At 68.7% G+C, this 57,671-nt stretch carries 55 protein-coding genes (2 of these 55 only partly in view); 31 read left to right on the plus strand and 24 right to left on the minus strand.

Annotated features, from left to right (window positions below):
* Together VKV57_15785 and VKV57_15790 are read right to left on the minus strand one after the other, a co-directional pair.
* Nucleotides 1-498 carry the 5' portion of a M24 family metallopeptidase gene (locus VKV57_15785; GenBank protein ID HLW61364.1) on the minus strand. The gene continues 357 nt to the left of window position 1, outside the view, so the window shows 498 of its 855 coding nt (coding positions 1-498); it begins with the start codon at nt 496-498; its stop codon lies beyond the left edge, outside the window.
* Nucleotides 435-1,361, minus strand: coding sequence for an ABC transporter substrate-binding protein (locus tag VKV57_15790; protein ID HLW61365.1), 927 nt, complete (start codon nt 1,359-1,361; stop codon nt 435-437). The genes VKV57_15785 and VKV57_15790 overlap by 64 nt, the downstream gene beginning before the upstream one ends.
* Nucleotides 1,362-1,831: 470 nt before the next feature.
* Here VKV57_15790 and VKV57_15795 point away from each other — a divergent pair, with 470 nt between their 5' ends.
* Entirely contained in the window at nt 1,832-2,899 is a 1,068-nt protein-coding gene (locus VKV57_15795; protein ID HLW61366.1) for a hypothetical protein, read from the plus strand.
* Between the two features lie 62 nt (nt 2,900-2,961).
* Here VKV57_15795 and VKV57_15800 read toward each other — a convergent pair whose 3' ends face one another.
* The 10 genes from VKV57_15800 to VKV57_15845 form a co-directional block, all read right to left on the minus strand.
* Complete coding sequence (locus tag VKV57_15800) at nt 2,962-3,951, minus strand: amidohydrolase family protein (protein HLW61367.1); 990 nt, start codon at nt 3,949-3,951, stop codon at nt 2,962-2,964.
* Nucleotides 3,948-4,829 (minus strand): NAD(P)-dependent oxidoreductase, encoded by an 882-nt coding sequence (locus VKV57_15805; protein ID HLW61368.1) that lies wholly within the window; start codon nt 4,827-4,829, stop codon nt 3,948-3,950. The genes VKV57_15800 and VKV57_15805 overlap by 4 nt, the downstream gene beginning before the upstream one ends.
* A 23-nt stretch (nt 4,830-4,852) precedes the next feature.
* The gene (locus VKV57_15810) at nt 4,853-6,133 is read right to left on the minus strand and encodes an amidohydrolase family protein (protein HLW61369.1); all 1,281 of its coding nucleotides are present in this window, start codon (nt 6,131-6,133) and stop codon (nt 4,853-4,855) included.
* Nucleotides 6,134-6,171: 38 nt separating this feature from the next.
* Nucleotides 6,172-6,933 carry a creatininase family protein gene (locus tag VKV57_15815; GenBank protein ID HLW61370.1) on the minus strand — a complete coding sequence of 254 codons (762 nt, stop codon included), beginning with the start codon at nt 6,931-6,933 and terminating at the stop codon, nt 6,172-6,174.
* A 50-nt stretch (nt 6,934-6,983) separates the two neighbouring features.
* A complete protein-coding gene (nikC, locus tag VKV57_15820) occupies nt 6,984-7,862 on the minus strand; it encodes a nickel transporter permease (GenBank protein ID HLW61371.1) in 879 nt (292 codons plus the stop codon).
* Nucleotides 7,855-8,778 carry an ABC transporter permease gene (locus VKV57_15825; protein ID HLW61372.1) on the minus strand — a complete coding sequence of 308 codons (924 nt, stop codon included), beginning with the start codon at nt 8,776-8,778 and terminating at the stop codon, nt 7,855-7,857. The genes nikC and VKV57_15825 overlap by 8 nt, the downstream gene beginning before the upstream one ends.
* Nucleotides 8,779-8,835: 57 nt before the next feature.
* The gene (locus VKV57_15830) at nt 8,836-10,434 is read right to left on the minus strand and encodes an ABC transporter substrate-binding protein (GenBank protein HLW61373.1); all 1,599 of its coding nucleotides are present in this window, start codon (nt 10,432-10,434) and stop codon (nt 8,836-8,838) included.
* A 184-nt stretch (nt 10,435-10,618) separates the two neighbouring features.
* On the minus strand, nt 10,619-11,650 hold the full coding sequence (gene galT, locus VKV57_15835; protein ID HLW61374.1) for a galactose-1-phosphate uridylyltransferase: 1,032 nt from the start codon (nt 11,648-11,650) through the stop codon (nt 10,619-10,621).
* A gap of 147 nt (nt 11,651-11,797) precedes the next feature.
* On the minus strand, nt 11,798-13,279 hold the full coding sequence (gene glgA, locus VKV57_15840; protein ID HLW61375.1) for a glycogen synthase GlgA: 1,482 nt from the start codon (nt 13,277-13,279) through the stop codon (nt 11,798-11,800).
* Nucleotides 13,276-13,650 (minus strand): cupredoxin domain-containing protein, encoded by a 375-nt coding sequence (locus VKV57_15845; GenBank protein HLW61376.1) that lies wholly within the window; start codon nt 13,648-13,650, stop codon nt 13,276-13,278. The genes glgA and VKV57_15845 overlap by 4 nt, the downstream gene beginning before the upstream one ends.
* 274 nt (nt 13,651-13,924) lie before the next feature.
* Between VKV57_15845 and VKV57_15850 the strand changes: the two genes are divergently transcribed.
* From VKV57_15850 to VKV57_15870, 5 genes are read left to right on the plus strand one after another with little or no spacing between them, the layout of a single operon-like run.
* Nucleotides 13,925-15,157: an amino acid ABC transporter substrate-binding protein gene (locus tag VKV57_15850; protein HLW61377.1), complete on the plus strand. Its 1,233-nt coding sequence runs from the start codon at nt 13,925-13,927 to the stop codon at nt 15,155-15,157.
* 26 nt (nt 15,158-15,183) lie between these two features.
* Nucleotides 15,184-16,065 carry a branched-chain amino acid ABC transporter permease gene (locus VKV57_15855; protein ID HLW61378.1) on the plus strand — a complete coding sequence of 294 codons (882 nt, stop codon included), beginning with the start codon at nt 15,184-15,186 and terminating at the stop codon, nt 16,063-16,065.
* 10 nt (nt 16,066-16,075) lie between these two features.
* Entirely contained in the window at nt 16,076-17,050 is a 975-nt protein-coding gene (locus VKV57_15860; GenBank protein HLW61379.1) for a branched-chain amino acid ABC transporter permease, read from the plus strand.
* Nucleotides 17,047-17,781, plus strand: a complete 735-nt coding sequence (locus VKV57_15865) for an ABC transporter ATP-binding protein (GenBank protein ID HLW61380.1) — start codon at nt 17,047-17,049, stop codon at nt 17,779-17,781. The genes VKV57_15860 and VKV57_15865 overlap by 4 nt, the downstream gene beginning before the upstream one ends.
* Entirely contained in the window at nt 17,781-18,494 is a 714-nt protein-coding gene (locus VKV57_15870; GenBank protein HLW61381.1) for an ABC transporter ATP-binding protein, read from the plus strand. The genes VKV57_15865 and VKV57_15870 overlap by 1 nt, the downstream gene beginning before the upstream one ends.
* A 24-nt stretch (nt 18,495-18,518) precedes the next feature.
* Here the strand turns inward: VKV57_15870 and VKV57_15875 are convergent, their stop codons facing one another.
* From VKV57_15875 to VKV57_15890, 4 genes are all read right to left on the minus strand, one after another.
* Complete coding sequence (locus VKV57_15875) at nt 18,519-19,913, minus strand: glycerate kinase (GenBank protein ID HLW61382.1); 1,395 nt, start codon at nt 19,911-19,913, stop codon at nt 18,519-18,521.
* On the minus strand, nt 19,910-20,281 hold the full coding sequence (locus tag VKV57_15880; protein ID HLW61383.1) for a cyclophilin-like fold protein: 372 nt from the start codon (nt 20,279-20,281) through the stop codon (nt 19,910-19,912). The genes VKV57_15875 and VKV57_15880 overlap by 4 nt, the downstream gene beginning before the upstream one ends.
* A 10-nt stretch (nt 20,282-20,291) precedes the next feature.
* Nucleotides 20,292-21,086 carry an MBL fold metallo-hydrolase gene (locus VKV57_15885; protein ID HLW61384.1) on the minus strand — a complete coding sequence of 265 codons (795 nt, stop codon included), beginning with the start codon at nt 21,084-21,086 and terminating at the stop codon, nt 20,292-20,294.
* Nucleotides 21,087-21,308: 222 nt separating this feature from the next.
* Entirely contained in the window at nt 21,309-21,797 is a 489-nt protein-coding gene (locus tag VKV57_15890) for a hypothetical protein (GenBank protein HLW61385.1), read from the minus strand.
* A 107-nt stretch (nt 21,798-21,904) separates the two neighbouring features.
* On the opposite strand from VKV57_15890, the gene VKV57_15895 reads away from it, so the two are divergent.
* The 5 genes from VKV57_15895 to VKV57_15915 all read left to right on the plus strand — a co-directional run bounded on the left by VKV57_15895 (nt 21,905) and on the right by VKV57_15915 (nt 26,765).
* Complete coding sequence (locus VKV57_15895) at nt 21,905-22,780, plus strand: hypothetical protein (protein ID HLW61386.1); 876 nt, start codon at nt 21,905-21,907, stop codon at nt 22,778-22,780.
* Nucleotides 22,777-23,493 (plus strand): aspartate/glutamate racemase family protein, encoded by a 717-nt coding sequence (locus VKV57_15900; protein ID HLW61387.1) that lies wholly within the window; start codon nt 22,777-22,779, stop codon nt 23,491-23,493. The genes VKV57_15895 and VKV57_15900 overlap by 4 nt, the downstream gene beginning before the upstream one ends.
* Nucleotides 23,494-23,497: 4 nt before the next feature.
* The gene (locus tag VKV57_15905; GenBank protein ID HLW61388.1) at nt 23,498-24,646 is read left to right on the plus strand and encodes an FAD-dependent oxidoreductase; all 1,149 of its coding nucleotides are present in this window, start codon (nt 23,498-23,500) and stop codon (nt 24,644-24,646) included.
* A 113-nt stretch (nt 24,647-24,759) separates the two neighbouring features.
* Nucleotides 24,760-26,112: a S41 family peptidase gene (locus VKV57_15910; GenBank protein ID HLW61389.1), complete on the plus strand. Its 1,353-nt coding sequence runs from the start codon at nt 24,760-24,762 to the stop codon at nt 26,110-26,112.
* A gap of 104 nt (nt 26,113-26,216) precedes the next feature.
* On the plus strand, nt 26,217-26,765 hold the full coding sequence (locus VKV57_15915) for a hypothetical protein (GenBank protein ID HLW61390.1): 549 nt from the start codon (nt 26,217-26,219) through the stop codon (nt 26,763-26,765).
* A gap of 8 nt (nt 26,766-26,773) precedes the next feature.
* On the opposite strand, the gene VKV57_15920 is transcribed toward VKV57_15915, so the two are convergent.
* Both VKV57_15920 and VKV57_15925 read right to left on the minus strand, forming a co-directional pair.
* Entirely contained in the window at nt 26,774-27,520 is a 747-nt protein-coding gene (locus VKV57_15920; GenBank protein HLW61391.1) for an ImmA/IrrE family metallo-endopeptidase, read from the minus strand.
* A gap of 77 nt (nt 27,521-27,597) precedes the next feature.
* A complete protein-coding gene (locus VKV57_15925; GenBank protein HLW61392.1) occupies nt 27,598-28,581 on the minus strand; it encodes an ornithine cyclodeaminase family protein in 984 nt (327 codons plus the stop codon).
* A gap of 233 nt (nt 28,582-28,814) precedes the next feature.
* Between VKV57_15925 and VKV57_15930 the strand changes: the two genes are divergently transcribed.
* Together VKV57_15930 and VKV57_15935 are read left to right on the plus strand one after the other, a co-directional pair.
* Nucleotides 28,815-29,564 carry a hypothetical protein gene (locus VKV57_15930; protein ID HLW61393.1) on the plus strand — a complete coding sequence of 250 codons (750 nt, stop codon included), beginning with the start codon at nt 28,815-28,817 and terminating at the stop codon, nt 29,562-29,564.
* A 73-nt stretch (nt 29,565-29,637) separates the two neighbouring features.
* On the plus strand, nt 29,638-30,717 hold the full coding sequence (locus VKV57_15935) for a DUF3048 domain-containing protein (protein ID HLW61394.1): 1,080 nt from the start codon (nt 29,638-29,640) through the stop codon (nt 30,715-30,717).
* A 90-nt stretch (nt 30,718-30,807) separates the two neighbouring features.
* Here VKV57_15935 and VKV57_15940 read toward each other — a convergent pair whose 3' ends face one another.
* The 5 genes from VKV57_15940 to VKV57_15960 are packed head-to-tail and all read right to left on the minus strand — an operon-like array spanning nt 30,808 to nt 35,808.
* Nucleotides 30,808-31,134 (minus strand): hypothetical protein, encoded by a 327-nt coding sequence (locus VKV57_15940; protein HLW61395.1) that lies wholly within the window; start codon nt 31,132-31,134, stop codon nt 30,808-30,810.
* Nucleotides 31,135-31,194: 60 nt separating this feature from the next.
* On the minus strand, nt 31,195-32,187 hold the full coding sequence (locus tag VKV57_15945; GenBank protein ID HLW61396.1) for a Gfo/Idh/MocA family oxidoreductase: 993 nt from the start codon (nt 32,185-32,187) through the stop codon (nt 31,195-31,197).
* A 5-nt stretch (nt 32,188-32,192) separates the two neighbouring features.
* Nucleotides 32,193-33,380, minus strand: a complete 1,188-nt coding sequence (locus VKV57_15950; GenBank protein HLW61397.1) for a Gfo/Idh/MocA family oxidoreductase — start codon at nt 33,378-33,380, stop codon at nt 32,193-32,195.
* Nucleotides 33,381-33,389: 9 nt separating this feature from the next.
* Nucleotides 33,390-34,664: a DegT/DnrJ/EryC1/StrS family aminotransferase gene (locus VKV57_15955; GenBank protein ID HLW61398.1), complete on the minus strand. Its 1,275-nt coding sequence runs from the start codon at nt 34,662-34,664 to the stop codon at nt 33,390-33,392.
* A complete protein-coding gene (locus VKV57_15960; GenBank protein ID HLW61399.1) occupies nt 34,645-35,808 on the minus strand; it encodes a LacI family DNA-binding transcriptional regulator in 1,164 nt (387 codons plus the stop codon). The genes VKV57_15955 and VKV57_15960 overlap by 20 nt, the downstream gene beginning before the upstream one ends.
* Before the next feature lie 104 nt (nt 35,809-35,912).
* On the opposite strand from VKV57_15960, the gene VKV57_15965 reads away from it, so the two are divergent.
* The 18 genes from VKV57_15965 to VKV57_16050 all read left to right on the plus strand — a co-directional run bounded on the left by VKV57_15965 (nt 35,913) and on the right by VKV57_16050 (nt 57,304).
* Nucleotides 35,913-37,364, plus strand: a complete 1,452-nt coding sequence (locus VKV57_15965) for an FAD-dependent oxidoreductase (GenBank protein HLW61400.1) — start codon at nt 35,913-35,915, stop codon at nt 37,362-37,364.
* 6 nt (nt 37,365-37,370) lie between these two features.
* On the plus strand, nt 37,371-38,825 hold the full coding sequence (locus tag VKV57_15970; protein ID HLW61401.1) for an FAD-dependent oxidoreductase: 1,455 nt from the start codon (nt 37,371-37,373) through the stop codon (nt 38,823-38,825).
* Between the two features lie 144 nt (nt 38,826-38,969).
* Nucleotides 38,970-40,364 carry an extracellular solute-binding protein gene (locus tag VKV57_15975; protein HLW61402.1) on the plus strand — a complete coding sequence of 465 codons (1,395 nt, stop codon included), beginning with the start codon at nt 38,970-38,972 and terminating at the stop codon, nt 40,362-40,364.
* A gap of 64 nt (nt 40,365-40,428) precedes the next feature.
* Nucleotides 40,429-41,328, plus strand: a complete 900-nt coding sequence (locus VKV57_15980; protein ID HLW61403.1) for a sugar ABC transporter permease — start codon at nt 40,429-40,431, stop codon at nt 41,326-41,328.
* A gap of 94 nt (nt 41,329-41,422) precedes the next feature.
* Complete coding sequence (locus tag VKV57_15985; GenBank protein ID HLW61404.1) at nt 41,423-42,238, plus strand: carbohydrate ABC transporter permease; 816 nt, start codon at nt 41,423-41,425, stop codon at nt 42,236-42,238.
* Nucleotides 42,239-42,401: 163 nt separating this feature from the next.
* On the plus strand, nt 42,402-43,703 hold the full coding sequence (locus VKV57_15990) for a glycine/betaine/sarcosine/D-proline family reductase selenoprotein B (GenBank protein ID HLW61405.1): 1,302 nt from the start codon (nt 42,402-42,404) through the stop codon (nt 43,701-43,703).
* Between the two features lie 7 nt (nt 43,704-43,710).
* Nucleotides 43,711-45,048, plus strand: a complete 1,338-nt coding sequence (locus VKV57_15995) for a glycine/sarcosine/betaine reductase component B subunit (protein ID HLW61406.1) — start codon at nt 43,711-43,713, stop codon at nt 45,046-45,048.
* 27 nt (nt 45,049-45,075) lie between these two features.
* Nucleotides 45,076-46,548 carry a glycine/sarcosine/betaine reductase complex component C subunit beta gene (gene grdC / locus VKV57_16000; protein HLW61407.1) on the plus strand — a complete coding sequence of 491 codons (1,473 nt, stop codon included), beginning with the start codon at nt 45,076-45,078 and terminating at the stop codon, nt 46,546-46,548.
* Nucleotides 46,545-47,003 (plus strand): glycine/sarcosine/betaine reductase complex selenoprotein A, encoded by a 459-nt coding sequence (gene grdA / locus VKV57_16005; protein ID HLW61408.1) that lies wholly within the window; start codon nt 46,545-46,547, stop codon nt 47,001-47,003. The genes grdC and grdA overlap by 4 nt, the downstream gene beginning before the upstream one ends.
* 57 nt (nt 47,004-47,060) lie before the next feature.
* Nucleotides 47,061-48,173, plus strand: a complete 1,113-nt coding sequence (locus VKV57_16010; GenBank protein HLW61409.1) for a mandelate racemase/muconate lactonizing enzyme family protein — start codon at nt 47,061-47,063, stop codon at nt 48,171-48,173.
* Nucleotides 48,174-48,186: 13 nt separating this feature from the next.
* Nucleotides 48,187-49,347, plus strand: a complete 1,161-nt coding sequence (locus VKV57_16015) for a zinc-binding dehydrogenase (protein HLW61410.1) — start codon at nt 48,187-48,189, stop codon at nt 49,345-49,347.
* A 160-nt stretch (nt 49,348-49,507) separates the two neighbouring features.
* The gene (locus tag VKV57_16020) at nt 49,508-50,389 is read left to right on the plus strand and encodes a sugar phosphate isomerase/epimerase (protein HLW61411.1); all 882 of its coding nucleotides are present in this window, start codon (nt 49,508-49,510) and stop codon (nt 50,387-50,389) included.
* A 63-nt stretch (nt 50,390-50,452) separates the two neighbouring features.
* A complete protein-coding gene (locus tag VKV57_16025; protein ID HLW61412.1) occupies nt 50,453-51,601 on the plus strand; it encodes an extracellular solute-binding protein in 1,149 nt (382 codons plus the stop codon).
* 51 nt (nt 51,602-51,652) lie between these two features.
* Entirely contained in the window at nt 51,653-52,516 is an 864-nt protein-coding gene (locus tag VKV57_16030; GenBank protein ID HLW61413.1) for an ABC transporter permease subunit, read from the plus strand.
* Entirely contained in the window at nt 52,513-53,367 is an 855-nt protein-coding gene (locus VKV57_16035; protein HLW61414.1) for a carbohydrate ABC transporter permease, read from the plus strand. Before VKV57_16030 ends, VKV57_16035 begins: the two co-directional genes overlap by 4 nt.
* 9 nt (nt 53,368-53,376) lie before the next feature.
* Nucleotides 53,377-54,462, plus strand: a complete 1,086-nt coding sequence (locus tag VKV57_16040; GenBank protein ID HLW61415.1) for an ABC transporter ATP-binding protein — start codon at nt 53,377-53,379, stop codon at nt 54,460-54,462.
* On the plus strand, nt 54,459-55,721 hold the full coding sequence (locus VKV57_16045; GenBank protein HLW61416.1) for a hypothetical protein: 1,263 nt from the start codon (nt 54,459-54,461) through the stop codon (nt 55,719-55,721). The genes VKV57_16040 and VKV57_16045 overlap by 4 nt, the downstream gene beginning before the upstream one ends.
* A 140-nt stretch (nt 55,722-55,861) precedes the next feature.
* Entirely contained in the window at nt 55,862-57,304 is a 1,443-nt protein-coding gene (locus VKV57_16050; protein ID HLW61417.1) for a 5'-nucleotidase C-terminal domain-containing protein, read from the plus strand.
* A 21-nt stretch (nt 57,305-57,325) separates the two neighbouring features.
* On the opposite strand, the gene VKV57_16055 is transcribed toward VKV57_16050, so the two are convergent.
* Nucleotides 57,326-57,671, minus strand: the end of a protein-coding gene (locus VKV57_16055) for a hypothetical protein (GenBank protein HLW61418.1). 707 nt of this gene lie beyond the right edge of the window; the window shows 346 of its 1,053 coding nt (coding positions 708-1,053); its start codon lies beyond the right edge, outside the window — the gene reads right to left on this strand; it ends in the stop codon at nt 57,326-57,328.

The following is a 57,671-nucleotide window of genomic DNA, read 5'->3' on the forward strand; positions in this document are numbered from 1 at the left end:
GTCGAACATGCGCCGCACCCGATCCGTCGGCGTCCCCACGCAGATCGGCACCCCCACCTGGGCCGTGTAGCCCTCGTAGCCTGCCGCCAACTCGCTGAGGATCAGATCTCCCCGCTGCAGGCGCCGCGCCGAGGGGCGCGGGTTGCCGAAGACCATGCGGGGACGGTCCATGGGCGTGGAGCCGATGATCAGAAAATCGATCTCCCCTCCGCCCCCGAGGATCGCGTGGGCCGCCGCCGCCTTCACCTCATACTCCGGCACCCCGGGGCGGGCGGCCTCGACCATCGCCAGGGTCGCCGCCGCGCAGAGGTCGCCGGCCCGGCGGACCCGCTCGAGTTCGGCCGGGCTCTTCGTGACGAGGAACTCGTGGAAGAAGTCACCGACCGGCTCCACCCGCGCTTCCGGCAGAGCCTCGGTCAGCGTGCGGTGCTGGTTCACCGGCATGTAATCCCCGTACCGCGGGTCGATGACCGTGAGGCCGATCCGTCCCGCTTCCATGTGCAGCTCCCGGATCCGCTCCACCAGCAGCTCGGCAAACTGGCCGCGGCCGGCCGGGCGCACATCGCGGACGGCGACCGCGCGCCGGGTCGCCTCGATGTGGGTGCCCCCCGCTTGCGGTGCCCCGCGTCGTATTCGTCCAGATTCTCGACCCAGCAGAACACGGCGAAATGGTAGGCGAGAGCCGCTCGATAGTGCGCCTCCCCGGCGGTCATCGGCCGGTCCTCTCGCGCGGCCTCCGCGGCCAGCCCCTCGTGCCGGTTCCCCAGGGCCATCCACGCGCCGTACCACTCGGGCCACGCCTGCAGGGGGTCGACCGTTCCCCGGTAGTCATGGAACACCGCCGTGTCGGTCTGCCCGGAGACCAGCGCGGCGACGCGTCCCGCGGTGGTGGTGGGGACCACCGTCACGTCCTCCACCTTGAGCCCCGCCGCGGCCAGGGCGGCCCGGTTCATGCGGTCGATGAACCCCCCGGGGGGGCTGCTGAGGCCCACTTTCTTGCCCTTGAGATCCTTGATCGTCTTGATCGAGTCGCGGGCGATCATCATCACCGGCAGCTTCGCCGCGGTGTCGTAAAAGCCCACCAAGGGCACGCCGTTGCCGTAGGCTTCCTCGCAGTTGATGTAGCCGATGTTCACGCCGCCGGCGATCGCGGCGGTGAGCCCCCGGGTGGACCCTTCGAAGTCCTTGACGTCGAGGTCGATCCCGAACTTGTCCATGTACCCCAGTTGCTTGGCGAGCTCCACCGGGGTGTGGACGACGTTGGGCGGCGCGACCGGCATGGAGAAGATGATCTTGCGCTTCTGGGGCTGCGAGGACGCCGGCACGAGGACCCCGGAGAGGAGCGCGGCCCCCAGGAGCACCGACAATAGGATGGCGACGCCGGACGCATCGTGTTCTCCCTCCTCCGCTCAGTGGGTGATGCCATATCGAACGGGGACGTCGCGCCGGTACTCGCACCCGCCCCCGACACCGCCCGCGCACTCGACGTCTGGTTGAGGGATGGATCGAAACTCCTCCCGAGCGGGAGCGGCTCCCTGCCGCCGCTCCGCCCGGCGGGCACAAAATCGGGGACCGCCACCCTCGATCACCGCGCAGCCCTCGATCGAGCCGCGGGCCAGCGGGCAAACCCTCCGCCCCGGGGATTTGTCGCTCGAGCGCCCGGTCCCCTTTCGCCGCCCGCCCGCGAACCCCTGTGCCAGCGTGGCGGGGCGGTTTCTCCCCGGAGGCCCGCGCGAGGGTTCGGGAAAGTCGGTGTAGAACGGGGGCAACCGGGCGGCCCCGGCGCCGCCTCGGTTGCTTGAAAGACAGCAGATCGTTTGAGGAGGTCGATATGGTGTCGCTTCGGCGTCTTCACGCCCTCCGTTCCCTGGGCTTCATCTTTGCGGGGCTGATCGGGTTACTGCTGTTGACGCTGCCGGTGATCGCCGCCGATATGGCGCTTCCACTCCCGCACGTGGACATCCCGCCGATCGCGGGGAAGACCGGGTCCTTCGACATCATCGACATCGATCAGGCGGGCCATCTTCTGTATTTGGGCGATCGGACAACGAAGGGGGTGGACATCTTCGACATCTCGTCGCCCTCCGCCCGCTACCTGCAGACCGTGCCCACCGGTCCCGCCAACGGGGTGCAGGTGGCCAAGAACGTGAACAAGGTGTTTGCCGGGACCAACGACAGCAGCGTCGCCATCATCGATGTCAACCCCGCCTCTCCCACGCGCAACACCGTGATCGCCAAGCTGAGCACCGGCGGCAAGAAGCGGACCGACGAGATGGACTACGATCCCAGGGAGAAGAAGCTGTACGCGGCCAACAGCGACGACGGGATCGTCAGCGTCATCGATGCGGTGAAGGACACGATCATCAAGCAGTTCAAGGATCTGGGCCCCGGGTTGGAGCAACCCCGCTACAATCCGGGCGACGGGATGATGTACATGACCAGTTCCGAACAGAACGCCGTCTTTCAGTTCGATCCGGCGAAGGACGTGATGGTCAAGAAGTATGATGTCGGGGTCGCCTGCGACCCGAATGGCCTGGCGATCAATCCGGCCACGAACCAGGGGCTGCTGGGATGCTCGAACAAGAAGACCCCGATGGCCATTCTGTGGGACCTGAAAACCCACACCGCGGTGTCGACCTATACCCAAGTGGGCGCCGGCGACATGGCCTTCTACTATCCCAAGGAGAACCTGTACCTCTTCGCCGCCTCCAATTTCCCCGCGGGGCCCGCCCTCGCGGTGTTTGGCGGATCGCCCGTGCATTGGATCGGCAACATCCCGACGGCGGCGGGCAGCCACGCGCTGGGCTTCGACGAGACCAACCACGTCATCTATACGCTGGACCAGCGACCGAACAGCGCCGGGCTGATGGCCTTCTGGCTGCCCGAGCTCCCCAAGTAGCGCGCCGTCAGGGGCACGCCCTTGCCGGGCCGGCCGGTGTTTCTCGGCCGGCCCCGGACGTTTTAGCCGCCGAGCAGCCTCGCGGCGTTGCCGCCGAGGATCTTCGCTTCGTCCTCGGGCGGGAGGCGGAGCGCCCGCACCACCTCGGTCGGACGCTCCACGCCCATGTCAAACGGATAGTCCGAGCCGAGGAGCACGTGGTCGGCGCCTGCGTAGTCGACCAGCGTGCGCAGGACGTCCGGATCGTGGGTCACCGTGTCGAAGTAGAAGCGCTTGAGCGACGCCTCCGGCGATTCCTTGAGGGTGGCGCGCGCCTGCGGGTGAAATGTGTGCGCATGGCGGAGCCGCCCCCGCAGGCCCAGGATCGCGCCGCCGCCGTGAGCGAGCAGGATCCGCAGGCAGGGATGCGCCTCCAGTACCCCCGCCATGATCAGATGGGCGGCGGCGATCGTCGTCTCGAAGGGGTTGCCGACGGTGTTCGAGAGGTAGTACTCCTCGAACACCGCCAGGTCGAACCCTCTGGTGGTGGGGTGAATGAAGACCAGGGCGCCCAGCGCCTCCGCGGCCTCCCAGAACGGCCGGAACCGATCGTCCCCCAGGTACACCCCGCGCACACTGGCGCTGACCTCCACCCCGGGCAACCGGAGGGTTCTGACCGCGTGCTCGAGCTCCCGCACGGCCACGCCGGGGTCCTGGAGGGGTACCGTGCCGAGGGCGTCGACCCGGTGGGGGCGCGCCTCGACGAGTCTGGCCAGCGCTTCGTTCTGGATCCGGCCCGCCCGATGGGCGTCGGCGGTGGGGAGATGATACCCGAGGAGCGGGACCCAGGGGCAGAGCACGACCCGCTCGACGCCGGCGGCGGAGAGATGCTCGAGCACCGCGTCCACCCGCACGAACTCGTTCACCACGGACCGAACGACCCGGCCGCCGAGTTCGATGTCCTGTCGGCCATCCACCCGGGCCACCCGCGGCCGCCAGGGATCGGGGTGCGCGGCGTCCCAGGTGATCTCGGGGACGATGATGTGGACGTGCGCGTCGATGGCGCCGCTCATCGTGGCAGGTCACTGAGGCGCGCCAGGGCCTCGCACACCGCGGCGAAGTCCTTGTGCGCGAGCCCCAGTCCCCTGGCCGCCGTCAGGAACTCGTTGGCGACGGCGGTCGTGGGCAGCGGGACGTTGAGCGCCCGGCCCATCTCCAGCGCGAGCAGCATGTCTTTCTGCATCATATTCACGGTAAACAGCACCTCGTCGGGGTCGCGAAGGACGAACGGCCCGCGGTAGCGGATCATCGGCGAGGCGATGGCGCTGTTCAAAAGGACCTCCGCCGCGAGGGAACGGGGGATGCCGCCCTTCTCCGCCAGCAGGATCCCCTCGCTGAAGGCGAGCATCTGCACGGCCAGGTTCAAATTGGTCGCCACTTTCATCAGCGCCCCATGGCCGTTGACGCCGACGTAGGTGACCTTGGGGCCGATGTCCAGCAGGATCGGGGTGACCGCCTCGCAGGTCGCCTTGTCCCCGCCGACCATGAACGACAGCTTCCCCTCCCGCAGGGTGACCACGCTCCCCGAGACGGGCGCGTCGAGCATCCGCGCCCCTCGTTCGGCCACCCGGGTCGCCAGGTCCCGGCTCGCCGCCGGACTGACGGTGCTCATGTCGATGTAGACTCGGCCCTGCCCGAGCCCGGCCAGAATGCCGTCGGGTCCATCCGTCACCGCCGCGAGCGCTCGGGTATCTGAAACCATCGTGAAGATCACGTCCGCGGATTCGGCGACCGCCCGCGGCGTGTCCCGCCACTGCATCCCGGCATCGATCAAGGGCTGGGCCTTGAAGCGGGTCCGGTTGTAGCCGACCACCGTGCGACCCGCCTTCAGCAGCCGCGCGACCATGCCGGCGCCCATGGATCCCAACCCCACGAATCCCAATGTGCGCATGCGGGGCCCTCCGCTTTCCGCCGTCATCGCCCCGCGACCGCTCCCTGGGTGCCGGGGCCGCCGTGCACGATCGAACCGGCGAGCATCACCATCTCCGGGCGCCGCAGGACGGTGAGATCCGCCAGCGGGTCCCCGGCGACCGAGATGATATCCGCCGCGAGCCCCACCCGAAGCGTGCCGGTCTCGGCGGCGATCCCCATCGCGTCCGCCGCAGCCGAGGTGGCCGCGGCGATCGCCTCACCCGCCGCGGCCCCCGCTTCGCACAGGAGTTCCATCTCCGCGACCAGCCCGTCAAACGGCGTGAAACGCCATCCGGCATCCGTGCCGGCGATGAGGCGCACGCCGGCGGCCCGGAGGCGTCCGGCCTGATCCAGGTTGTTCTGCAGCATGCGCCGCCACCGCTCGAGCGTCGCCTGCTCCTCAGGCGTTCGGCGGTCCTTGGCCGACAACGCCTCGATGACGTAGTGCCCGACGCTGAGGGTCGTGGTCACCGGCGTCCCCGCCCGGGCGATGGCGTCCGCCACCTCAGGCTCGAACTTCTGGCGGCCCTCCGGGTCGATCAGGAAGTTGGCGTGCTCGATCTGGTCCGCACCCGCGTCCAACGTCTGCCGGGTGGCGGCGCCGCACAGCGAGTGCACCCCCACCCGCCGTCCGAGCCGGTGGGCCTCCTCGACGGCCGCCCGCAGTTCTTCGGCCGTGTACGACGGCCGCCACGACATCGTGCCGACCGTCCCGCCCCCCGTGGCCATGATCTTGATGTAGTCGACCCCCGACTTGACGAGCCCGCGGACCGCGGCGCGCATCCCCTCGATGCCGTCCGCTTCGCCTCCAAAGTACCAGCAGTGCCCGCCGGTGATCGTGATCGGGCGGCCGCAGAGATGCAGGCGGGGACCGACGACCCCTCCGAGGTGCTGGGCGCGCCTCAGGTCGAGGGTGGTCTCCCGCATCCCGCCGCAGTCGCGGAGGGTGGTGATGCCGGCGGCGAGCGCGCGCCGGGCGTTCTCCGCCGCGGCGATCGCGAGCACCCCCTGGGGCTCCCGCACGGTGGTCTCAAACGGGGTGCCGTCCCCGGGGAGGACCAGGTGGACGTGCGCATCGATCAAGCCGGGGAGGAGCGTTTGGCCCCGAAGATCCAACACGTCGGCGTCGGGGGGCCAGCGGGATCCGGCGCCTCCCCCCGGGACGATCTCGCAGATCCGGCCGTCGCGGACGACGATCGTGGGATCCGCGACCGGCGGCGTTCCGGTGCCGTCGATCAGCCGGGATGCGCGCAGCACCGTCCATCCCGAACGTGCCGGTAACACCGACCCTCCTCCTTTGTCCCCTGCGGCGGGACCGGTGATCAACCCGCCAGGATCCCGGCTTCGATCATCTGCGCCACGCGCTCGATCCGCTCCTGAAACATCTTCTCTCCGAGCGCGGCGGTCGATCCGCGGGCGTCGCCGAGGATTCCGGTCGGACTCATCGTGTCCATCGGGGGCGGCACCTTGGAGCGCCAGCGGATCGACGCATCGCCGACGAACCCCTCGCACGCCTTGTCCATCTGCACGAGGTCGGGGCGATGGGCGAGCATCAGGGACGTTTCCCCCTGCGCGGCGTGGACGCCGAGGCGGGTCATGTCCAGGCCTTCCCGGGCGGCGAACTTCTTGGTGTTCTCGAGCCACTCGTCGAAGTCGGTGATCGTCGAGATCCGGATCCCGCGGTGCTCGTCGCGCAAGCGTGCCAGGACGTTCCGGATCGCGCGATAGTTTCCCCCATGGCTGCAGAGCAGCACAATCTCTCGGAAGCCGTGGCGGGCGAGGGACCGGCAGACGTCGGCGATGACCGCTTCCAAGGTGGTCTCTTCGATGCTCACCGTCCCCGCCATCGGCAGGTGTCCCGCCGAGTAGCCGAGGGTGACCACCGGGGCGACCAGCGCGTCCCCCAACCGGCGGGCGAGGCGGATGCCGGTCGCGTAGCCGAGGTAGGTGTCGGTGCCGATCGGCAGGTGGGGCCCGTGCTGCTCCATCGCGGCGAGCATCACGATGACGCGGTGCTTGCCCGAAGCGATGGCATCCTTGACTTCGGGCCAGGTCATCTCTTCGATCAGGACCGTATCCGGCATCGGGTTCCTCCTTGATCTCTCGCCGCTCCGCCAGCGGGGAAGGCGAACCGCTAGATGCGGAGCCTCGGATCGAGCACGTCGCGCAGGCCGTCCCCCAGCATGTTGACGCCCAGCACCGTCAGCATGATCGCGATCCCGGGAAACGTCGAAATCCACCACGCATCGCGAAGGTAGTCCCGCCCTTCGCTCAGCATGCGACCCCACTCCGGGGTCGGCGGCTGGCTCCCCAGCCCGATGAACGAGAGCGCGGCCGCCGCCAGGATCGCGCTCCCCATCCCGAGCGTCGCCGCGACGATGATCGGCGCGACGATGTTGGGGAGGATGTGCCGGACGAGGATGGTCGGGATCGGGACGCCGACCACCCGGGCAGCCTCCACGTACAGCTGTTCTTTGGCGACGAGGACCGATCCTCGCACCAGGCGTGCGTAATACGGGACGCCCGAGATCCCCACGGCGATCATCAGGTTCCGGAGGCTGGGGCCCAGGACGCTGACGATGGCGAGCGCGAGCAGGATGCCCGGGAACGCCAGCATGACGTCGATGATTCGCATCAGGATCCCGTCCACCTCGCGCCCGTAGAACCCGGCCACAAGCCCCACGGCCGTTCCGGCGGTTGCGGCGATCCCCACCGAGATGAACCCGATGGTCAGAGAGATGCTGGACCCGTGGATGACCCGGCTGTAGACGTCCCGGCCGTATTGATCGGTGCCCATCCAGTGTGTCGTGTCGGGCCCGCGGAGCGCCGCGGTGATGTTGATCCTGGTGGGGCTGTTCGGCGCAAGCGTGTCCTGTCCGAGCGCGATCAGGAAGAGGGCGATCACGATGCACAGCCCGACCATCGCCCCCTTGTGGCGGCGGACGCGCGGAAGCATGCGGGCCCACGAGGAGCGCGGGGCGCGGGTCGCGACCGGGATGACCAGCTCAGCCATACCGGATCCGCGGATCGACCGCGGCGTAGATGACGTCCACGGCGAGGTTGATCATCACGTACCCGACCGCGACGAAGAGCACGACGCCCTGAACGAGCGGGAAATCCTTGTTCAGGATCGCGTTCACCAGGAGCTGGCCGATCCCGGGCCGGCCGAAGACGGTTTCGATGATCACCGTCCCGGCCAAGAGGCTGCCGAACTGCAGCCCGAAGATCGTAATGATCGGGATCAGCGCGTTTTTCAGGCCGTGCCGCAGCACCACCCCGAGGTTCGCCAACCCTTTCGCCCGGGCGGTGGTCATGTACTCCATCCGCAACACCTCGAGCATGCTCGAGCGGGTGAGACGGGCGATGATCGCCGCCGCCCCCATCCCGAGCGCGAGCGCCGGCAGCGGCAGATGATCGAGCCCCCCCCCGCCGGCCGCCGGCAGCCATCCCAGGTGGAGGGAGAAGATGAAGATCAGCAGCAGGCCGAGCCAGAACGAGGGCATCGAGATCCCCACCAGGGCCACCATCATCGAGGCCAGGTCGATCCAGGAATTCTGGCGGACCGCGGCGATGATCCCGAGCGAGATCCCGAGGCCGCTGCTGAACGCGAGCGCGGCCACCGCGAGTTGCACCGTCGAGGGGAGGACCTCCAGGATCTCCCCGGTCACGGGACGCCGGTCGCGGATCGACTCTCCCAGGTCACCGTGGACGGCGTTCAAGACGAACCGGCCGTACTGGATGGCGAACGGATCGTTCAGGTGGAGCTGGGCGCGCATTCTCGCGATCTGCTCGGGGTTGGTCTGGAATTCGCTGAGCATCATCTTGACGGGGTCACCCGGAATGAGGAACAACATCGAGAACACGGCAAGGGACACCCCGAAGACGACCGGAAGAGTGACAAGCAGCCTCGCGGAGATATATCGGGTCACGGCCCGCCCCTGAGCACGACGGGGCCGGGGCCGGTGCGCCGGCCCCGGCCCGGGTGGCTACTTCGCGATGTACACGTCGCTCAGCACGGGGTAGGCGGAGTAGTCGTACGTGGTGCCTTTGACGTTGCCCCGCAGCACCCACACCGAGTACTCGTCCACCAGGGGGACGGTGACCGCCTGATCGACCAGGATCTTCTCGATCCGCGCGTAGATCGCCCGCCGCTTGGCGGGATCGAACTCCGCCGTGCCCGCGCTGATCAGCTTATCGACCTCAGGGTTCGAGTAGCACGCCCAGTTGAAGTTGCCGTGCACGTTGGCCGAATCGAACAGCGCGTACAACCCGTCCCAGTCGACGGCCCGCAGGAACATCACCGGTCCGTTGGTGGCGCAGTGGTAGTTGTCCTCGTACCACGGCGGCCTGGCCTGGCTCTTGATCCTGGCGTCGACCCCGAGCTGCAGGAGCTGGCCCTGCAGCAGCTCGATCTCCGGGAGGTTGCCGCCGCCGTAGTTGATCGAGTTGATGCTGAGCGTGAGGGGCTTCCCGTCCTTCATCCGGATGTTGTTGGGCCCCATCTTCCAGCCGGCCTCGTCCAGGAGCTGCGCGGCTTTCTGCGGATTGTACGGGTACTCCGCGCACAGCGCGGGGGTGGCCAGCATCGCCTGGGTCAACGGGGCGCAGGCCGGCTTGCCCAGGCCCTTGTACACGGACTCCACGAACGCCGCGCGGCTGATCCCGTACTCCAGCGCCTGGCGGACCTTGAGGTCGTTGGTCGGCGCCAGCGTGACGTTGAGGAGCCAGATGCGCGGCGCGCCCGGATAGGGGCTGCGCTCTACCCGCAGGGCCTTGTCGCCCTCCAGCCGCGCCAGCACCGCGGCCGGGGTGTTCAGCGCGCTGATCATCTGCGTCTCCCCGGATTGGATCGTGGTCACCCGTGTCCCCGGCTCGGGGATGATCTTGAACACGATCTTGTCCAGGTACGTCGGTCCCTGGTGGGTGCTCCAGGGTTCTTTGCGGTTGAAGTCCGGATTGCGGGCGATCGTGATGTGATCTTTCTGCGCATACTCGGTGACGAGGAAGGGGCCGCTGCCCACGGGCTTCTGGTTGACGGCGTCCCCCTGGGTGGGCGTCGTCTTCGGCGAGACCAGCGCCAGCGGGCCGCCCGCGGCGTAGGAAAGGAACGGCGCGTAGGCATCCTTGAAGCTCACCTGAACGGTGTAGTCGTCGATGACTTTGGAGCCCGCGTAGCCGGTCAGGTTGGCGAGCGCCCCGCCGGCCTTGAAGTGGGGATCGACGATCCGATCGAAGTTCCACTTCACCGCCGCGGCGTTGAGCGGGGCCCCGTCGCTGAATTTGGCGTCTTTGCGGAGGGTAAAGGTGAACGACTTCCCGTCCGGGGACACCTTGTAGGCGGTGGCCAGCCAGGGCACGATCTTGCCGTCCAAGCCCTGGTACAAGAGATTCTCCAGGACGCTCGAGGTGATCTGGTAGGTGACCGCGGACGGAGAAGCCTGCGGGTCGATCGTCGGGGGCTCCTGGTCGAGCCCGACCGTCAGCGTCCCGCCGCTCGGCGGCGCGGCCCCGACGCCGGTGCCGGCAGCCGCGAGGACGAGGACGACCACTCCCACGCCCCACCAGGTGTGTGGCCACGTTCGCATCCCAACATCCCTCCCCTGTATGCGAGACGTACGCACCGGCGGATCCTGTGACGCTGCTGGGTAACGGAGGCGAGTGTAGGGTGCGGTCGCGGTGCCGCGACCGGGCGCTCCGGTGCGGGGTCAGCCGACCCCGATGGAATGATTCGGCGGAAACCTCCGGGCCCCTTGGTGGGTGCGGAGGCCGTCAGCCGGCGCGGGCGGGGTGGCCGGGGGCGGGGAAGATCACCTCGCGCAGATACCGGGCCGCGTCCTCCGGGGGGACCGTATTAATGTAGAACCCCGACCCCCATTCGAACCCGGCGACCTGCGACAGGCGCGGGATGATTTCGATGTGCCAGTGGTAGAAGTGGGCCACCTTCGCGTCGTAGGGCGCGGTGTGGATGATGAAGTTGTACGGCGGGTTGCTGAGGCAGTGGTAGAGCCGCCCCAGCGTGTCGTGCATGGCTTCCGCCAGCGCGGGGATCTGCGCTTCGGTCAGGCTGCCGAAGGCGGCCTCGTGCCGTTTGGGCATCAGCCAGCACTCGAACGGGCACCACGCGGCGAACGGGGCGAAGGCGACGAACTCGCCGTTTTCCCAGACCACCCGGGTCTGTGTCGCCGCCTCCTGGCCGAGGAGGTCGCAGTAGACGCAGCGGCCCTCCCGGGCGAAGTAGGCCTGTGCGCCTTCGAGTTCCTCCGTCGCCCGCTTCGGCACGATCGGCAGCGCGATCAGCTGGGTGTGCGGATGGCTGAGGGACGCACCGGCGGAACGACCGTGATTGCGGAACAGCAGCAGGTATTTGAAGCGCTCGTCCCGATCCAGATCGCGGTACCGTTCGCGATACATCCAGATCGCCGACGCCAGCTGCGCCGGGGTCATCGTCGCCGGATGGAGGGCGTGATGAGGGGTCTCGATGATGACCTCGTGCGCCCCCACGCCGCCCATCGTCTCAAAGATTCCGTCAATCGTCGCGGCGGTCGAGCCTTCGATCCGCAGAGCCGGGAATTTGTTTGGGACGACCCGCACCTCCCACCCCGGCGAGTTGGCGAGGGTGCCGGGGCGCCGCACCGCCGCGATCTCCGGCGGCGTCTTGGCCTCCTGCCCCTCGCAGAACGGGCAGGAGGCGGAATGGTTGGGTGTCGTCTCCTGCTGCGGGAAGTCCGTCGGACGCGCCGCGCGTTCGGTGGCGATGATGACCCAGCGTCGAGTGATCGGGTCTTTGCGGAGCTCAGGCACTGCGCACATCCTTTCGTCAGCTATTGGTGCACGAAGCGGCAGAGTCTCAGACCTGTTTCGCAGCGATCGACCCCCTCACCATTCTGCTCGAGATCCGGCCGTCTGGCATTCGTCCGTTCGAAGGAGATGCACTATCGGCCGGAGGGTTCATCGGGATGCCCCCCGCGCCTGGGTGGCGCGCCGGTAGGCGTCGACGTAGCGGGCGGCGGAGCGCTTCCAGGAGAAGTCCTGGCGCATCCCCACCGACTGGAGCCGCCGCCACACGGCAGGTTCGCGGAACGCGGCAAGCGCCCGGCTGGCCGCCCCCAGCAGCGCCTCCGGAGCGTACGGCTCAAAGACAAACCCGTTGGCCGTCCCCCGGACGAGGGTATCGGGGGTGGCATCGACGATCGTATCGGCCAATCCCCCGGTCTTCCGCACCACGGGGACGGTGCCGTACCGCAGGCTGTACAGCTGATTCAAGCCGGAGGGTTCGTATCTGGACGGCATGAGGAACAGGTCGGCCCCCGCCTCGATCCGATGGGCGAGGGTCTCATCGAACCCCAGGGTGACCGCGGCGCGTCCCTTGAACCGCTCGTGGATCTTCCGAAACCGCGTGTGATAGACCGGGTCACCGGTGCCGAGCAGCGCGAACTGCGCCCCCCAGCCCAGAATCGTTTCAATCGTCGCAGCGACCAGGTCGAGGCCTTTTTGGTCGGCGAGTCGCGTGATCATCCCGATCAGCGGTGCCCGGGAATCGAGGTCAAGCCCGAGGGTGCGCCGCAGCTCCTCCTTGCACGCGGCCTTGCCCGTGAGATCCTCCGGCGTGAAGCGGGCGGGGATCAGCGGGTCCGTGGCCGGATCCCAGGCGCCGTAGTCGACGCCGTTCAGGATGCCGACGAGCACGTCCGCGCGCTCCCGCAGCACGCCCTCCAGGCCGCACCCGAACTCTTCGGTCTGGATCTCCCGCGCGTACTGCTCGCTGACCGTGCTGAGCAGGTCCGCGAAGATCACCCCGCCCTTGAGGAGATTGATCTTTCCATAGAACTCGATTCCCCGCGGGGTGAACAGGTCGCTGGGCAGCCCGGTGACGGGAAGCCGCTCCGCGGGAAACAGACCCTGGTACGCCAAGTTGTGGACGGTAAAGAGGGTCCCGGTCTCCGCGCACACCGCATCGCGCGGTTCGACCCGCAGCCAGACGGGGAGCAACGCGGTCTGCCAGTCCTGGCAGTGCAGCACGTCCGGCGTCCATCCGAGATGCCGGAGCAGGGCCTGCGTCCCGCGGCAGAAGACGGTAAACCGTTCCAGGTTGTCGGCGTAGTCCCGGGCCCCCTCACCGTACAACCCTTGACGGTCGAACGCCGCGTCGTTGGCGATCAGGTACACGGGGACCGGGCCCCCCGGCAGGCGGCCCTCGAAGAACTGCACCTCGGTCCGATCGTCGCCGAGGGGAACCGGCGCGCCGCCGAGGGCGCGGAATCCGAACCGTCCGCGCTCGATCGTCCGGTATCCCGGAAGGATCAGGCGAACGTCACACCCCATCTCCGCCAGCGCGGGAGGGAGCGCCCCGGCCACATCGGCGAGCCCGCCGGTTTTGGCGAAGGGAACCGCTTCCGAGGTGCACACGCAGACCCGGAGCGCCGCGGTCACGGCCGGACCGTGAGGCTGCTGGCCGGTGAATCGGTCCCCGGGCGCCCTCCGAGCAGCCGGTAGGTTCCCGGTTTGCTGAAGGTCACGTCCAGGCTCCCCGTGCCCTCCGGTGGGAGGTCGGCGACTTGGGCCACGACCCCCATTCCCTGCACCGTGAACGTGTGGTCTTCGCGGCCGGCGTTGAGGATCGCGAACCGGACGGAGCCGGGGTGGAGGAGGATGACCGCGGGATCCAGCGTCGTGTCGGTGAGGGTGATGCGGATTTCCTCGGGTTTGACGGCGCGGGTCAGCCGGCGCCAGAGGGTGTGCGTGGTCGCGGCGGCGATGAAGAGGAGGGTGATCGCGGAGAGGCCGAGCGCCGCCACGCGCATCGGATGTCCCACCCTGCGCGCGCTCGGGAGGCGGCCGCGGCCTCTTCCCGGTCGGGGTCGCCCGATCTCGATAGCCACGTCCCCGAAAGTTCGCCGCGCGCAAAACGCGGTCCTTCCCCGCCGGCGCACGCGGGCCGCGGAAGGAAGGTCCGCCCAGGGCCACCCGGTCCCGCGGGAGGAGGAAGACGTCTGCCGGGACCGGAACATACGGGGCGCCCGCCGCGCAGATTTGGCGGAAGCGGCCCGCGCGGCCGGTTGCCAAGGAGGTGTCGACGTGTATCGGTTTCTTCGAGGACTGCCCGTGCTGGTGCTGGTTCCCGCGCTCTTTCTGAGCCTGGTGACGACCGGTCAGCCCGCGGTGTCGGAGATCAAGATCGGGGCGGTACTCCCGCTCACCGGACCGTTTGTCGCCTCGGGCACCTACTTTCGCCAGGGGTACGGCATGGCCGTCGACGAGGTCAACCAGGCCGGGGGACTGGACGTCGGCGGCGCGAAGTACCGGATCGCCCTCACGATCCTCGACGACGGCAGCGACGCGACGCGCTCCCGGAGCCTGGTGGAGAAACTCGTGACCGACCAGCACGTGAACTTTCTCCTGGGCGGATACGACACGTCGTTGGTCGAGGCGCAGGAGGTTGTCCCGGACCAATACAAGATCCCGTACGTCGAGGGGGGCGGGGCGGCGTCGGAGATCTTCAAGCGCGGCTACAAATACGTCTTCGGCACGCTGGCCAGTATCTACAACATGGGCAAGTTCACGGTGGAGTTCATTACCGCTCAGCAGGCCGCCGGCAAGCTGCCCAAGCCCTTGACGATCGCCCTGGTGTGGGAGAACACCGACCACGGGAAAGACTACGAGACGGCGCTGGTCGAAGAGGCCCAAAAGCACCCGGACCTGTTCAAGGTCGTGCTGAACCAGCCGTTTCAATTGAACGGGAGCGACTTCAGCCCGCTCCTCCAGCAGGTCAAAGCGGCAAACGCGCAGGCATTCCTCTCCGATGCCCACCTGCCGGACTACATTACGATGCACCGGCAGTACCTGCAGCTGGGCCTGTACCATCAGTTCGTCTCCTACGGTGGCCGCGGCCCGGATCAGAAAGGGCGGCAGGCCCTCGGCCCCGGGGCCGATTACCTCGTGGCGGCGGTGTGGTGGACCCCCGCGCTGAAGGACCCGGCCTCCCAGCTCTTCACCGACAAGTACACCAAGCAGTATCATCAGGTGCCGGACTGGTTCCAGGCGGTTTCGTACGACACGGCTCGGGTGCTCTTCCAGGCCATCCGGGAGGCCCACAGCCTCGGCGGGCCGGCCGTCCGCGACGCGTTGTCGAAAACCGTGATGCACAACTCGCTCCTGCCGGGCGGCACCATCCGCTTCACGGCGGACGGGCAGATCGTGGCTCCGTACGTGATGGTGCAGAACACCCCGGGCAATACGGTCCGCATCATCTGGCCGCAGAAGCTCCCGGAGGCCCGAGACCCGATCCTCCCCCTGCCGCACGTGCAGTAGCGCGGCGGCGGGCCGAGGCGGGCGGCGTGTTCTCAGCACAGAACCTGATCGCGGTCGGGATCGCCGCGCTCCTGACCGCGGGGTTGTACGCGGTGATGTCGTACGGCCTGGCGATTATCTACGGGGTCATGAAAGTGATCAACCTCAGCCACGCCGGGTTCCTGATGCTGGGGGCGTTCATGACCCTGGTGTACTTTCAGCAGTGGCACCTCGACCCAATCCTCGGTGCGTTTGTCAACCTGCCCGTGTTCTTCGGCGTGGGGTGGGTGGTGCACCGCGTCCTGGTCCGGCGCGTGGTCAGGGCGTTGCCGATCGCGTCCCTCCTCCTGCTGTTCGGCGTGTGGCTCGTCCTCCAAAACCTCGCCCTGGCGATTTGGGGGGGCGAGGACCAATCGATCATCACCGCGTACACCTACAAAGCCCTGGCCGTATTCGGCTTCCGGATCCCGGTCACGCGCCTCATCGTGTTTGTCGTGGCCCTCGGTGTCCTCTCTATCCTCCACTTCGCGCTGGGGCATACCTATCTGGGGAAGGCGCTCCGCGCCACCGTGCAGGACCCCACCGCGGCGCTGCTTGTGGGCATCGACACCGAACGGATCAGCTCGTGGGCGTTCGGGCTCGGCACCGCCTTCGCCGCGTTCGCCGGCAGCCTCCTCACCCTGCTCTTCAGCTTCAACCCCGACTTCGGCGGCGCGTTCCAACTCAAGAGTTTCACGATCATCGTGCTGGGCGGATTGGAGAATCTCCCGGGGGTGGCGGTGGGGGCGGCCATCCTCGCCTTCGCGGAATCGTACGCCGTGCTGTTCATGCGGGCCAGCCTGCAGAACGTGATCGCCTACGCCCTCCTCGTCGTGGCGCTCATCGTGATGCCCGGCGGAGTGGGGCAACTGCTGGGGAACCGTTCCTGACCACGGGCTGATGGTGCGCTCCGCCCGGTCCCTGCTCCCGGCCCCCGCGCTCGGTTTCCTCCTCGCCTCGGTCCCGTTCTTATTTCCGCGAAACATCACGCTCCTCAACTTGGGCTTCCTGACCTTTCTGTTCGTGGCGCAGGGGATCGCCTGGAACATTCTCGGTGGGTTCGCCGGCTACGTGTCGTTCGGCTACGCGGCGTTCTACGGTCTGGGCGCCTACACGACGGCGCTCCTCTGGCTCGCGGGCTGGCCGCCGGTCCTCACCTACCCTCTGGCCGGCTTCGTGGCCGCGGCATTCTCGCTGGTCGTGGGGGTGCCGACCCTGCGCCTCGTGGGGCCCTACTTCTCGATTGCCACGATCGGCGTTGGGGAGGCGATGCGGATCCTGATGCTCAACCTGGACCGGATCACCGGCGGCGCCTCCGGCTTGAACCTGCCGACGTCGGTGCCGTCCAAGGCGTGGTTCTACCTGGTCGGGCTGATGTTCGCGATCGGGGCGCTGGCCGTCGCCGCGGCGGTCCGCCGCTCGCGATTCGGACTGGGGCTTCTGGCGCTCCGGATGGACCAGGAGGCGGCCGAGGCCCTGGGGGTGCGCACCGCGCTGTTCAAGAACATGGCCCACACCCTCAGCGCGTTCATCGTCGGGGCCTGCGGGGGGCTGTACGCCACCTACCTTCAGTTTGTGCACCCCGACACCGTGTTCAGCTTCACCCAGAGCATCAGCCTGGTGCTGATCGCGCTGATCGGCGGGCTCGGCACCTTATGGGGGCCGGTGCTGGGGGGGGTGATTTTCTACGTCGTCCAGGACTATCTGCAGACGAGTTATCCGACCTTTCACCTGCTGGTCTACGGGGTGCTCTTGATCCTTATCCTCCTCTTTGAGCCGAGAGGCCTGGTCGGTGTGGCCGGGCGCTTTCGGCGGTCGCCGATGCTCCCCCCCGGACCCGGGGCGGCGGGATCCGGCGCGGGGGAGGTGCGATGACGCCCGCACTCACCCTCGACGGGGTGACCAAGCGGTTCGGCGGGCTGCAGGCGGTCCAAGACGTGTCGCTGCGCATCGCCCCCGGCGGGATCACGGGGCTGATCGGCCCGAACGGAGCGGGAAAGACGACGCTGTTCCGGGTCATCGGTGGATCGATGCGCCCCACGGCAGGGCGCGTCGTGTGCGGGGAACGCGAGATTACGGGGTGGAGTTCCCACGCCATCTGCCGGCTCGGCATCTGCGTCACGCACCAGATCGTGCGCCCGTTTCCCGACCTCACTGTGCTGGAAAACGCGCTGGTGCCCGCCGCCTTTGGGAGCGGCGGTCGGCTGCCGCATCCCCCGCGGGTGGAAGCGGAGGAGGTGCTCGAGTTTACGGGCCTCGCCCCCCGGTCCGACGTGCCGGCGTCCGTCCTCACCCTCGCCGAGCGCAAGCGCCTGGAGATCGCGCGGGCGCTGGCCACCCGCCCCACGATCCTGCTGCTGGACGAGGTGCTGGCCGGGCTCAATCCGACCGAGACGGAGCGCGCGGTGGAGCTCGTTCGGCGGATCAAGGCCCGCGGCATCACGATCGTGATGATCGAACACGTGATGCGGGCCGTGATGGCGCTGTCCGACCGCGTGCTGGTCTTGAATCACGGTCGGCTGATCGCCGACGGGCTGCCGTCCGAGGTGGGGAATCTGCCCGAGGTCATCGAGGCCTACCTCGGACAGCCGTTGGGGGCGAACTGATGGCCGCGCTGCTCGAGGTCGACTCGATCGTCGCCGGGTACGGCCAGGTCCGAGCCCTCTGGGATGTGTCGCTGATCGTGGACGACGGCGAGATCGTCTCGCTGCTCGGCGCGAACGGCGCCGGCAAGACCACCACGATGCGAGTCCTCTCCGGCCTGCTTCGGCCCCAGGCCGGCACGGTGACCTTCGGCGGCCGGGTGATCCACCGGCTGCCCTCACCCCGAATCGTGGAGGCGGGGCTGGTGCAGATTCCCGAGGGGCGGCGGTTGTGGCCGCGCATGACCGTGCTGGAAACCCTGGAATTGGGCGCGTACGCCCCGCCCCTCCGCGCCCGCAAGCAGGAGACGCTCGACTGGGTGCTGTCCCTCTTCCCCCGACTCCGAGAGCGGCGGACCCAGCTGGCCGGGACGCTGTCCGGAGGGGAACAGCAGATGCTGGCGATCGGTCGGGGATTGATGAGCCGGCCGCGCCTGCTGATGCTGGACGAGCCGTCGCTCGGGTTGGCGCCGATCCTGGTCCGCGACGTCTTCGCCATCATCAGGGAGATCAATGCGCGGGGGGTGACGGTGCTGCTCGTGGAGCAAAACGTCCGGCAGGCCCTCGAGATCGCCCACCGGGGATACGTGCTGGAGACCGGTCGGATCGTGCGCGCCGGGTCGGCGGCGGACCTGCTGAACGACCCGGAGATCAAGCGGGCGTATCTGGGGATCTAAGGACGGCGGGGCGGCGGCCCGCCATCAGAACGCCCGATCTGCGGCCGGATCTCCGCTGAGGATCAGCACGAGATCGTTGACGTTGGTGCTGGTCGGGCCGATCCGAATCAGATCGCCGACGGCGTCGAGGAGCGGGTAGGCGTTGTTCTCCGCCAGGTAGTGCGCCGGATCGAGCCCCATGGTGCGCGCGCGCTCCAGGCTCGTGCCGTCCGCCACCGCCCCGGCGGCGTCGGTGGGGCCGTCCATCCCGTCCGTCGCGAAACTGACGAGCAGCGTGGTCGGCAGCCCGGTCAGGCCGCGCACGGCGCCGAGCGCCACCTCTTGGTTGCGGCCGCCGCAGCCGCTGCCGACGACCGTGACGGTGGTTTCCCCCCCGCACACGATGCAGGCCGGCCGCGACACCGGGTGGCCGGTGGCCCAGACTTCACGGGCGATCCCCGCCAGCGCCTTGCCGACCTCGCGCGCCTCGCCTTCCATATAGGTGGAGAGCAGCAGCGCGCGAAACCCCAACTGCTCGGCTTTCGCCACCGCCGCCCGGGCGGCGGTGGCGTTGTCGGCGACGACCTCGACTCGGCTCGCGGAGAACGCGGGGTCCCCCGGCTTGGGGGTCTCGGGAGCGGTCCCGCCCACCCCTCGGCGGAGGACGGCCAGCACGGCGGGGGGCACCCGGTCCGTGAGCCGGTATTTCACCAGGATCGCGAGCGCGTCGGCGTACGTGGTGGGATCGGGCACCGTAGGCCCCGAGGCGATGGCGTCGAGCGGGCTGCCGACGATGTCCGACACCACGAGCGTGAGGAGGCGCGCCGGGTACGCCGCCCGGGCCAGCTGGCCCCCCTTGATCCCGGACAGGTGCTTGCGCACGGTGTTGATCTCGGTGATGTCCGCGCCGGAGCGCAGGAGGAGGTCGGTGGCCTTGACCTTGTCGGTCAGCGTCAGCCCCTCCCGGGGCAGCGGGAGCAGCGCGGACCCCCCGCCCGATATCAGGCAGATCACAAGATCCTGGGGGGTGAGCCCCGCGATCAGGCCCAGCATCTCCGCCGCGGCCGCCGCGCCGGCCGCGTCAGGCAGGGGGTGGGCGGCCTCCCGGAGGACGATCCGCCGAAGCGGGACGGTGTTTCCGGTCCGTACCGTGATCAGGCCGGCGGTGATGCGGTCCTCGAGGAGGTCTTCGATTACCCGCGCCATCGGGGCGCACGCCTTACCGGCCCCGATCACGATCACCCGTCCCGCGGGCGGAAGTGCCACGCCGTGCCCGTTCACCAGCAGCGTGTCCTCCTCGCGGTGGACGGCTCGGGCGGTGACGGTGTAGGCATCGACCGCCCTCAGCGCGTGGGCGAGGATCTGCACGGCGGCGCGGCGCAGCGCGGCCGTTTCGGTGACGCGAAAGAGCGTGTCGTCGATCCTCGGCTGCAGGGTCACTCCACCCGCTCGATCCTCACCTTGCTCGATCCGCGCACGGCTTTGAAGGCCGTCGGATCACCGACCACCCGTCCGACGACGTTGACCGGGCTCGCCGGCCGGATCTCGCTCCCGCGGCTCGCCGGCGTCGGCCCGAAGAAGATGCAGAAGGCGCTTCCGGGGGGCCAGTAGCCGAGGTCGCCCATCTCCACGACCTCGCGGGGCGACTCCGGATCGCAGGTCACGGGGATGGAGAAGTAGATCTCATCTCCCCAGGTGTTGCCCCGTCCCTCGATCGGCAGCGCCTGCCAGATGGCCTCGGCGGTCCGACTCGCGTTCAGCGCGGCCTCGCAGGTGACGGTTGCCGCCGTGATCCGGATCTTTCGCATGACGTCCTCCTCACTCCAGGACGATTGGACAGGACCGGCCGTTGGGGGGCACCGCCAGCACCCGACCGATCGCCCCCCGGGCCTGCGCGATCGACTCCACCACCGTGTCGCGCGCCAGGGAGGCCAGATTGTTCACCTCGCTGAGATGCGCCAGGCAAACGGCCCGTGAACCGCCGGCCGCCGTACGCGCCAGCGCCCGGGCGGCATCGTCGTTGCTCAGGTGCCCCCGGGGGCCGAGGATCCGGTTCTTGAGGAACCAGGGATACGCGCTCACGTTCAACAGTCGCAGATCGTAGTTGGACTCCAGGATGACGAGGTCGGCCCCCGCAAGGTGGTGGTCGAGCGCTTCGCTGGCGCTGCCCAGATCCGTCGCGATCATGATTCGGTGGCGCGCCGCCGCCAGGGTGAAACCCACGGGCTCCGCGGCATCGTGGGAGACCGGGAAGGCCGTGATCTCGAACGCCCCCACCGCAAACGGCCGGCCGGTCTCAAACGTGCTGACGGTCGCTCCGGCCAGGGCCGTATCGGCGGCGGCGACGGTGGCGGCGTTCGCGTGCAGCGGGATCCCGAACGCTCGGCTCAGCGGGCCGGCACCCTTGGCGTGATCGTCATGTTCGTGGGTCAGCAGGATCGCCGAGAGCGCAGGGGGGGCTACTCCCACCTCGGCGAGGCTGCGCTCAATCGCTTCCGCCGACAGGCCCGCATCGATCAGGAGCCGCGTCGACCCTGCTTCGAGCAACAGCACGTTCCCCGCGCTGCCGCTCGCGAGGACGACCGCCCGCAGCCCGGAAGGGAAAGGGGTCACGGATTCGAGCCCTGCGCGGGGACCAGCGGAGGCACCCGGGTCGCGCGGATGTGCGTGGCCGGATCGATGGGAGCCCACCGTTCCCCGCGGTGCGCGGGGTGCGCACCCGAAGGCGCCGCCTGCACGAGTCGGGGGCAGAGACCGAACGGCGGGCGGAGGAAGTCGCACATCGTCGCCTATACGGTTCGCGGTCCGGCACGGCGGTCCCTGGACGGGATGGGGTCAGCCTCCGCGCACCCACAGCGACAGCGCGACCGCGACCGCGGCGAAGATGACCACCGGCCAGTTGATCGCCCGTGTGTGCACCCACAACGGGGCGTCCTTCGGGACCTCGTTCCACACCAGCGCCCCGCCGTCCCGACCCGAAGCGTTGGTCCCGGTCACCTTCCCCGGGACGTCGAGGCTTACGCGCACGCTCAGCGGCGAACCGGCCTGCTGGGAGAGCCGCGCTGCGGTGACGGTGAGGTCCTGGCCGTAGGTCGTCAGCACCCCCCAGCCGCGTTTCGAGAACCGCACCGTGCCGAGGGTTCCGAGTTCCGGATGCACCAACCGGCTGAGAGGCCCCTGGTCGACGCGTTCCGCCACGTCGACCCCCGGCCCCTCTCCGGGGATCACATCGACGTCGAAGGTGGTTGAAGAGGCGTTGACCGTGAGAACGATGTAGGTCACAGCGACGCCGATCCAGAAGGCCAGGACCGCTCTACGCATCATGACCAGCTCCTCTCCGTGGCTCCCGCTCTCTTCCGCGACGGCCCCCGGGCGGTCCTCCGTCGCTCCCGTCGCAGGGCCGCCGTGCGGGCGGCCCGAAGTGGGGGCGCGTGGAGCCGATTGTCGCCCAGGTCGTGGGGCGGGCGCGCGCGGTGACCGCGGCGTTCCGCTCGCGCACCCCACCGTTTCCTCCGGAGCGCTGCGCCGCGCGGTGCGGTATCGGCGAGATCCGCCGGGCGGAGATGGTGGGGGAGGCGTCGGACGTTCGGGTGGAGGAGGCCGCCGGGCAGCGGGTGGTCGTCGTCGATCGCCGCATCTTGCCGCGGACCCCCCAATGGAACGGCCTCGTCGCCCTAGCCCTGGCCCGATCGCTGCTCCCGCCCGGGGTGGCCGGCGAGCGCGCACGGGAACTCGCCGAGGTTGCGGCCGCCGAACTGTTGCTCCCCGCGCGCGTCTTCGGGCCGGTCGCGGCCCGCACCGATCTCACCATGGACGGGCTCCGGGAACTGGCGCTGCGGTTCGCCGCCCCCATCCGCCTCACCGTCCGGCAGTGGCTCCTGACCCGGACCTGGACGGGGTACGGGTTGCTGTGGCGCGAGGAAGGCGGAAGGCTGCGCCTCAGGTGGCGGGCCGCGTCTCCGGGGCTGCGGTTTCCCCACACTGCGACGATCGGCGCGCCGGCCGAAGCGATCTGGAGCTCGGAAGCCAGGCTCTACGCGGCCTTCCGGACGGGCCGCCCGGCCCACGGAGTCGAGGCGGTGCGGATCGGGGACGGCCCCGCCTGGTGGTTCACGCGCTTTGGGATCGTCCGTGACGAAGGCCAGCGGGCGGTGCTCGCGCTGGTGGTGCTCGACCGCCGGGACGCGCTGTCCGCCGCGCGCGCGCCGTCCGCATCGAAGGGAACCGCACCCGAAGCTACGAATAGGAGGCGTACCACGCGACGCCGCCGCGCCTCGAGCGGCGGTCTCGGGAGGGGCGCGCCATGAAGGTGCGCGGCGGCAGGAACCTGTACGGCCACGCGATCGGGATTCTGATGCTCGACACCGTATTCCCACGCATCCCGGGCGACATCGGCCACGCGGGCACGTTTCCATTCCCCGTGCTGTACCACAAGGTGCGCGCCGCGTCCCCGTCCCGGGTGGTCCGGGAGGGCGACCCGGCGCTGCTTGAGGGGTTCGTTGCGGGCGCCCGCGCGCTTGAGGCCGGCGGCGCCCTGGCGATCACCACCGGGTGCGGATTCCTTGCGATGTTTCAACGCCAGCTGGCCGAGGCCGTCCGCGTCCCGGTGTTCACCTCCGCGCTCCAGCTCGTCCCCATGGTCGCGCGAATGCTTGGGCCCGATCGCGCGGTGGGCGTCCTGACCGTCGACAGCCGCGCCCTCGCCCCCAAACACCTCACCGGGGCCGGGATCACCGAGGACATCAATGTCGTCATCGAGGGCCTGGAGCGAGGCCAGGCGTTCACCCCGGTGCTCCTCGACAACGAGCTGGAACTGGACGTCGATGCGGCCCGCCGGGAGAACGTCGCGGCGGCCAGGGAGATGGTCGAGCGTCACCCCCAGGTCGGCGCGATCGTCCTCGAGTGCACGAACATGCCCCCGTACGCGGCTGCGATTCACGACGCCACCGGCCTGCCGGTGTTTGACATCACCACCTTGATCCGCACGGTCTACGCGGCGCTCCGTCCGCCGACCTACTGACACCGTGGAGTCGGCCGACGTCCTGATCATCGGCGGAGGCATCATCGGCCTCTCCGTGGCCTATCATCTCGCCCGGCGCGGCACGCGACGGATCATCGTCTTCGAGCGGGCCCCGCAGGTCGGGACCGGGTCCACGGCCAAGGCCACCGGCGGGATCCGCCACCAGTTCTCGACCGAGATCAACGTGCGGCTGACCCAGCTGGGCCTGCCCGCGTTCGAGCGGTTCGAGGCCGAGATGGGTGAGCCGATCGATTTTGTCCAGCATGGGTACCTGTTCGTCACGGCGCGCCCCGAGACCGCAGACGGGATGCGCGAGGGGCTCCGCCTCCAGCAGCGACTCGGGGTGCCGTCGAGGTGGGTCCGGCCTGATGAAGCCGCGGCACTCTTCCCGGACCTTCGGGTCGATGACCTCGTGGGCGGGACGTTCTGCCCGCTCGACGGTTCCGCCATCCCCTACGGAGCGGTGCAGGGGTATCTCCGCCGCTGCCGCGACCTGGGCGTGCGCGTTCTGACCGGCCGCGAAGTCACCGGCATCGCCGCGGCGGGGGGCCGCGTGCGGGGCGTGCGGACGGCGGCGGGTGAATATGCGGCTCCGGTCGTGGTCAACGCGGCGGGCCCTCGCGCCCGGGACATCGCGGCGATGGTGGACGTTGACCTGCCGGTTTACCCGTACCGCCGTCAGGTGTTCGTCATGACCCCGCTGCCCGCGCTCCGGCGGGGCGCTCCGCTCACCGTTGATCTGGACACGGGGTGGTACCTGCATCAGGACCGCAGCGGAGCGCTGTATATGGGAGGCACCGACAAGGACAGCCGGCCGGGGCTCGAGGAGGTCGTGGACTGGGATGGGTTTGACGCCGTCGCCCGCGCCGCCCTGCACCGGGTGCCCCGCACAGCGGAGGCGCGCGTTGCCCGCGCCTACGCCGGGATCCGCAGTCTGACGCCCGACTTCCACGCCATCCTGGGCGCGGTGCCGGGGGTCGACGGCTTCTTCTGCGCGAACGGGTTCAGCGGCCACGGGTTCATGCACGCGCCGGCGGTGGGCTTGGTGTTGGCCGAGGAGATCCTCGACGGGCGCGCGATCACTCTCGACATCGCCCCCCTGCGGCTGACCCGCTTCGCCGGCGGCGCTCGAGCTGAAGCCACGGCCTTTTGAGCGTTTCCCGGAGGGATCCACCGTTTCCGGCGGTGCAAATCTAGGGTATATTAATAAGTAGGCGGGCCCGATGCCCGCCGCGTTCGTACCGAACCGTCAAGGGAGTGTGAGCTATGCGCTTGATGTGCGCCGCCCGCAGGCGGTGGCTGGTCCTCTTCCTCATCGTCGCGCTCTTTACCCTACCATTGAACCCCGCCCAGCGCGCCACCGCGGCGAACGCCTCGCTGGTTCTGGAGGCCTTGAGGGTGCTCGACCAGGATTACGCGGACCCGGTCCATCCGGTCTCGCTGCTCAACGCCGCCATCGCCACGCTGCGCAAGTCGACCAACCAGAGCGCCGTCGTCCTGCCCGACATTTCAAGCGGGGCCTCCCGGGCGACCGCCGAGAGCGCGTTTGCCTCTGAGTTCAACCACGCGCTGCAGAAGAGTTCGGTCCCGGAGACGCAGCTCGCCTACGATGTCACCGGAGGGATGCTCGCCTCGCTCCACGACAGCCACACCGCCTTTCTTGATCCGAAGCAGTACCTGGAGAGCCGCAAGCAGCTCATGGGCCAGCCGGGGTTCACCGGCATCGGGGTGGTCATTACCTCGCGCAAAGACGCCTCCGGGGACGCATGGATCTTCGTCGAAGATGTCTTCCCGGGATCGCCCGCCGACGCGGCCGGGCTGAAGCGGTTTGACCGTATCGTTGAGGTGGGCGGGCACTCCCTCAAAAACGTGAATGTCCTCGACGCCAGCACGCTGATCCGGGGCCCCGCCGGTTCCACGGCCGCCCTGACGATCCTTCGCGGCGGGCAGGACCTCCGGGTCGCGGTGGTCCGGGCGGCGATCAGCGAGCATCCGGTAGAGGCGAAGTTCGTCCAGCCGGGGGTGGCGTACGTCAAGCTGTTCACGTTTTCCCGGGGAGCGGATGCTCAGCTGCGGCACGCGCTCCGGACGCTCGACGCGCAGGGGCCGGTGCACTCGATCGTCCTCGATCTTCGAGGGAACCCGGGCGGCTTGATCCAAGAGGCCGTGATGATCGGAAGCGTGTTCCTGCCTCCGCAGTCGCCCCTGGCTCGGGTCACCGAGCGCCACTCGCGCCCCGACACTCTGCGCACCCTTGGGGCCCCCCTGTTCCCGCGGACGCCGCTGGTCGTCCTCATCGACGCCGGGAGCGCGTCGGCCTCGGAGATTTTGACCGGGGCGTTCAAGGCCAATCACCGGGCGACGATCGTCGGGGAGAAGACCGCCGGCGCGCTCGGCGGCTCGGTGACCGTGCCCTTGGCCGAACGGACCGGAATGTCCGTGACGGTCGAGCGCATTACGACCCCGGAGGGCACGCAGGTCGAAGGAGTGGGGATCGCCCCGGACGTGAGCGCCACTTTGACGGTCTCGGATATGGTGCGGGGCGAGGATACCCAACTCCAGGCCGCGCTCCGGGTAGTGGGGGCGTTGCTGTCGCGGCCGGGGGCCCGGGTGAGCTAGCTCAGCCCGCGACCGTGCGCATGCATCGCCGCCCGTCCAGACAGTGGGGGACCGGATTCAGAAAGGCGCGCTCGCGGGAGTGGCCGGGAGGAGGGAGCTTAAGGATGCCTGGGGACGGCGCCCACCCACGGATCCGGCGGGGCTGGCTTCTGGCCGCGGTCGCGGCGACGGCAGCCGTCGGCGGCATCGCGGCTCACCGGTGGATGCCCGTTCGGCCGGCGGGTCCGGTTCCCGCGGTAGCGCGCCCGCTGGATGACGCTTCGCGCCTCGCGCTTCGTTCGATTCCCGCCTCCACGGTCCGCCCCGCCGCCAACAGGGTCCTCCGCCCCGTGCCTCGATGGGGGGGAGCGGTGGCCGGCGGGCGTCAGCCATGGCCGTCGAAGGGAGCCGGTCAGCCGGCGCTCCGGCCTTTCGCCGGCCTACACCTGACCACCCCGCGCAAGTGGCCCCGGGTAGCCTACGAGATCCGCCGCCGCCCGAAGCCCCCTCTCCGGCTGATGTGCGGCGCCTGCCCGATCGTGAACGCCGCGTTGCATTCGCCTCCCGGCGCCTCCTCCCCAGCGGAGAAGATTGCCGTGAACGCGGTGACCTACGGGGCGATCACCATGCTGGGAAGCGGGAAGATCGATCTCGTGGAGTGGGATCCACCCTAACCCCCGCCTTACCGGACGAGGTCGAGCTCCTCGAGGCGAATGCGCATCGCGGTCGGGCTCACCGCGAACATGCGCGCGAGGGCGGCGAGGACTTCGTCGGTTTCGGCCTGGCGCTGTCGGAGACCGAGGGCCTGGTAGATCCGGGGAGCCAGCTCGGCAAACCGTCCACGGACTTTCTCCTCGGGCATGAGGACCTCGGCGGCGAATCGCTTGGCCTCCCGCTCCTCCGCCCGACGTCGCGGCTCCGGAATCGTCATTCGACTTCCCGGCACAGAGCTCGCCACCAACGTGCTGTGCTCGAGGACAGCGTGGCCAAGTTCTTCCGCGATCACCCAGCGGCGCTCCGACTCCGAGAACGCGACCCGGTCGCGGTTGATGACGATGACCGTGTGGTCACCCTCACGGGCGATCGTGCCCCGTTCATCGGCCGGCAGCGATCGTTCACGCACCGGGTACCCGTGCTGCTCGGCGAGGCGCTCGATGTCGACCGGAAGGTCTCGCACCCCCTCGAGGATCGCCCGAGCCCGCGCCTGGGCGCGAGCGAGCGGCGCCTGGACGGCCTGGCGCGCCGGCGCGGTGGGCGTGAGGAACGCCTGCAGCGCGGTGAGATCGCGCCGAGCTGACGGTGACAGCGACCGAAGGTCCTCTTCCAGCGTGACGCTTCCGCAACCCTGGCACAGCCAAGCCACCGGAGGCTCGCAGGTCGAGTCGAAAAACGGTTCCAGTTCGTGTCCGCAGTGCAGACAGTCCCGCATAGGCCCACATTGTAGCACACTCGGCGGGTCGCGCCTATCGGGGTCTCCGCCCCGTTCGGGGGGTCCGTGCCGTGGGGTTAGTCGAGGCCGAACTCCTCGCCGACCTTCTGTTCTCGCGCCCGTTCGAATGCGAACTGGGCGGCGGCAACATCCTCAACCGCCAGACCGAGCGACTTAAAGAGGGTGATCTGGTCGGGGCCGGTGCGGCCGGGGTGGCGGCCGCTGAACACCTCGCCGATTTCGGCCAGGATGTGGCCCGGCGTGATCGCGCCCTCGCGGATCGGCCCCAGCACGTCGCCCGCTTCCACAGCCGCCGCCGCGCGCGAGTCGACAAACAGCTTTGCCTGTGCCACCGCTGCGGTATCCAGTTCGCGCCAGTCCGGGCGCGGCGCACCAACCGCGTTGATGTGGGTTCCCGGCGCCAGCCACCGCCCATTCAAAACGGGAACCGTGCTGCTCGTCACCGTGCAGACGATCTCGGCGTCCCGAACCGCCTCTTCGGCCGACCCGGCTGCCGTCGCGTTCAAGCCGTAGCGCTCGGCCACCTCTCGAGCGAACGCCTCCGCGTGCGCCGCCGTCCGCGTCCACACGCGCACGACGCGAGGGGCACAGACCTCCCGCAGCGCTTCCAGGTGGCTTCGCGCCTGCACGCCCGCGCCGAGGAACGCCACGACGCTCGCCCCCCGGCGCGCCAGGTGCTTCGTGGCGCCCGCGGAAACCGCCGCGGTGCGCATTTCGGTGATGAGGCGGCCGTCCATCATGGCCAGCAGGGCTCCGGTCGACGGATCGTGCAGGAGGATCGACGCCAGGTGCGAGGGGAGTCCGCGCGCGGCGTTGCCGGGATAAAACGTGACCTCTTTAAACCCCAGGGCCCCCTGGTCGCGCAGATAGGCGGGCATCAACGCCAGGAGGCCGTTGTGCTCGTTCACGAGGACCGTCGTGCGAACGGGCTGCACGACGGCACCGCCGCTGAACGCCGCGAGCGCGCGTTCCATCAGCGGGACGAGGTCGCGCATCGTCAGCAGTCGCCGCAGGTCGGACTCTTTGAGGAGCAGGGTCATGGCTCACGACCTCCAAGCGCAGCATTCTCCGGAAGCGCGGCGAACTCCCTTTCGTTACGCCTACCGTGCCCGGTTTCTCCGTTCGGGGAAGTAGGAACGTGTCGATCCGCGATCGGGGAATGGGTCCCGGCGGCTCCGCTCCTGCCCGCACGACGCGAGGGAAGACCGCCTACGGCGCGGCAATGTCGCCGCCGATCCGGTGCGCGCATACCGGCGGGGGATCTCTGCGGGCGATGCCGCTCCTGAGGACGGCGGTCTTGGTGCTGCTCGTCCTTGGCGCCGCCGCGGGGGGGCAGGGGGCGGGTCGCGCGAGCGCGCAGGGTGCTCCGACCGGATGGGATCCGCGGTTCAACACCCCCGGGGTGCGTTTCACGGTCGAAGAGGCGGCGCGCGAGATCCTCGATGGCGTGACCCGGGTCACCTACTATCCCCGCACCTCGGGATTTCCGCAAGGCAAAACGTACGTCATCTGGACGTGGCCGCTCGGCGCCGCGCCGGAGAAGACGGATTTCCAATACCGCGCCGATGCCGAGGGTCGGTTGATCTCGCGCGGGGCGTACCCGGACTGGGACGATTTTGCGTTTGCGGTGGATCACTTCGCCAACGGCATGCCGCTTCGACTCGCCGTACTTTCGACCGATCAGGCCGTGGCGGCGTACGTCAAGGCGTTTCCCTTCCCGATTGAAGCGAGCGACGGCTTCTGTCACCTGCAGGCGGAACTCCTTTCGGCCGATGGTCGGTCGTTCGCCGTCTCGGGGGAGGGATTCGGCCCGAGCGAAGAGGTGGTCGTGCTCTCCAGGTTCGACGGTCAGGCCTCCCGGGAGGCGAAGGCGGTTCTCGACGACGGGTCGCTGCCGACGATTGACATTACGCCGAACGTGCCGGGGAAGGACTCGGGATCCGCGAGCCTGACCGTCGGCGGCCGATTCTGCGCCCCCACCGTGCACTTCGAGTGGGGGCCCCCGGCCTTGAAGGCCCAATAGTCAACCGGGGACGCGCCGACTTTTGGGACCGGCAGGAAAGGGGTCGCGTGCGCGCGGAACTTCTTTCACAGCGATGAGACCCTCCGTCACCGGCGAGATCCGCGTCCTCGTGTCCCTCGGGTTCCTGCTCGCTGGCGGGCTGTTTGCGGGCGTGCTCGCGGTGGGCACGGAATCCGCACCGGTCGCACCACCTGTCCTTCACGCGGTCGCGGTGCCCGCCGAAGAGGAGCGGCCGCCGATTTCCACGCTCGTCGACGATCCCGTCAGCGGCCAGTCCGTCCCCAGGGCGCAGGCGGACCGCCGGCCGATCGCCGTGATGATCGATAACTACCCGGACGCCCGACCGCAGTGGGGTCTGTCGTTCGCCTCGCGGATCTACGAGGCGCTCACCGAGGGGGGGATCACCCGGTACCTGGCGATCTTCGGCCCGGACGACGCCGACCGGGTGGGCCCGGTGCGATCGGCCCGCACGCAGTTCCTCGGATACGCTTTGGAGTTGCACGCCGCGATCGCCCACGTCGGCGGCAATGAGGACGCCCTGGACCGCATCGTCGCGCTGCACGTGGTGAACCTCGATCAGTTCCGCAACGCCGAGGCCTACCGCCGGATTTTTCGGCCCCGCGTGGCATTGGAGCACACCATGTTCACCTCGACGCGGGCACTGCGCGCGGCGGCCGAGCACATCGCCTGGCCCCCCGACCTCTCGATCGCGCGGCCCTTGTGGAAGGCGGAGGTGCCGCTCGACCAACGCCCGGCGGCGCAGCGGGTGAGCGTGGATTTCTCGAGCCCCCCCTACAAGGTGACCTGGGTGTACCGCCGCGCGACGAACGACTACGAGCGGATCCTGGCCGGCGCTCAGGATGTCGACGCGGCGACCGGCCGACCGCTGACGGCCAAGTCGATTGCGATCGCGGTGATCACGCGGACCCACGGCCGAACCCAGATCGGAGAGGATACCTGGACGTTCGCGGATGTCGGGTCCGGGGAGGCGTGGGTGGTGCAGGATGGCACCGCCACGCCGGCGCGGTGGGAGAAGGCCTCCGTTCGGGACCGCCTGCGCTTTCTCGACGAGACGGGGCACGAGATCGCGCTGGATCGGGGTCCGCAGTGGGTGGAGATCGTGCCGCCGGAGGTCGAGCCGGACATTCAATAGGGCAGGGATAGCGCGGGCCTCACCGGCCGGGCGCGCCAGATGGGTGCCGTCCCGCCGCGGATCGCGGCGGGGGCGATGTCGAGAGGCGGGTTAGACCGGTTGGCCGCCTCCGACGCGCGCCGGCGTGAGAATTCGAGACGCGGCCGCCTCAATGGCCAGGGCCGCGGCGTAGATGGCGATCGAGGCGATCAGAGACCACTTCAGGTTGTTGTAATTCACGTACCGCAGGTCGGAGAAGTACGAGTAGGCCGGGCGGTGCAGCGGAGAGTACACGCTGCCCGGCGCCGACGGCATGAACACCGTGACGATCCGCGTCGCGTGATGAATGAACAAGGGCCGCAGGACCGCCGCCAGCGCGAGGACCTTCAGGCCGATTACGGTCACGTTGACGAGCGATTTTCTTCCGTCGCGAGCCATGGTCTCACCCCCTACGGTTTCTGCCCCAAAGTCTCTCGCCGTAGACGGGGGCGGAGGGGGTTACGCCCGCGAGACGGACACCACCGTGCCCGCGCTGCGGAGGCTCGTGTAGGCCGCTTCCAACACCGCGATGCTGTGGAAGGCATCGTCGACCGTGACGGCGGGAGCTCTGAGGCCCAGGCACGCGTCCACGAACTCCCGATCCTCGTCCACATACCCCCACCGCGTCAGCAGGGTCGGTGACGGCAGTTGCTGCCACTCGGCGTGAGGATCCTCACGGGTGGTGTGGCGTACGCGGTCGAGGTCCTCGGTGACGAGCAGGGCGTGATCCCCGTAGAGCTCGATCCGCTCGAGCGGGGTCGCCCATGAGGCGTGACCGCAGGTGGTGAAGGCGACCGGGCGGTCCCCCTCGCAGCAGAGCAGCATGACAATATCGTCGTAGTCGGGATAACAGCTCCTTCGCCCGAGGGCGCTGACCCGTTCGATCGGGCCGATCAACCAGGCGATCATGTCCACGAGGTGGACGGCCGTGTCGTACATGAATCCACCGGAGACCGTCGCATCCGTGTACCATTTCGGCGTCAGCATGTCTCCGTCGTTCATCATGATGTTGGCGGAGGTCGGGACGAAGCCATTCCCGATCGCCGCTTTGAGGTGGCGGTAGGCGGGCGCCCAGCGGCGGTTGAACCCCATCTGGTAGAGTCGCCCGGTGGCGCGCACACGTTCCGCGATCTTCCGCCCGTCCGTCAGCCGAGTGGCCATCGGTTTCTCGGAGAAGACATGGACGCCGCGGTCCAGCAGTTCCAGCACCACGGCCGCGTGGTGGACGTTGGGCAGGGTGACGAAGGCGGCGTCCACCCCGAGGTCAACCAGGTCGGCGACGGTCGCGCAGGCGCGCGCGCCCACGCCCGCCGCCGCCGTTTGCGCGGCCGCGGCAACGGCGTCGGCCACGCCGACGATCTCGACACGGTCGTCGTTCGCCAGCGCCTCCAGATGGCGCTGGCCCATCGCGCCCGCCCCGATCAGCCCGATCCTCGCCCGCGTCTGCGGCATCACGCTCACCCCTTTCTGACGTGCGGCTTGGCAGGGCGGCGGGTCGCGCGATGAGGCCGTTTCGTCGCCCTCGGGACGACCGCGGTGCGTCGGCCGGTCTCGGCGGCGACGAGCAGTGCATCGCACACCCGCGCCGCGGCGAGGCCATCGGCAAAGGTCGCCCCGACGCGATCGCCGCCGGTCCCCGCGGCGCGGCGGACGAACTCTTCGAATTGGTGGATGAAGGTGTGCTCCCAACCCAGGATGTGGCCGGCCGGCCACCAGCGATCCCCGTAGGGATGCCCCGGTCCGGTGACGAGGACGTCCGCCAGGCCGCGCGCCCGTCCGTCGCCGTGAAAGACGCGGAGTTCGTTGAGCCGTTCCAGATCGAACGCCAGCGTTCCCCCCTCGCCGTTGACCTCGAAGGTCAGGAGGTTTTTCCGTCCGGGGCACATCCCGCTGGCTTCGAGGGTGCCGACGGCCCCGTTTTCGAACTCGAGGGTGGCCACCACCGCGTCCTCGACGGTCACCTGCCGCGGCGTGCGGCCCGCGCGCCGCGTCCCGACGTAGGTCCGCACGGAGGCGGTGACCCCGGCGATGGGGCCGATCAGGAAGTGCGCGAGGTCGATGACGTGCGATGCCAGATCGCCGATGACCCCGCTCCCGGCCGCCGTTCGGTCGTGGCGCCATCCGAAGCCCATGGTGGGATCGAGCAGCGAGTCGTCGCTGTACCGACCCCGGAAGTGATAGATCCGGCCGAGGCGCCGCTCGGCGATGAGCCGCCGGGCGAGGAGCACGGCCGGGACGAAGCGGTAGTTGAATCCGGCCATCGCCACCCGGCCCCGCCCCTGGGCGGCGCGCGCCATCGTCGCCGCCTCTGGGGCGGTTCGGGCCAGCGGCTTCTCGCAGAGGACGGCCTTCCCCGCCCCCAGCGCCGCGATGCAGGGCGCCGCGTGGGCGTCATTGGGCGCGGCGTTGATCAGCACATCGACCGCCGGGTCGTCGATCAGGCTTCGCCAGTCGGTCGTCCAGCGCGGGATGCGGAACCGCCGGGCGGCCACCGCCACCCGAACGGGGTGCCGCCCGGCGAGAACGACGACCCGCGCGGTGGCGGGGGCGTCCGGAAAGGCCTCGGCGTGGCGTCGTACCCCGTTCAGGTGCGCGCGCGCCACCCCGCCGTACCCCAGGAGGCCAACGCCGAGCAGCGCGGGCACGGAGGCCACCTACGGTGCCGCAGCCGCGACCTTGCGCACCGCGCGCACGATATCGGCTTCGTCGCGCTCCGTCATCAGCGGGTGCAGGTCGATATGAATCGCCCGCCGCAGGAGGTCGTCGGACTGCGGGAACATTCCCTTCTCAAGGTGGGCCTTCCCCGTGTAGTAGGGACACTCCCATGCGCAGTGGCGTTCGGCAAACATCCGCCGCTCGATGATCTGGTCGAAGTGGTAGTACACGTGCTGGCCGCTGTCCCATGCCACCATGTTGCGGATGCCCTCCGCCGCCAGGGCGTCGCTGAACCGCCGGGCGGCGTCCGCGGCCGGGAGCAGGAAGATGAGGGTGGCGCCGGTGTCGCCCTCGGGATCGGGAATGCGCCGGATGGTGACCCCCGGCGTGCCGGTGAGGCCGTCGATGATCGCCGCCTTGTGCGCCCGCATCCGCTCGATGATCCAGTCCATCCGGCGGAGTTGGACCAGGCCGATCGCACCGGTGATCTCGTTCATCCGGAAATTCACGCCGATCATCAGTGGATTCCCCACCGGGATCGTCTCGTCGAGCTCTTCCATCCGCACGGATCCTTGGTCGTGGTAGCGGACGGCCCGCTCCCTCAGCGCGGGGTCATTGGTCACCACCATGCCGCCCTCCCCGGTGGTGATGACTTTGTGGTACTGCAGGCTGAACGCGCCGAACGTCCCCAAGGTCCCCAGCCGATGCCCCCGATACCGCCCGCCGGCGGCCTGCGCCGTGTCCTCCACGACGTGCACGCGGTGCCTGGCGGCGGCCGCGAGGATCGGGGTCATATCGGCGCCGCACCCCCGCATGTGAACCGGCAGGAGGACTTTGGTGCGCGGGGTGATCGCCGCCTCGACCTTCGACGGATCCATCGTCAGCGTATCGTCGACGTCGACGAACACGGGGACGGCGCCGAGGGCGACCACGGCGTTGATCGTCGCGACCCACGTGTAGGTGGGAACGATCACCTCATCGCCGGGACCCGCCCCCAGGGCCGCCAGCGCGGTCATCAGCGCCGCCGTCCCGGAGGTGACCCCCACGGCGTGCCGGGCGCCCATCGCCTGCGCAAACGCCCGCTCGAACTCCACGACCTTGTGGAGCGGTTTGGGGCCGTAGTGACGGAACAGGCTTTGACTGTCGAGCACTTCCATGACCGCCGCCTTTTCCTCGGCGCCGATCAGGAGACCCCCCGGGTAGCCGGGGAGGAGGGGGACGGTCCGCACCGGCGTCCCGCCATCTACGGCCAGCCTATCCGCTGCATCTCTCATGGTATCCTCCCGTCGTGCCTCTCTGGATCAGGGTATTCGGAAACACGGTGGTCTTCTGCTCGGCCGCTCGGCCGCGGACGAGATCGAGCAAGATCCGTGCGGCCCGCTGCCCCATTTTTTCTTTGGGGATGCGGACGGTGGTCAGCGGAGGGTCCGTCACGGCGGCGAGCTCGATGTCGTCCATCCCGACCACGGACAGGTCGCGGGGGATGCGCAGGCCCCGCTCACGCGCCGCGTTGATGACGCCGAGTGCCAGGATGTCCGTGACGGCGAAGACCGCCGTCGGTGGATGGGACAGTGTGAAGAACGCTTCGGCCTCTCGACGCGCCGCGTCGGCGTCGATCCGCACGAGGATCTCCAGTTCGGGGTCGCGGGGGACGCCGGCGTCCCGGAGGGCCCGGGTATATCCGCTGTGCGTCTCGCGGCCAAACGCATAGTCCACGGCGGCCCCCAGAAAGGCGATCCGGGTGTGCCCCAGCGCGGCCAGGTGCCGCGTCGCCGCGTACGCCCCCCCGGCGTTGTCGTTCACCACCGCGGGGACGGGAAGATCGGGAAGGTCGTTGTCGAGCAGCACCACCGGCACGCCCGAATCGGTCGCTTCGAGGATCCATCGGCGGTCCACCACCCCGACGACGATCGCCCCGTCGATCTCGCGCCCCTGCGCCATCCGCACAAACTGCGGAGCCCGCTCGTCGGGGTGGAGTGGTGGGGCGATCAGCATCCGATAGCCGACCTGCTCGAAGACGCTCCCCACCCCCGTCAGCACCGCCCGGTAGAACAAATCGGAAAAAATGCCGGTCATGTTCAGGCCCGGCACGATGGCGACCGAATCTGACCGGCCCAGGATCAGCCGGCGGGCCGCGGCGTTCGGTGTGTAGTGCAGTTGGCGGGCCGCCTGCTGCACCCGCCGGCGCGTGGCGGTGCTGATCCGGGCGTGCCCATTGAGCGCCTGCGACGCGGTGGGAAGCGAGACCCCGGCAACGCGGGCAACATCGCGGAGGCGGCTGGGGGGCCCTCCCCCGGACGGGCGACTGCCCTCGGGCGGAGGGGCCTCCCCGGCTGTCGCCCCGCGCTCCTCCGGCAGGCCTGGCTCACTGCCGTCGGACCGCCCGGCCTGATCTCGCGGAGCTCGCCGTCGGGTCATCTCACCACAGAATTACCGGAAATGAAGGAGGTTGTCAAATCGATTTGACAGAATACCGTCACCTGCATAATCGGGGGGTGGTTGAGGGTGAAAGGAGGGTGTCCGTGCCGGCCCTGATCGATGTGGCGGGGGTGGTGCGCGAGGCGGCGCGCGACATTCCGGTTGCCCTGGAGGCGGACGTCCTGATCGTCGGTGGGGGGATCGCCGGCGTCATGGCCGCGATCGCCGCCGGCCGCAGCGGCGCGCGGGCGCTGCTGGTGGAGCGGTTCGGGTCGCTGGGGGGGACCGGAACCGCGGCGATGATGAACCTATTCTACGTGCCGTACGCAGCCTCCCGCGGCCTGATCCGTGAACTCTTCGACCGGCTGATCGGGCGTGGCGGTGCCGTCCCCGGTGAGTTTGTCGTCTACGACCCCGAGCTCTATAAAGTGACCGCGCTGGAAATGCTCTCCGAAGCCGGCACACGCGTTGTGCTCCACACGCTGCTGAGCGACGTGGTCATGGACGGGCCGACGTTAAGAGGGGTGGTGGTCGAGAATAAGTCCGGACGTCAGGCGATCCTGAGCCGCGTGACGATCGACGCAAGCGGAGATGCGGATGTCGCCGCCCGCGCGGGTGCGCCGTACGTCAAAGGCCGCGAGGAAGATGGGAAGATGCGGCCGATGACCCTGATCTTCCGAATGGGAGGGGTGGACGTCCCCCGCTTGGTGCAGTACGTGAGGGATCACCCGGACGACTTCTCGCCGGATCCGCTGCAGTGCATGCTCGACCTTGAACACGGGATGGTCCGCATCTTCGGATTCTTCAAGCTGGTCGAAGACGCCAAGGCCCGGGGCGAGCTGTGGGACGACTGCTACTACTTTCGGGTGGAATCGGTGCTGCCGGAGCGGGGGGTGCTGACCGTGAACGCCACCCGCGTCTACGGCGTGGACGGCACCCGGGCGGAGGACCTGTCGCGGGCCGAGATCGAGACCCGGCACCAGATGGTGCAGCTCGCCCACTTTGCGCGTACCCGCATCCCCGGGTTCGAGCGGGCGTTCATCCTCGACTCCGCGAGCACCATCGGCGTGCGCGAGACGCGCCGGATCCGCGGTGAGTACGTGGTCACCGAGGACGACATCCTTGCCGGCCGCCGCTACGATGATGTGGTGGCCGTCGACGCGAACCAGCAGAATCCGAGACAGCAGGGCGGGCACTCGCCGGACGGTAAGGAAGGGGGGCCGCAGGATCGGGAAGCCCGAGAGATGGTCGCCCGGATGTTCGTCTACGAGATCCCCTACCGGTCCCTCGTGCCCCAACGGATCGACGGCCTGCTCGTCGCGGGGCGTTGCATTTCCGTCGACCACCACGCCGATGTGTACACGCGGAACCAGGGGTGCGCAATGGCCACCGGCATCGCCGCGGGGGCCGCGGCCGCCAACGCCACTCGGGCAAGCGGGGCGGTGAGGGCGGTGAACGTCGGGGAGGTTCAGGCAACGCTCCGCGCGCTGGGAATGGATCTCGACCTGCTTCGCCGGCTGGGCCCGACCCCGGTGACACTTGATGGGGTGAGCTAAAGGCGGATGGGCGCGGTGGATGCTCTTCCCCTGGCGGCGCTGCCGCTGAAGACGCGGATCCGGTCCGCGGTCGACGTGCTCGTCTGCGGGGGCGGCACCGCGGGGGCGATCGCCGCGATCGCGGCGGCGCGCGCGGGCGCCCGCACGCTGCTCGTCGATCGATACGGAATGGTGGGCGGCATGGCCTCCACCGGCATGTCGTTCCTCGGCGTGAGCGACGGCCGCGGTCAACGGGCGCTCGGGGGAATCGGGGCGGAGCTGTTCGATCGGCTGGTCGCGCTCGGCGCCGCCTTCGCCGACCGTCCGGACAAGCAGGTTGGTTCCGTCGCCGTCGCGGATCCGATCGTTCTCCAACAGGTGCTGCTGACCATGCTGGCCGGGGCGGGGGTGTCCTTTCTCCTTCACACCTTCTGCGTTGATGCCGTGACCGACGGGGGGCGTCTCCGGGGGATCGTCGTCGCGAACAAGGCCGGCCTGGAGGTCGTTCACGCCCGGGTCGTCGTCGACGCGACGGGGGACGGCGATGTCGCCGCCCGCTCGGGCGCGCGATTTGTCGCCGGTCGCGTGTCGGACATGCTGATGCAGCCGGTCACCCGGATCTTCCGGGTCGCCGGTGTGGACGTTCGAGGGATGCTGGACTACCTTCGCGCCCACCCAGAGGAGATGGATCTCCCCGAGCGGTGGACGGGCGGCGGAGACTACACCGTGGACGACCTGGCTGCGACCTCGATCGTGATGGACGCGTTCCCTTCGCTGGTGGCGGACGCTCGGGCCGCGGGAGAGCTGACCGCCCCGCGCGACCGCATCGGGATCGAGACGGGTCCGGTGCCGGGTGTCGTGACGATTAATGCGACCCGGGTGCACGGGGTGGACGGCACCGACCCCGACGCACTCAGCCGGGCAGAGGTGGAGACACAGCGGCAGATGTTTGAGGTGTTCCAGTTCCTGCGGCGCCGCGTGCCGGGGTTCGGGAAGGCGTGGCTCCTCGACTCCGCGTATGCGGTGGGCGTTCGGGAAACTCGACATATTCTGGGGGAGTACGTCCTGACGCTTGACGACGTGCTCGCGGGTCGGGATTTCCCCGACGCCGTCGCGCGGGGAGCCTACCCGCTCGATCTCCACGACGTCCGGCCCGGGGCGAAGGTCTTCGGGAGTCAGGTCGGAGGGGGTGGGGTGACCCTGCGGCGCGTTGAGCGGGCGTACGGGATCCCGTGCCGATGCCTGATCCCGGAGGCGGTCGACGGGCTCGTCGTCGCCGGACGTGCCATCTCGGCGTCTCACGAGGCGGCGGGCTCGGTCCGCGGCCAGGCGGTGTGCATGGCGACCGGGCACGCCGCCGGGGTGATTGCGGCGGTCAGCGCCCTAGCCGGCCGGGTCCCGCGTCGTGCGGACATCCGGGAGGTGCAGGACGTACTGCGGGCGCAGGGGGCTATCCTTTCGGACTCGCACCTGCCAGTTTAGGTTGAATCGGGCTGCCCCGACGTCGTCGGGAGTGGTCGGAGGATGCGGAAAGGGGGGAGAGGTGACCGGGAGCGGTCGGGAGCCGTCCTCGTCCTGACTTGCACGTGCCACGCGCTCTACAATAGATATAAGGAGGTCAGGCGTATGTTGCGTCAGCCAAGAAACCGGATCGCCGCCGGACTGCTCGCGGTGCTCCTCCTGATGCCGGTGTTGGTCGGATCCACTCCTCAGCCGTCGCGCGCCGCGGGGATGACGACCCTGACGTTCCTGGGGCCCGACTTCGACGAGTGGATCGCCTTCGTCAAGGTGGCGAATGAAATCGGCAAGCCCATGGGCATCCAGATAAAACCGGAGTATCTTCCCTGGGATAACGTGTTCCAAAAGGCCTTGATCGACTCCAAATCCGGCGTGCGGACGTGGGATTACGTGTACATTTACAACACGTGGGTGCCGGGTTTGTCGGCCTCCAAGGCCATCATGCCGATCGATGACTTCCTCAGCACGTCCGCAAACAGGAACGCGGTCCAGCCCAACGATTTCATTAAAGAGACGACGGCCGGGCTCCAGCTGAACGGGAAGCTGTGGGCCATGCCGATGCTCGCGGCACCCTATATGCTCGGGTACCGCAGTGACCTGTTCCGCGATGCCGGAGAAAAGAAGGCGTTTCAGGCGAAATACGGGTACGCGCTCACCGTTCCCCAGACCTACAAACAGCTGATGGACATCGCGCAGTTCTTCACACGCAAGAAGGGCGATACGCTTGCCGGCAAGCCCCTCGACCAGGATTTCTATGGGCTCGTCATGGCCAACAAGAGCGGGGGGTTCCTCTTCCATCGCTATGAGCATATCCTCGTGGCGTATGGCGCCGACCTGGTCTACAACACCAAGACGATGCAACCGACCGCGAACTCGCCGCAGAGCATCGCCGCGGCGAAGTATTACGTTGAACTCCACAAGTACATGCAGCCGGGGACCGAGACCGTCACCGGCGGCGGGGCCGAACGCGTGATGGCATCCGGCCGCGGCGCGATGGCGATGGACGCGCTGGACAACATGCTGTCCGTGCTTCCCGTGGCGAAGCTCTCCCAGGTGGTCGGCCGGATCAGCTACGCGCTCCTCCCCACCCAGGTGGCCGCGCGACCTCACGCCAACGTCGGGGATGCGAATGGGCTGGCGATTTACGCGCTGACCCAGCACAAGGAGGAAGCCTTCAAGCTGGCGACCGCGGTGCTGTCCACCCAGGGGACGAAGGAGGTCATGAAGGAATACCCGGCCCTGGTGCCGATGCGGACCTCGGTCGTCAACGATCCGGACGTACGCCGGAACTACCCCGACGTTTTCGCCGCGATGAGCCTGATGCTCAAGGGGAAGCCCTACACCGTGTTCATCCCACCGCTCAAAGAGTGGATTCAGGCGCAGGATCTCTACGAGCAGGCGCTGTCCGCGGCGATGTCGGGCCAGCAGTCCGTCGAAGATGCGTTGAACGGGGCGCAGGCCAAGGAGGTCGAGCTGTTCAAGCGGGCCGGCTATATCAAGTAGCGATCAGGAGCATGCCAAACCTGGCGGCGGAGATTCCTCGGTGAGGCGGGTCGGGTAGCGCGGCATGGGCATGCGGTGGGCCACGCTGGGCAGAGGCCGGCTCTACTTCTGGCTGCTGACATTCCCTGCGGTCTTGTACGTGGTCGTCTGGCGACTGGTGCCCGCGTTCTACACGCTCTGGCTGAGCATGACCCAGTACAACATCGTCTACGATGCCCTGCCGCGCTGGAATCACTTCGAGAACTTCGGCCGGATCCTGCGCGATGGCGGCCTTCGGGGATCCCTGTCCCTCTCCGTGGAGTTCGCCCTCATCGCGACGGCCGCCGAGGTGGTGATCGGATTGGCGGCCGCGCTCTTCTTGGACACCGACCCGCCGGGCCGGAACCTGCTCTTGGGGATCTTCTTGCTGCCGATGATCATGGCCCCGGTGGTGGTCGGGACGGCATGGTCCACGCTCTTCGACCGCACGGTCGGGCCCATCCCCTATCTTGTCCAGCTCCTGCACGGCCCTCAGGTGCCGTGGCTCGCCACCCCTGCTACCGCGATGTTTGCGCTCCTCATCGCGGATGCGTGGGAGTGGGCCCCGCTCGTCGCCCTGCTGCTGTTCGCCGCGCTGCAGGTCATCCCTCGTGATCAGTTCGAAGCCGCCCGGGTGGACGGCGCATCCGCGGGGCAGTTGTTCCTCCGCATCATCCTGCCGCAGATCGCCCGCATGATGGGGGTGGCCGCCGGGCTCCGGGTGATGGACGCGTTTCTGGAGCTCGATAAGGTGTTCGTCATGACGGGGGGCGGGCCGGGTACCTCGACGCAGTTCGTCAGCATGTTCGTCTACAACCAAGCGTTTCAGTTCTATGAACTGGGATACGCCTCGGCGGTCATCACCGTGGTGCTCGCCTTGCTGGCGGTCGCCTACGGGATGTACCTGCGGAACTACGGCCGATCGCTCAGCCCCGCGGACTCATGACAAGGGTCCGGCCGGTTGGCCACACCGGAGGAGAGCGGAGGCGGCCCGTGCCGGGCCGCCTCCGGCCCCCGGGCCGGCTGGAGAGGAGTCACCGATGAGCGCACGGAGGCGATGGCGGCACCTCGTGGGGACCGCGCTTGTGCTCGCGTGGACGCTTCCACCGTTTCTTTACCTGGTGATGCTGTCCGTCAAGCCCGAGCGGATCTTGATCGACCGAGCCCAGGTCCTCTTTTGGCCGACGCTCGAACGGTACAGGGATTTCATCGGCAGCGGGCTGGGGTTGCCGATCTGGAACAGCCTCGTCACTTCAACGCTCGGCGCGGTCGGCACGCTGATCCTCGGTGGCCTGGCGGCGTTGACGTTCAGCTTCCTCGACTTCAAGGGCAAGACGCTGCTCTTCCTGCTGATCCTGTTGCCCAGGATGTTCCCGCCCGTGACGACGCTGATCCCGATCCAGTTGATGCTCAAGGGGATGGGCCTCATCGATACGCAGCTGGCGCTGATCATCTTGTTCACAGGATTTGAGATCCCCCTGGCGATTTGGGTGTTGCGCACGTTCCTCGACGAGATCCCCCGCGAGTTGACGGAAAGCGCGGCGCTGGATGGTGCGTCCCTGCGGGCGATCATCACGAGAATCATCTTGCCCCTGTCGGGTCCGGGGCTGCTCGCGGCGTTTATTCTGAGTTTCATTTTTAACTGGAACGAGTTTCTCTTCCCGTTGATCGTGACAAGTTTCCACGCACGGACGGGTTCGGTGGCCATCATGAGTTTCACCGCCGGATACAAGAAACTCCAATGGGGGTCGCTCGCGACGCTGGGGGTCGTGATGACGATCCCGGTGATCCTGTTCGTGCTGGCTTTCCGCGCCTCGCTGGTTCGGGGATTTACCGCGGGGGCGCTCAAAGGGTGAGCGCACCGTTACGCCTGGAGCGCCCCGATGCGTCCGACGCCGCGCCGGGATGTCGGAGATCTGCGGGAGCCGGGAATACATGTGAGTGTCCCGGCGCGTTGCCGGTGTGGGGGGTCCGTAGGATGAGGCTGCCGCGAGACTAAGTGGAACGGAGGAGTGCGGAATGCTGCGGGTCGGGCACTACCTCAATCAGTTCTTCGCCGGTGTGGGAGGCGAGGAGCAGGCACAGACTCCCCCATCCGTCCGCCCCGGCCCGACCGGGCCGGGGCGGTTGCTTCAGTCCCTGCTCGGAGCGGAGGGCACGGTCGTTTCCACGTGTGTCTGCGGCGATAACTTCTTCAACGAGGAGTTCGAGGCCGCCGCGGCGGAGGCGCGCCGATGGCTCCGGGAGGCCCGGCCGGACGTGGTCGTGGCGGGGCCGGCGTTTGCGGCGGGGCGCTACGGCCGCGCCTGCGCCGAGGTGTGCCGCCTCGCCGGCGAAGAGGGGATCCCGGCGGTGACGGGGATGCATCCCGAGAACCCCGGCCTGCTGGTCTACCGGCAGGCGTACGTCGTGCCGACGGGGGACTCCGCGACCGGCATGGCCCCGGCGATGACGGCGATGGTGCCGTTGGTGCGCAAACTCGGCGGGCGCCTGCCGGTTGGCTCCGCCGAGGTGGAGGGCTACCTCCCGAGGGGCGTGCGCCGGCCCGGGCCGCGCCCGCGGCCGGGGGCCGAACGCGCCGTGGCGATGCTCGTCGCGCGGATGCGGGGCGAGTCGTTCCTCACGGAGATCCCGGTCGAAGCCTACGAAGCCGTGGCGCCGGCGCCGGCGCTCGCGGACCTCGCCCACTCGACGATTGCGCTGGTGACGACCGGGGCGATCGTCCCGAAAGGGAACCCCGACCACCTCAAGCGGTGCAGCGAGACCCGCTGGGCCAAGTACGATTTGGGGAAGCGCTCGGCGCTGACGCCCGAGGAGTTCGAGTGCGTCCACGGCGGCTTCTTCAATGTCGTCGCGTGCGGAAACCCGAACGTCGTGCTCCCCCTCGACGTCATGCGCGAGTTGGAGCGTGAGGCCCGGATCGGCCGGTTGATCGAGTTCTACTGCACGACAACCGGCAACGACCAGCGGTTGTTGGACTGCCGGCGCAACGGGGAGGAGATCGCCGAAACGTTGCGGAGCGCGCGGGTAGACGGCGTGCTCTTGGTGGCCACCTGAGGGTCCTGCAATCGTTGCGGTGCAACGATCAGCAAAGAGATCGAACGCCGGAAGATCCCGGTTGCCGTGATCAGCGCGCTCCCGCCCCTCGCGCTGCAGGCCGGGGCGAACCGGGTGGTGCAGGGCGTGAAGATCGAGCACGTCTGCGGCGATCCGTCGCTGTCGCCAGACGCCGACCGGGCGCTTCGGCGGCGGCTCGTCGAACGGGGACTTCAGGCCCTGACGATCGACGTGCAGCGTCCCACCCTGATCGGAGGCGGATAAGCCGAGCATGGAACTCGCGCTGGGAACGTTCCCCGTTGAGCGGGTCGTCCTGGGGTCCCCCCCGGGATGGACGGCTGGCCGGCTGGTGGTCGATCCGGCACGCGTCCGGGCGCGCGTCCGCGAAGACCCCAGGATCCGAGACGTGGCGGTGGATGTCGTGGCACCCGGCGAGCCGGTGCGGATCATCCACGTCAGGGACATCATCGAGCCGCGCACGAAAGTCGAAGGCCCGGGGCACACCTACCCGGGGATCTGCGGCCATCCGGTGGAGACCGTGGGCGAGGGGGTGACCCTGCGCTATGCGGGGTTTGGGGTATTGATTGCCTCCGAGGTTCTTCCGCACATCCGCCGGACGGTCAGCGCGGCCACCGACAGCCTGATCGATATGTCCGGGCCGGGCGCCGTGACCGTCTACAGCACCCTCCGGTACGTGGTGCTGACCATCGACACCGTCCCCGATCTCGAGCTCACGGAGTGGAACGACGCGCTCCTTCAGGCGGGACACCGTGTCGCGGCCGATCTCGCCGATCTTCTGCGCGGACAGACCGCGCCGCAGCGGACGCGATACGCGCTGAGTCGGCCGGCGGGAGATTTGCCCCGAGTGGTGCACGTGCACACGCTGAATGCGTCGATGGTCCCTGGGATCGGCACTGGGATCTACGGGTATACGCGGCACGCCTTGCCGGTCCTCGTGCACCCCAACGAAATGTTGGACGGGGCGATCGCGGGCGATGCGGTCGTCACCTACCCCGGGAAGTGCACATGGCTCCACGTCAACAACCCGGTGCTGGAGGCCCTCTACCGACGTGACGGGAAGGACCTTGCCTGGTTGGGGTCGATCGTCTCCCGGACCCGATGGGGAGCGCTCGCCGAGAAGCAGTTGAGCGCCTATCAAACGGTGAAGGCCGCCCAAATGCTCGGGGCCCAGGGAGCGCTGGTGACCTGGAACCACGGCGGAAACGATCTGATCGAGGTGATGCTGACGATCCAGGGCCTGGAGCGGGCCGGGATCACGACGACCTTTCTGACGATCGAATCGGACATCAAGGTCGTCCGCATGACCCCCGCCCTGGCGGAAACGGGTTCGTCGGAACCGCCGCTGCTCTTCAGCGTCCCCGAAGCACGGGCGATCGTCAGCACCGGCACGCTCGCGCCTCCGGAGGAGCTCCCACCGATGCCCCGGGTGGTGGGCGGGGCGACGGTGGTGTTCGATCAGGAGCGGCCGGATCTGCGGATCCCGGCCGGGGGCGCACTCGACCTCGAGACGCTGTCGGGGGCGTACTCCCCGATCTTCGGCCACTTTGACAGCTACGGGCTTGGGGTCCAGAGCTATTTTGACTATTGAGCGCGGCGGACTGCGGGGCACCGGGCGATGTCGGCCGGCACCGTAGGGCCGCTGCGGCCCGTCGTGCGTGCCGCGCGGTTTGCGATCGCCCATGTGCCGGGACTGGTGCTGTCCGGCTCCAAGCCCCGGCGCGAGATTGCGGCGGGGGGAGAGGGTGTCCGCGCCGCCTTGCGCGAGCGACTGCGGTCGTTCGAGGATGCCGTGGGGTATCCGCCCCACCAAGTCCTGCTGGGCACCCTGGCTCCGGAGGCGCTGAGGGAGATCCCCCGACCGTGGCATCTCCGGCCGGTGGCGGGGGCCGGGCCGGAGGGCCCGGGTGGGACGATGATCGACGAGCTCGGTTTCTACGCATGGCTCGTTCGAGCCGACCGGGCGCGCCTGGTACATCTGTCGGAAGAGTTTGCCGCCACCTTGGCGGGGCACCTGGGTGAAACGCGGGTCTCGACGATGAACGCGGACGGCCTGCGCCGCGCGGTGGGACAGCGGGGGGAGCCGCTGTACCTAGGCGGCGGTCGGCAGATCGGCGTGGTCGTGCCCGCACACGAGGAGGACGAGTCGCTGGCCGCCCCGGTGCTCCTCGAGAACCTCGCGGCGAAGGTCACCGGGGCCCTGGCGCTCCGGGGATTGCTGGGGTCGCCCGGCGGGGCGCCGCCCGCCCCGGGAGATGAGTCGGTCGATTATCTGATTGGCTGCGGCGAGGAGGCGGTGGGGGACCGCTATCAGCGCGGAGGCGGAAACCTCGCCAAAGCGATGGGCGAGTTGGCGGGGGTGCGGACGGCAGGCGCGGTTGACGTGAAGGCGTTTTGTGCGAGTCCGTTGCACGGGCTGCTCTTGGCGGGCGCGCTCGTGGCCAGCGGCGTATGGCGCCGGGTGGTCGTCGTTGCCGGCGGGTCGCTGGCGAAGCTCGGGATGAAGTGTCGCGGCCACCTGGCGGCCGGGTATCCGGTGCTGGAGGATGTCATCGTGGGGATGGCGATCGACGTCGCGGCGGACGATGGCCGCAGCCCCGTGCTGCGGTTGGACGCGGCGACCGTCCACCGGATCGCCGACGGGACCGCTCCGCACCAGATGGCGCAGGTGCTGACGGCGGCCCCACTGCGGGCGGCGGGGCTCAAGCTCGGCGACGTGGACCGGTACGCCGTGGAGCTGCACAACCCGGACATTACGGAACCGGCCGGATCGGGAGACGTGCCCGCACGCAACTATCAGATGATCGCCGCGCTGGCGATGCAGGCCGGCGAAATTGCCCGGTCCGACATGTCGGCGTTCGCCGCGGCTCACGGGATGCCCGGGTTCTCGCCGACCCAAGGCCACATCGCCTCGGCCGTCGCCTACCTGCATCACGCCGTGACCGGCCTGACGCGGGGGTCGTTCAGCCGGGTGCAGCTGGTCGCGAAAGGCAGCTTGTTCCTGGGACGCATGACCGAGTTGGCGGATGGGGTGAGTATTCTCATGGAGCGCAACGCAGCAGGCGACTCGGAAGGGAGGAGGAGGGTATGATCGATTTCAAGGACAAGCTCGTGCTCGCACTGGGCGAACGGGACGGGATCCCGGCTCCGGCGCTGGTGGCATGCGCGGAAAGCGCCGGCGGCCGGGTCGTCTACGCCGCCACCGAGTGCTTTGTCTGAACGTCGGCGGGCGCGATGGACCTGGAGGAGCAGGGACGGATTCAGCAGCTCGCGGGGGGCGGGCAGAGCGATCAGATGATCGTGCTTCTGGGCACCCCGAATGCGAGCAGCACGCTGATGATCGCTCTTACGCTCACGCAGGGCGACCCCAGCTACGCCGGTCCACTCGCCGGAGTCCCGTTGGGACTCCCCGTCTACCACATTCTCGAAGACCGGGTGAAAGATGCGATCCCCGCCGACGTGTACGAACGTGAGATCGGGCCGATGGAGTTCGTCCTGGACAAGCCGGGGATCGAGACGGCCCTGGCCAAGACGCGAGGAGGCTGACGCGCCAAGGCGGCGGTGGGATCCCGCTAGGGCTGCCGGGCGGCGAAGGAGTGGTCCATGCGCATCACGCAGATCCGCACGCGGCAGGTGGACGTCCCGCTCCCGCAGCCGTTCTATCCGGCGTGGGCGCCGGGCCGGGTCGAGACGCAGATCCGGCTCGCCTACCTGCGCATTGACACCGATGCCGGGGTGTACGGGATCGCCGGCCACGAGTTCTTCGGCGCCGAGGAACAGTGCGTGGCGCGGGTGGCGCGAGACCTGGTGGGCGAAGACCCGCTCCACATCGAAAAGCACGCCGCCACCCTGCGCTTTCTCTGGCCGTACTTCGGCACGGCAGTGTGGTTCGTGGAGATCGCGCTCTGGGACATTCTGGGGAAGGTGGCGGGTCTGCCCCTCTACCGGCTGCTGGGGAGCGCGCGAGATGCCGTCGCGGCCTACGCCTCGACCGGCCAGAACCGCACCCCGGCCGAGCGCGCCGACGACGCCCGCCGGCTGCGCGATGCGGGGTTCCGTGCGATCAAGCTCCGGATCCACAGCGAGTCGATGGCCGAGGACCTGGCACAGGTCGCGGCCGTGCACCAGGCGGTCGGCAACGGGATGGCGATCATGGTGGATGCGAACCAGACCGATGTGCACGACGCCCCCTATCCCGGCCCGCACTGGTCGTATCATCGGGCGCTCAGGACGGCGCAGGCGCTGGCGGAGTATGGGATCGAGTGGCTCGAGGAGCCGTTGCCCCGCCACGACTACGAGGGGCTGCGGAGACTCCGGGCGGCGTCTCCGGTGCCCGTGGCCGGCGGTGAGGTGAACCAGGGATTCGGTGAGTTGCAGCGGCTCCTCCTGGATGGCTGCTACGACATCCTGCAGCCCGACGTGACGCTGTGCGAGGGATTGCTGCGCATCCGGGCGCTCGCGGCGATGGCGAACGCCGCATCGGTGCTCGTCGTCCCCCACACCTGGGGCGATCCGTTGGGCACGGTGGCGAACCTGCACCTGGCGGCGGCGATTCCCAACACCTCGTACTTCGAATTTCCCCACGACCCGCCGGCGTTTCCCAGCACCGTCTACCAGCAGACGCTCAAGACGCCCCTGGTCGTGGACGACGGGCTGGTGCGCGTGCCCCAGGAGCCCGGCCTGGGAGTGGAGCTCCAGGACTGGATCTTCGAGTGAGCCGAGGTGCGCCTTGACGGCCGGTCGGGTTCGCGCAGCCACGCTGGTGGCCCCTGGACGGTACGAGCTTCGCGAGTACCCGGTACCCGACCCGGCGTCGGGATGCGTCCTCGTGCGGATGGAACTGTCGGGGATCTGCGGGACCGATAAGCACACCTACCAGGGATACACTACCCAGTACGCCGGAACGGCGACCCCGCGCGAGATCCCATTCCCGATCATTCAAGGGCACGAGAACGTCGGGACAGTGGCCGCCATCGGCGGCGACGGTCGCTACGAGGACTTCGAGGGGACCCCGCTGCGTGTCGGCGACCGAGTCGTCGTGGGGGCCAACGTCGTCTGCGGCCGCTGTTATTACTGCCGGCACGACTTCCCCTACTACTTCTGTGAACAGATGATCGACTACGGCAACAACATGACCGCGGCGACCCCCCCGCACCTGTTCGGAGGGTGGTCCCAGTTCCTGTACGTCGTCCCCGGGAGCTTCTTGGTCCGGGTTCCAGACGAGCTTCCATCGGAGATTGCCGTGCTCACCGAGGTCATGGCGGTGACCGTGGGGCTCGATCGCGCCAAACAGTTCTCTGCCGTGCCGAACGAATCGTTCCTGTTCGACGACACGGTCGTCGTCCTGGGGGTCGGGCCGCTGGGGATGTGCCACCTGATCAAGGCCAGGATGCTGGGCGCGGGCACCCTGATCGCGGTGGACTTGTCCGCCTACCGACTCGACATGGCCAAACAGCTGGGCGCGGACTACGTCATCAACGCCGCCCAAACCACCGCCGCCCAGCGGCTGGGCTTTGTGCGCGACCTCACACACGGCCGGGGCCCGGACGTCGTGATCGAGTGCGCGGGGGTCCCCCAGGTCATTCCCGAGGCCTTGGAGATGCTCCGGGTCGGCGGGATGCTGGTGGAGGCCGGGAACTTTTCCGACCTGGGTGATGTGGCGATCAGTCCGCACCGGCACCTCTGTTCGAAGAACGTGCGGATCCTTGGTGTCGGCGGCGAGGAGGCCGCGGCGTACGGCCCGAGCATGCGGCAGATGGCGCGCTACATGCAGCACTACCCGTTGCGAGGATTCGTCTCCCACCGGTATCATCTCAAGGACGTTGAGGCCGCCGTCCTCAAGTCCATCGCCCCCGACTCCATGAAGGTCGTGATCGACCCCTGGGCCTAACCGGCGCATTTCTCTCGCGTCCGTCCTCACTCCCGGCCCGGGCAACACGCGCGGTGGGGCGGCCTTCCCCCGTCGAAGGCCCGGGTCCCCGGTCCGCCGTGCGCCGCGAACGCCGATGTCGTATGCTTGAGTTGCGGGCGCTGGGTGCAGGGAGGATTCGATGGCACATCTCGGCTTGTCGATCCGCGGGGGGGAGCGGCGGGAAGAGGAGCTCCGGTTCGCCCGCCGGGTGGGATACACGGCCGCGGAGATCAGCATGGATGGGACGGGCCTCATCTTCGGAGGGCGGCTGCACCCCCAACTGTTGGGGGAGGCCCTCCATGGCTTCGCCAAACACGATTTCCGCTACTCGGTGCACAGCCCCAGCAGCCTGGACCTGCGCGACCGCGCCAACCGCGAGATTCAGCTCGCGCTGGCGCGGTCGAGCCTCGAGTTCTGCCGGGCGGTCGGAGGGCGCGTGCTCGTGCTCCACTTCGAGCAGCGGAGCGAGGATCCTGAGGACGAGGATGCGTTCGAGGATGGAATCCGCAAGCTCTCCGACGAGGCCGGGGACGTGCTTCTGGGGATCGAGAACATCGAGGTCGAGCGGGTTGAGCCGGTGATCGACTGTGTCCGTCGTCTCGACCGCCCGAACGTGGCGATGACCTTCGACGTCGGCCACGCGTTCCTCGCCTCCGCGTACTTCCGATTCGACTTCTTCGAGGCGATTCGGGCCGCCCTCCCCTACGTCCGGCACCTCCACGTCAACGACAACTTCGGGCGGTACGATCCGCTCCGCCTCGAGAACTTCACCCTTTACCGAACCCAGTCGTCGGCCGATACGTTCCCTCTAGGGAAGGGTGACCTCCACCTCCCGGTGGGTTGGGGGGGGATTCCACTCGAAAAGGTGTTCGATGTGCTGCGGGGATACCGGGGGAGCGTGATCCATGAATATCGCTACGCCAATTTTCTGGCGTCCGTGGAGGATGATTACGGCCGGATGCGAACTTTGCTGGCCGCCCTCGACGAACCGGGAACCCCCGGAGATGGCAGAGGGAGGTGAGGGTCCTTCCCGAATTTAGTCGACGATACCGATGACCGAGATGCTTAAGGGGGGTGCGTAGTCATGCGGAAGCCACGGCAATTACGCTGGCTTGCGTCGTCCGTCCTGATCGCGGTCGCGCTGTTCCTGCTGGGAACGAACGATCGCACCCCGGCCGGGGCGGCCGAGCCCGTGACGCTCAACGTCTACATCGACGGGGACACCAACATCTTCGACCTCTGGAGCAAGAGCTTGCTCCCCGCGTTCGAGAAACGTTACCCGCAGTACCGGGCCAACATGGTGCCGCTGCTCCACGGCAACGGGTCCCAGGGGGTGTTCGACAAGATCCTGGCGGCGAAGCGGGCCGGAAAGCCGACCGACGTCGATCTGTGGGAAACCGAGCCGTCGTTTGTCCAGCAGGGGCTTTCCGAGGTCCTGTGGGTCCGGCTGAACGAGCGGATCCTGCCCAACATCACCCGGGTGCCCCAGGGTGCTCTCGAGGCCGTCGACTGGTACGGCGTGCCCTACCGGGGATCGTCGGTGGTGATCGGGTACAACAGCGCGTTCGTCAAGAACCCGCCCAAGACGTTCGACGATCTGGTCGCCTGGATCAAGGCGAACCCCGGGAAGTTCACCTACTGCGACCCAAACACCGGCGGATCCGGCCAGGCGTTCGTGGCGTCGGCGATCTACAAGTTCGCCCAAGCGACCAAGTTCGCCGGAAACGCCTACGACCCGAAGGAGGAAGCGGCGTGGGCTCCGGCGTGGAAGCTGCTGAAGGACCTCCAGCCGGCGATGTACAACAACGGGTTCCACCCGAACGGGAATGTCGCCGTGCTGCAGCTGCTGGCACAGCAGAACATCTGGATCGCGCCGGTGTGGTCGGACATGGGGCTTGACTTTTCCAGGCGGGGGCAACTCCCCAAGAGCGTCAAGTTCGAGCAGCTCACCCCGCCGCTGTTTGGCGGAGACTCGACGGTGACGCTCCCCGCCGGGGCCGACTCGAAGCACTTGGAAGGAACGCTGACGCTCCTCAACTGGCTCCTGACGCCGGAGGCGCAGGCGTTGGTTATCAACGAAGTGTCCGGGTACCCCGGCATCGAGTGGAAGTACATGCCCGCCTCGGTGCGGGCGACCTTCGAGGACGTGGCCAAGCCGTACGCGCCGTTCCCCAACGCAAAATATTTGGCCGACCTCAAGCGCCTCTGGCACGAGCAGGTCGCGGGACAGTAAGATCCCGGGGAGGATCGCGCTGGACGGCCGGCGAGGACGCGCGCACAGGCGGTGAGGTCCCGGACCGGGGGATCGTGGGGGCAGGGAGCACTGGGGCTCGCCCTGGTGCTCCCGCCGCTCTGCGTGTTGGTTTTCCTGATCGTTGTTCCGGCCATCACGGCGGTCGTTGATACGCTGCGCCCCCCCGAAGCCCTCGCGGGGGGGGTGACGCTGGCGGCGTACGCGCAGGTGCTCGGAAGCCGCATCCTGCGGGCGGACATCGTGTTCAGCGTGGTGGTCACGCTGGTCGCGGTGGCCGCCACTTTCTGCCTGAGCTACCCGCTGGCCATGTACCTCCGGTTCAATAGGGGTCGGCTGCCGTCGCTGTTGGCGGTGCTCTTCACCATCCCCCTCTTCGTGCCCGTCGTTATCGCCTCGTTCGCGATGATCACGTTCCTCGTCAATCACGGGATGGTGTCGACGATCGTCTACCGGTTGGGGATCGAGCGGCTTCCGCCGCTGGTGTACAACGCCACGGGGATCGTCCTGACGGAGGTCTGGACCACCATTCCGTTCGCGGTGCTCATTCTCGGGGCGGGCCTGCAGTCGATCGACGACGCGCTGATCGACAGCGCCCGCGACGTCGGGGCGGGCCGGCTGCGCACGTTCGCGTCGATCATCCTGCCGCTGAACGCCACGCCGACGATGATCACGCTGACCCTGCTCTTTATCGGGATCTTCGGATCGTTTACCATTCCCTATCTCGTCGGCGGAAACGCGCCGCAGATGCTCGGGGTGACGATGACCAACTACCTCACCCAGTACCTCCGGCGGACCGAGTCGGTCACGATCGCCGTCATCGCGTTTGTCATCGCGGCGGCGGTCGGCGCGGTCTACGTGGTGAGCGTCAGCCGCCGGGAGCGGCACGCGCTGTGAGTGTGACCCGGGCGGCGGCGGGGGTGGCCACCCCTCCCTGGTACTGGGCGGTCGGCGCGATGCGCCGTGCGCTCGGGCTCGGGGCGTTCCTCGCCCTCGCGGCGTTCATCCTCGGCCCGCTGCTCACCCTGCTGGTGTGGGCTTTCGCGGGGACGTGGCTGTTCCCTGACCTGCTGCCGCAGTTCTCGCTCACCTGGTGGTACTATGTCCTCGGCAACGCGGACGTCGGGAAGGCGATCCGGATGAGCTTTCTCAGCGCCCCGATCGCGACGCTGCTTTCCGCGGTGATCTGCATCCCCGCCGCCTACGCCTTCGCCAGGCTGGAGTTCCCGGGCCGACGGGCGCTGCTTCTGTCATTCCTGAGCGCCAACGCGTTCCCCAAGATCGGTTTGTATGTGAGCATTGCCACGCTCTTCTATCGGTTGAATCTCATGGACACGTTTGCCGGGGTCGTGCTCATCCAGCTGGTGAACACCATCCTCTTCATGATTTGGATCCCGACCGGGACCTTTCGGGGGATCAACCGCAACCTGGAGGACGCCGCCCGCGATGTGGGGGCGGGGGCGCTTCGGACCTTCTTCCAGATCACGCTCCCCATCGCGCTCCCCGGGCTCATCGTCGCCTCCCTGTTCGCCTTCCTCGCGGCGTTCGATGAGGCGCAGGGAACCCTGATCGTCGGGACGCCCAACCACATCACGATGCCGGTGATGATGTACACGCTGGTGCTCTCCTACCCCCAGCCGGTGGGGGCGGTGTTCTCCGTGCTGCTCTCGCTGCCATCGCTCGCGTTTTTGCTCCTTGCCCAACGGTACCTGCGGGCCGGGTATCTCGCCGCCGGGTACAGCCTGTGAGGTCCTAGCGTGGCGCGCCTCTCGATCTCCCAGGTCACCAAGATATTTGGGGCGCAGGCGGCGGTGCACGACGTCACACTCGAGGTGGGCGACGGCGAGCTGATGTGCCTGCTCGGCCCGTCGGGATGCGGAAAGACGACCACCCTGCGGATGATCGGCGGGTTCACGGTCCCGGACGGGGGAGACATCCAGATCAACGGGCGAAGCATCGTGGCCCTCCCTCCGGAAAAGCGGCCGACGGCGATGGTGTTCCAACGGTACAACTTGTGGCCCCACATGACCGTCGCCGGCAACATCGCGTTCGGATTGAAGTTGCGGCGGCTTTCCAAAGAGGCGATCGACGCGAAGGTTCGTGATGTCCTCGTACTGGTCGGCCTGCCGGGCTCGGCGGAAAAATACCCGCACCAACTGTCGGGCGGGGAGCAGCAGCGCGTCGCGGTGGCCCGCGCGCTTGTCCTGGAGCCGCAGATCTTGCTCCTCGATGAACCCTTCAGCAACCTTGACGCGCGCCTCCGGGTTCGCATGCGGGAGGAGGTGAAGCTGCTCCAGCGCAAGGTCGGTATCACCACGGTGTTCGTCACCCACGACCAGGAGGAAGCGCTTTCCATCGCGGACCGCATCGCGGTGATGAAGGGCGGGGTGTTGGAGCAGGTCGATACCCCTGACACGCTGTATGCCCGGCCGCAGACATTATTTGTCGCCGACTTCATCGGAACCATGAACCTCATCCCCGCCCGCGTGCACGCCCCGCGGGAGCTCGCGGCGGGATCGTGGCGGCTGACACTGCCCGACGGCCGGTGGCCCGCCGGGAGCGAGGTCACGCTCGCCGTCCGTCCCGAGGATCTCGTGGTGGATTCGCAGGGGGCGCCGGTCAGGATTCGCCGCGTCATCAACCTCGGCCACTACCTGCAGGTGCTTCTCGACTGCCCCGGAGTGGCGGCCCTCAGAATGTTCACCGGCAAGGGTGCGGTGTTTACGGAGGGGCAGGAGATGCGCCTCGGGATCGCCCGCGGGCTCGCCTTCTATGGAACTGAGATGATCGAACTCGGCGGGCCGATGCGCCCCGCGGTCGCCGCGCCTACGGACCGCGCGTGACCGGAACCCCCCGATCGTCCGGCCCGGCATCCGTCCGGGCCGGGGATGTCTTCGAGCACACGTTTGCGGTCGATCTTCCCGGCGAGGCGTGCGCTTCGCTCACCCTGGCCGCACCCGGAACGTCCTGGCGGGATGCGCGGGTCGCCGTCGTCGAGATCGAGGTCGACGATCGGGACCCGCAGGAGGTGATCCTGGCCGGCGGTGAAGAGCCGACCGAGTACCTCCGGTTCCTCGGGCGTCTCGCCGCGGGTTCCCACCGGCTGCGGCTCCGGATCCGGCCGGATCTCACGGCATCCGATGCCGCCGCGGTGACGGTACACGGGGTGCGGCCGCGGTCCGTGGGAGATGAGGATCCCATCGCATCCATCTGGCGGCACGCGCCCGTAGTGCACTACCGGGCCGTCACCAGCCCGTTGGACAGCCTGACCTCGGACACGCCGCTCCTGCTCTTCTATCGGACCGGATCCGACGCCCTCGGCACCGTTATCGAGTACCACCTCATCTTCAGCCACGAGGATGCGGGGACCGACCTCCCCGGACTGCTCGCCCGCTGGGGGCACACGGTCGACATCGAGTGGGCGTTCCGGGTCACCCTCGACGGCGCCGGCCGCCCGATCCGCGAGGAGGTGCAGGGGCCGGAACACCGCACCCTGCCCTATGCCGGGGGCCGGGCGCTGGGCGGGCACCCGGTCCTGCAGGTCGCCACCCTCAACGGGACGTTCACCGACCAGGTCCGGTCGCGCTTTCGTGGGGCGCTGGGACCGGCGTGCGCGCAGCCCGAAGGGGAGCCGCGCGAAGGGGTGCTGCAGCGGTTTCCCTGGATCTACCGGGTCAGCGCGCTCGAGGTGCTCCGCCAGGTCCCGCTCGATCCCGACCCGTCACCGCACTCGCGGGGACCGGCCGACCTTCGATCGTACGTCTACGTGCAGTGGAAGCGCCCCCCCGGGACGGAGCTGCCGCTCGAGGCCGCCGTCCGCGTGGAGGGCATCTGGTACACATCGGCGTGGGGGCAGCCCGGCTTGGCTTTCACCGACCCGGATGGGGAAAGCACGGCGGTGAAGGTGCCGGTCGGCACGGATGAAGCGACCATCACGGGCATCGCGCTGCGCGCGTTCCGCCCGCCGGGGGCAGCGCTCGCCGTGAAGCTGGTGCGCGCCTTCCTCCTCGACGACCGCTACGGTCCTCGTCCCTCCTTCGCCGCGGGCGGGGTCCGCCTCACCCACGATCAACCGCATGCGGTGGCGTGGGAGCGCGTCTAGCGCGGCGCCGCCCGGAAGGACACGCCGGCGCGCGCCGCGAACGAGCTTGCGGTCGGATCACCGGACGGAGAAAGAGGTCGGCCTCGATGCGGGCGTGCTTCCGTTGGGTCTGCGCCGTCATCCTTGCGGTGTCGTTCACAATGCCGCCCGCCTCGACGGCGGAACCGGTCCGGGTCCTTACCATCCTCCATTTCAACGATGACTATCAGCTGACCGCCCTCGACGGCAGCAAGGTCGGCGGGCTGGACCGCCTGGCGACGCTGATCGCGCAGTACCGCCGGCGGGATCGCCCCGCGCTCCTGCTGTTCGCGGGGGACTTGCTCTCGCCGTCTGCCGAGTCCTCGGTGTTCAAAGGCGCGCAGCTGATCGACGGCTTGAACCACCTGGGGATCGACGCCGCCGTCCCGGGGAACCACGAGTTCGATTACGGGCCGGAGGTGCTCGCGGCGCGGGTCTCCGAATCGCATTTCCCCTGGGTCGCGACGAACGCCTTCGTGACTCCCGGGATGCGGACGCTCCCGGGGACCAAACAGCTCCTGATCGTGAGCGCCGGGGGAGTCCAGGTCGGGATCTTCGGGCTCACGACTCCCTCCACCGCCGGCTCATCATCGCCCGGCGGCACCGCGTTCGGCGAGCCGGTGGCGGTCGCCAAGGCGGCGGTGCCGATCCTCCGGCGGGACGGCGCGCAGGTGGTCATTGCCCTGACGCACCTGGACGTGAGCGAAGACGAAACGCTGCTCCGCGAGGTCCCTCAAATCGACCTCGTCATCGGCGGGCACGATCACGAGCCGATGACGCGCCTGGTCGATGGACGCCTGATCGCCAAGGCCGGATCGGATGCCAAGTGGTTGGGGATTACCCGCCTGGCCCTCGACGGCTCGCACCGCGCGGTGCACCAGCTGATCCCGGTGACCAGCCAGACCCCCTCGGAGCCGGCGGTCGCCGCGCTGGTGCGGCGCTACACGGATCTTCTCGGCAAAGAGCTCGACGTCGCCATCGGGGAGGCCGCCGTCCCGCTCGATGCGCACGAGTCTCTCGTTCGTGCGCAGGAATCCTCCCTGGGCGACTTCATCGCCGACGCGATCCGCACAGCCGTGCACGCAGACATCGCGATCACCAACGGGGGAGGGATCCGCACCGACGCGGTCTTGTCGGTCGGGCCGATTCGGCGCCGGGACGTCATCGCCTGGCTCCCGTTTGGGAGCGTGGTCGTCAAGGTGGCCATCCGCGGGGACGCGATCCGGGAGGCTTTGGAGAATGGGGTGAGCCAGCGGGACAAGCTGGCCGGCCGGTTTCCGCAGGTTTCGGGGTTGCACTTCACGTTCAATCCCGACCGACCGGTCGGGGCCCGAGTCCTCGATGTTCGCATCGGCGATGCCCCCCTGGATGCCGGCACCACCTACACGGTCGCGACGAACGATTTCATGCTCCGCGGGGGCGATGGCTATACGATGCTCTCAACGGGCCAGGTGTTGGTCGACCCGGCGGGGGGACCATTGATGGCCACCGCGGTGGCGGAGGCGGTTCAGCGGATCCACGTAGTGGCTCCCAAACCCGACGGGCGCATCACGATCGCCCGCTAGGCGCCGCCGGCAGGCGGGGATTTAGGAAGGGGCCGTCCCCCTCGTCGGGGATGTCGCGAAGACCTCGCCCGCACGCTTGTCCGGCCGCAGCCCCTTGAGGACCGCGCCGCGAAGATCGGTGCCGGCAGGGCGCTGATACTCTACCTCGACGACCAGGGTCGGCGTCACCCAATGCGGGAGCGGATCGGGCGGGCCGTCACCGCCGCGTTCGGGAAGCGCCCGCGCGGGCGCGAACGGCGAGGACTTACGCCGCATCGCTTTGAGCTCACGGAGCATGGTCTGCCGGAATTCATCCGTCAGCCCCGCATCGAGGATGCCCGCATACGTGAGCCTGCCCGTCCGGTCGTGCTGCCCCAGGACGATGCCT

The organism is bacterium (assembly GCA_035307765.1).
GTDB lineage: Bacteria > Sysuimicrobiota > Sysuimicrobiia > Sysuimicrobiales > Segetimicrobiaceae > Segetimicrobium.

Coding starts and splice junctions, on each gene's coding strand:
- VKV57_15960 (HLW61399.1), bottom strand. CDS start 35,808: ATGACCCGACGGCGAGCTCCGCGAGATCAGGCCGGGCGGTCCGACGGC.
- VKV57_15865 (HLW61380.1), top strand. CDS start 17,047: ATGACGCCCGCACTCACCCTCGACGGGGTGACCAAGCGGTTCGGCGGG.
- VKV57_16020 (HLW61411.1), top strand. CDS start 49,508: ATGGCACATCTCGGCTTGTCGATCCGCGGGGGGGAGCGGCGGGAAGAG.
- VKV57_15830 (HLW61373.1), bottom strand. CDS start 10,434: ATGCGAACGTGGCCACACACCTGGTGGGGCGTGGGAGTGGTCGTCCTC.
- VKV57_15995 (HLW61406.1), top strand. CDS start 43,711: ATGGAACTCGCGCTGGGAACGTTCCCCGTTGAGCGGGTCGTCCTGGGG.
- VKV57_15900 (HLW61387.1), top strand. CDS start 22,777: ATGAAGGTGCGCGGCGGCAGGAACCTGTACGGCCACGCGATCGGGATT.
- VKV57_15945 (HLW61396.1), bottom strand. CDS start 32,187: ATGCCGCAGACGCGGGCGAGGATCGGGCTGATCGGGGCGGGCGCGATG.
- VKV57_15845 (HLW61376.1), bottom strand. CDS start 13,650: ATGCGCGTGGCGGCGCTCGGCCTCTCCGCGATCACCCTCCTCTTCATC.
- VKV57_15925 (HLW61392.1), bottom strand. CDS start 28,581: ATGACCCTGCTCCTCAAAGAGTCCGACCTGCGGCGACTGCTGACGATG.
- VKV57_15955 (HLW61398.1), bottom strand. CDS start 34,664: ATGAGAGATGCAGCGGATAGGCTGGCCGTAGATGGCGGGACGCCGGTG.
- VKV57_15970 (HLW61401.1), top strand. CDS start 37,371: ATGGGCGCGGTGGATGCTCTTCCCCTGGCGGCGCTGCCGCTGAAGACG.
- VKV57_15800 (HLW61367.1), bottom strand. CDS start 3,951: ATGAGCGGCGCCATCGACGCGCACGTCCACATCATCGTCCCCGAGATC.
- VKV57_15930 (HLW61393.1), top strand. CDS start 28,815: ATGCCGCTCCTGAGGACGGCGGTCTTGGTGCTGCTCGTCCTTGGCGCC.
- VKV57_15795 (HLW61366.1), top strand. CDS start 1,832: ATGGTGTCGCTTCGGCGTCTTCACGCCCTCCGTTCCCTGGGCTTCATC.
- VKV57_15975 (HLW61402.1), top strand. CDS start 38,970: ATGTTGCGTCAGCCAAGAAACCGGATCGCCGCCGGACTGCTCGCGGTG.
- VKV57_15910 (HLW61389.1), top strand. CDS start 24,760: ATGCGCTTGATGTGCGCCGCCCGCAGGCGGTGGCTGGTCCTCTTCCTC.
- VKV57_15985 (HLW61404.1), top strand. CDS start 41,423: ATGAGCGCACGGAGGCGATGGCGGCACCTCGTGGGGACCGCGCTTGTG.
- VKV57_15980 (HLW61403.1), top strand. CDS start 40,429: ATGGGCATGCGGTGGGCCACGCTGGGCAGAGGCCGGCTCTACTTCTGG.
- nikC (HLW61371.1), bottom strand. CDS start 7,862: ATGGCTGAGCTGGTCATCCCGGTCGCGACCCGCGCCCCGCGCTCCTCG.
- VKV57_15920 (HLW61391.1), bottom strand. CDS start 27,520: ATGCGGGACTGTCTGCACTGCGGACACGAACTGGAACCGTTTTTCGAC.
- VKV57_16025 (HLW61412.1), top strand. CDS start 50,453: ATGCGGAAGCCACGGCAATTACGCTGGCTTGCGTCGTCCGTCCTGATC.
- VKV57_16050 (HLW61417.1), top strand. CDS start 55,862: ATGCCGCCCGCCTCGACGGCGGAACCGGTCCGGGTCCTTACCATCCTC.
- VKV57_15890 (HLW61385.1), bottom strand. CDS start 21,797: ATGATGCGTAGAGCGGTCCTGGCCTTCTGGATCGGCGTCGCTGTGACC.
- VKV57_15915 (HLW61390.1), top strand. CDS start 26,217: ATGCCTGGGGACGGCGCCCACCCACGGATCCGGCGGGGCTGGCTTCTG.
- VKV57_16010 (HLW61409.1), top strand. CDS start 47,061: ATGCGCATCACGCAGATCCGCACGCGGCAGGTGGACGTCCCGCTCCCG.
- VKV57_15940 (HLW61395.1), bottom strand. CDS start 31,134: ATGGCTCGCGACGGAAGAAAATCGCTCGTCAACGTGACCGTAATCGGC.
- VKV57_15870 (HLW61381.1), top strand. CDS start 17,781: ATGGCCGCGCTGCTCGAGGTCGACTCGATCGTCGCCGGGTACGGCCAG.
- VKV57_15880 (HLW61383.1), bottom strand. CDS start 20,281: ATGCGAAAGATCCGGATCACGGCGGCAACCGTCACCTGCGAGGCCGCG.
- grdC (HLW61407.1), top strand. CDS start 45,076: ATGTCGGCCGGCACCGTAGGGCCGCTGCGGCCCGTCGTGCGTGCCGCG.
- VKV57_15935 (HLW61394.1), top strand. CDS start 29,638: ATGAGACCCTCCGTCACCGGCGAGATCCGCGTCCTCGTGTCCCTCGGG.
- VKV57_15860 (HLW61379.1), top strand. CDS start 16,076: ATGGTGCGCTCCGCCCGGTCCCTGCTCCCGGCCCCCGCGCTCGGTTTC.
- VKV57_15805 (HLW61368.1), bottom strand. CDS start 4,829: ATGCGCACATTGGGATTCGTGGGGTTGGGATCCATGGGCGCCGGCATG.
- VKV57_15815 (HLW61370.1), bottom strand. CDS start 6,933: ATGCCGGATACGGTCCTGATCGAAGAGATGACCTGGCCCGAAGTCAAG.